Source organism: Pseudomonas sp. 8(2025) (assembly GCF_052665325.1).
Genome location: NZ_JBQOIE010000007.1, coordinates 110,342 through 166,444, shown reverse-complemented (window position 1 = coordinate 166,444; position 56,103 = coordinate 110,342). Strand labels below are relative to the sequence as shown.

General features: G+C 65.0%; 48 protein-coding genes and 1 pseudogene (2 of these 49 only partly in view). 23 read left to right on the top strand and 26 right to left on the bottom strand.

Annotated elements, in window-relative coordinates:
- The 4 genes from ACUXVH_RS15600 to ACUXVH_RS15585 all read right to left on the bottom strand — a co-directional run.
- On the bottom strand, window positions 1–986 hold the 5' portion of the coding sequence (locus ACUXVH_RS15600; RefSeq protein ID WP_065364169.1) for a lactonase family protein. Its footprint begins 193 nt before the window's first position; the window shows 986 of its 1,179 coding nt (coding positions 1–986); its start codon is at window positions 984–986; its stop codon lies beyond the left edge, outside the window.
- Window positions 973–1,266 (bottom strand): DUF5629 family protein, encoded by a 294-nt coding sequence (locus ACUXVH_RS15595; RefSeq protein ID WP_011061560.1) that lies wholly within the window; start codon window positions 1,264–1,266, stop codon window positions 973–975. The genes ACUXVH_RS15600 and ACUXVH_RS15595 overlap by 14 nt, the downstream gene beginning before the upstream one ends.
- 214 nt (window positions 1,267–1,480) lie before the next feature.
- The gene (locus ACUXVH_RS15590) at window positions 1,481–3,856 is read right to left on the bottom strand and encodes an efflux RND transporter permease subunit (RefSeq protein WP_011061561.1); all 2,376 of its coding nucleotides are present in this window, start codon (window positions 3,854–3,856) and stop codon (window positions 1,481–1,483) included.
- A 32-nt stretch (window positions 3,857–3,888) separates the two neighbouring features.
- Complete coding sequence (locus ACUXVH_RS15585) at window positions 3,889–4,938, bottom strand: WD40/YVTN/BNR-like repeat-containing protein (RefSeq protein WP_065364170.1); 1,050 nt, start codon at window positions 4,936–4,938, stop codon at window positions 3,889–3,891.
- 346 nt (window positions 4,939–5,284) lie between these two features.
- Between ACUXVH_RS15585 and ACUXVH_RS15580 the strand changes: the two genes are divergently transcribed.
- Window positions 5,285–6,949: a SulP family inorganic anion transporter gene (locus tag ACUXVH_RS15580; protein ID WP_065364171.1), complete on the top strand. Its 1,665-nt coding sequence runs from the start codon at window positions 5,285–5,287 to the stop codon at window positions 6,947–6,949.
- Window positions 6,950–7,210: 261 nt separating this feature from the next.
- On the opposite strand, the gene pepN is transcribed toward ACUXVH_RS15580, so the two are convergent.
- The 6 genes from pepN to ACUXVH_RS15550 are packed head-to-tail and all read right to left on the bottom strand — an operon-like array spanning window position 7,211 to window position 13,708.
- Window positions 7,211–9,868, bottom strand: a complete 2,658-nt coding sequence (gene pepN, locus ACUXVH_RS15575) for an aminopeptidase N (protein WP_065364172.1) — start codon at window positions 9,866–9,868, stop codon at window positions 7,211–7,213.
- 12 nt (window positions 9,869–9,880) lie between these two features.
- A complete protein-coding gene (locus ACUXVH_RS15570) occupies window positions 9,881–10,711 on the bottom strand; it encodes a DUF2797 domain-containing protein (protein ID WP_019092921.1) in 831 nt (276 codons plus the stop codon).
- Window positions 10,708–10,968, bottom strand: a complete 261-nt coding sequence (locus tag ACUXVH_RS15565) for a YeaC family protein (RefSeq protein WP_011061566.1) — start codon at window positions 10,966–10,968, stop codon at window positions 10,708–10,710. The genes ACUXVH_RS15570 and ACUXVH_RS15565 overlap by 4 nt, the downstream gene beginning before the upstream one ends.
- A 15-nt stretch (window positions 10,969–10,983) precedes the next feature.
- Window positions 10,984–11,850 carry a rhomboid family intramembrane serine protease gene (locus tag ACUXVH_RS15560; RefSeq protein WP_041118467.1) on the bottom strand — a complete coding sequence of 289 codons (867 nt, stop codon included), beginning with the start codon at window positions 11,848–11,850 and terminating at the stop codon, window positions 10,984–10,986.
- Window positions 11,847–12,821, bottom strand: coding sequence for a metallophosphoesterase (locus ACUXVH_RS15555; protein ID WP_169891843.1), 975 nt, complete (start codon window positions 12,819–12,821; stop codon window positions 11,847–11,849). Before ACUXVH_RS15555 ends, ACUXVH_RS15560 begins: the two co-directional genes overlap by 4 nt.
- Complete coding sequence (locus ACUXVH_RS15550) at window positions 12,818–13,708, bottom strand: NAD(+) kinase (protein ID WP_007920913.1); 891 nt, start codon at window positions 13,706–13,708, stop codon at window positions 12,818–12,820. The genes ACUXVH_RS15555 and ACUXVH_RS15550 overlap by 4 nt, the downstream gene beginning before the upstream one ends.
- A gap of 162 nt (window positions 13,709–13,870) precedes the next feature.
- Between ACUXVH_RS15550 and ACUXVH_RS15545 the strand changes: the two genes are divergently transcribed.
- Window positions 13,871–14,824 carry a DUF1853 family protein gene (locus ACUXVH_RS15545; RefSeq protein ID WP_015635810.1) on the top strand — a complete coding sequence of 318 codons (954 nt, stop codon included), beginning with the start codon at window positions 13,871–13,873 and terminating at the stop codon, window positions 14,822–14,824.
- A gap of 58 nt (window positions 14,825–14,882) precedes the next feature.
- Here ACUXVH_RS15545 and ACUXVH_RS15540 read toward each other — a convergent pair whose 3' ends face one another.
- Complete coding sequence (locus tag ACUXVH_RS15540) at window positions 14,883–16,169, bottom strand: arsenic transporter (protein WP_065364173.1); 1,287 nt, start codon at window positions 16,167–16,169, stop codon at window positions 14,883–14,885.
- Window positions 16,170–16,285: 116 nt separating this feature from the next.
- Window positions 16,286–16,843, bottom strand: coding sequence for an NADPH-dependent FMN reductase (locus ACUXVH_RS15535; RefSeq protein ID WP_011061571.1), 558 nt, complete (start codon window positions 16,841–16,843; stop codon window positions 16,286–16,288).
- Between the two features lie 228 nt (window positions 16,844–17,071).
- Here ACUXVH_RS15535 and ACUXVH_RS15530 point away from each other — a divergent pair, with 228 nt between their 5' ends.
- A complete protein-coding gene (locus ACUXVH_RS15530; RefSeq protein WP_011061572.1) occupies window positions 17,072–17,308 on the top strand; it encodes a hypothetical protein in 237 nt (78 codons plus the stop codon).
- Window positions 17,309–17,401: 93 nt separating this feature from the next.
- On the top strand, window positions 17,402–18,295 hold the full coding sequence (locus ACUXVH_RS15525; RefSeq protein WP_011061573.1) for a LysR family transcriptional regulator: 894 nt from the start codon (window positions 17,402–17,404) through the stop codon (window positions 18,293–18,295).
- On the opposite strand, the gene ACUXVH_RS15520 is transcribed toward ACUXVH_RS15525, so the two are convergent.
- From ACUXVH_RS15520 to dnaQ, 3 genes are all read right to left on the bottom strand, one after another.
- Window positions 18,292–18,879: a GNAT family N-acetyltransferase gene (locus ACUXVH_RS15520; RefSeq protein WP_015635812.1), complete on the bottom strand. Its 588-nt coding sequence runs from the start codon at window positions 18,877–18,879 to the stop codon at window positions 18,292–18,294. The genes ACUXVH_RS15525 and ACUXVH_RS15520 overlap by 4 nt on opposite strands.
- Window positions 18,880–18,893: 14 nt before the next feature.
- Window positions 18,894–21,149, bottom strand: a complete 2,256-nt coding sequence (locus ACUXVH_RS15515; protein WP_015635813.1) for an Orn/Lys/Arg family decarboxylase — start codon at window positions 21,147–21,149, stop codon at window positions 18,894–18,896.
- Between the two features lie 303 nt (window positions 21,150–21,452).
- Window positions 21,453–22,202, bottom strand: coding sequence for a DNA polymerase III subunit epsilon (gene dnaQ / locus ACUXVH_RS15510; RefSeq protein ID WP_011061576.1), 750 nt, complete (start codon window positions 22,200–22,202; stop codon window positions 21,453–21,455).
- A 196-nt stretch (window positions 22,203–22,398) separates the two neighbouring features.
- Here dnaQ and ACUXVH_RS15505 point away from each other — a divergent pair, with 196 nt between their 5' ends.
- Together ACUXVH_RS15505 and ACUXVH_RS15500 are read left to right on the top strand one after the other, a co-directional pair.
- Window positions 22,399–22,722 (top strand): DUF2388 domain-containing protein, encoded by a 324-nt coding sequence (locus ACUXVH_RS15505; RefSeq protein ID WP_065364174.1) that lies wholly within the window; start codon window positions 22,399–22,401, stop codon window positions 22,720–22,722.
- Window positions 22,723–22,868: 146 nt separating this feature from the next.
- A complete protein-coding gene (locus tag ACUXVH_RS15500; protein WP_065364175.1) occupies window positions 22,869–23,819 on the top strand; it encodes a glycerophosphodiester phosphodiesterase family protein in 951 nt (316 codons plus the stop codon).
- Between the two features lie 16 nt (window positions 23,820–23,835).
- Here the strand turns inward: ACUXVH_RS15500 and rnhA are convergent, their stop codons facing one another.
- Entirely contained in the window at window positions 23,836–24,288 is a 453-nt protein-coding gene (gene rnhA, locus ACUXVH_RS15495; protein ID WP_019092917.1) for a ribonuclease HI, read from the bottom strand.
- Between the two features lie 109 nt (window positions 24,289–24,397).
- Complete coding sequence (locus tag ACUXVH_RS15490; protein WP_015635818.1) at window positions 24,398–25,156, bottom strand: methyltransferase domain-containing protein; 759 nt, start codon at window positions 25,154–25,156, stop codon at window positions 24,398–24,400.
- Between the two features lie 65 nt (window positions 25,157–25,221).
- Between ACUXVH_RS15490 and gloB the strand changes: the two genes are divergently transcribed.
- The 9 genes from gloB (at window position 25,222) to ACUXVH_RS15445 (ending at window position 36,838) form a co-directional block, all read left to right on the top strand.
- Window positions 25,222–25,989 carry a hydroxyacylglutathione hydrolase gene (gene gloB / locus ACUXVH_RS15485; RefSeq protein ID WP_011061581.1) on the top strand — a complete coding sequence of 256 codons (768 nt, stop codon included), beginning with the start codon at window positions 25,222–25,224 and terminating at the stop codon, window positions 25,987–25,989.
- 99 nt (window positions 25,990–26,088) lie between these two features.
- Window positions 26,089–27,516 carry a transglycosylase SLT domain-containing protein gene (locus ACUXVH_RS15480; protein WP_011061582.1) on the top strand — a complete coding sequence of 476 codons (1,428 nt, stop codon included), beginning with the start codon at window positions 26,089–26,091 and terminating at the stop codon, window positions 27,514–27,516.
- Between the two features lie 171 nt (window positions 27,517–27,687).
- Window positions 27,688–29,517 (top strand): extracellular solute-binding protein, encoded by a 1,830-nt coding sequence (locus ACUXVH_RS15475; RefSeq protein ID WP_065364176.1) that lies wholly within the window; start codon window positions 27,688–27,690, stop codon window positions 29,515–29,517.
- On the top strand, window positions 29,514–31,367 hold the full coding sequence (locus tag ACUXVH_RS15470) for an extracellular solute-binding protein (protein ID WP_065364177.1): 1,854 nt from the start codon (window positions 29,514–29,516) through the stop codon (window positions 31,365–31,367). Before ACUXVH_RS15475 ends, ACUXVH_RS15470 begins: the two co-directional genes overlap by 4 nt.
- Window positions 31,368–31,369: 2 nt before the next feature.
- Entirely contained in the window at window positions 31,370–32,443 is a 1,074-nt protein-coding gene (locus tag ACUXVH_RS15465) for a microcin C ABC transporter permease YejB (protein ID WP_011061585.1), read from the top strand.
- 1 nt (window position 32,444) lies between these two features.
- Entirely contained in the window at window positions 32,445–33,464 is a 1,020-nt protein-coding gene (locus ACUXVH_RS15460) for an ABC transporter permease (RefSeq protein WP_011061586.1), read from the top strand.
- Window position 33,465: 1 nt separating this feature from the next.
- Entirely contained in the window at window positions 33,466–35,076 is a 1,611-nt protein-coding gene (locus tag ACUXVH_RS15455; protein WP_011061587.1) for an ABC transporter ATP-binding protein, read from the top strand.
- 22 nt (window positions 35,077–35,098) lie between these two features.
- Window positions 35,099–35,893 carry an enoyl-ACP reductase FabI gene (fabI, locus tag ACUXVH_RS15450; protein ID WP_015635823.1) on the top strand — a complete coding sequence of 265 codons (795 nt, stop codon included), beginning with the start codon at window positions 35,099–35,101 and terminating at the stop codon, window positions 35,891–35,893.
- 69 nt (window positions 35,894–35,962) lie between these two features.
- Window positions 35,963–36,838: a hypothetical protein gene (locus ACUXVH_RS15445; protein WP_065364178.1), complete on the top strand. Its 876-nt coding sequence runs from the start codon at window positions 35,963–35,965 to the stop codon at window positions 36,836–36,838.
- Between the two features lie 63 nt (window positions 36,839–36,901).
- On the opposite strand, the gene ACUXVH_RS15440 is transcribed toward ACUXVH_RS15445, so the two are convergent.
- The 3 genes from ACUXVH_RS15440 to ACUXVH_RS15430 all read right to left on the bottom strand — a co-directional run bounded on the left by ACUXVH_RS15440 (window position 36,902) and on the right by ACUXVH_RS15430 (window position 39,385).
- On the bottom strand, window positions 36,902–37,870 hold the full coding sequence (locus ACUXVH_RS15440) for a GGDEF domain-containing protein (protein WP_065364179.1): 969 nt from the start codon (window positions 37,868–37,870) through the stop codon (window positions 36,902–36,904).
- A gap of 98 nt (window positions 37,871–37,968) precedes the next feature.
- Window positions 37,969–39,141 (bottom strand): NnrS family protein, encoded by a 1,173-nt coding sequence (locus ACUXVH_RS15435; protein ID WP_011061591.1) that lies wholly within the window; start codon window positions 39,139–39,141, stop codon window positions 37,969–37,971.
- A complete protein-coding gene (locus ACUXVH_RS15430) occupies window positions 39,128–39,385 on the bottom strand; it encodes a transmembrane sensor/regulator PpyR (protein ID WP_065364180.1) in 258 nt (85 codons plus the stop codon). Before ACUXVH_RS15430 ends, ACUXVH_RS15435 begins: the two co-directional genes overlap by 14 nt.
- A 335-nt stretch (window positions 39,386–39,720) precedes the next feature.
- On the opposite strand from ACUXVH_RS15430, the gene ACUXVH_RS15425 reads away from it, so the two are divergent.
- Window positions 39,721–41,757 (top strand): hypothetical protein, encoded by a 2,037-nt coding sequence (locus ACUXVH_RS15425; RefSeq protein ID WP_255313417.1) that lies wholly within the window; start codon window positions 39,721–39,723, stop codon window positions 41,755–41,757.
- A 425-nt stretch (window positions 41,758–42,182) separates the two neighbouring features.
- On the opposite strand, the gene ACUXVH_RS15420 is transcribed toward ACUXVH_RS15425, so the two are convergent.
- Window positions 42,183–44,270, bottom strand: a complete 2,088-nt coding sequence (locus ACUXVH_RS15420) for an EAL domain-containing protein (RefSeq protein ID WP_011061594.1) — start codon at window positions 44,268–44,270, stop codon at window positions 42,183–42,185.
- A gap of 324 nt (window positions 44,271–44,594) precedes the next feature.
- Here ACUXVH_RS15420 and ACUXVH_RS15415 point away from each other — a divergent pair, with 324 nt between their 5' ends.
- From ACUXVH_RS15415 to ACUXVH_RS15395, 5 genes are all read left to right on the top strand, one after another.
- Entirely contained in the window at window positions 44,595–45,128 is a 534-nt protein-coding gene (locus tag ACUXVH_RS15415) for a sigma-70 family RNA polymerase sigma factor (RefSeq protein ID WP_065364181.1), read from the top strand.
- Window positions 45,129–45,131: 3 nt separating this feature from the next.
- Complete coding sequence (locus tag ACUXVH_RS15410; protein WP_065364182.1) at window positions 45,132–46,103, top strand: FecR domain-containing protein; 972 nt, start codon at window positions 45,132–45,134, stop codon at window positions 46,101–46,103.
- Window positions 46,104–46,201: 98 nt separating this feature from the next.
- Window positions 46,202–48,676, top strand: a complete 2,475-nt coding sequence (locus ACUXVH_RS15405; RefSeq protein ID WP_065364183.1) for a TonB-dependent siderophore receptor — start codon at window positions 46,202–46,204, stop codon at window positions 48,674–48,676.
- Window positions 48,677–48,761: 85 nt separating this feature from the next.
- Window positions 48,762–49,265, top strand: a complete 504-nt coding sequence (locus ACUXVH_RS15400; RefSeq protein WP_015635832.1) for a VOC family protein — start codon at window positions 48,762–48,764, stop codon at window positions 49,263–49,265.
- Between the two features lie 25 nt (window positions 49,266–49,290).
- Complete coding sequence (locus ACUXVH_RS15395; protein ID WP_065364184.1) at window positions 49,291–50,169, top strand: AraC family transcriptional regulator; 879 nt, start codon at window positions 49,291–49,293, stop codon at window positions 50,167–50,169.
- A 13-nt stretch (window positions 50,170–50,182) separates the two neighbouring features.
- Here the strand turns inward: ACUXVH_RS15395 and ACUXVH_RS15390 are convergent, their stop codons facing one another.
- The 3 genes and pseudogenes from ACUXVH_RS15390 to ACUXVH_RS15380 form a co-directional block, all read right to left on the bottom strand.
- Complete coding sequence (locus ACUXVH_RS15390) at window positions 50,183–50,767, bottom strand: LysE family translocator (RefSeq protein ID WP_011061600.1); 585 nt, start codon at window positions 50,765–50,767, stop codon at window positions 50,183–50,185.
- Window positions 50,768–50,910: 143 nt separating this feature from the next.
- Window positions 50,911–51,984, bottom strand: a complete 1,074-nt coding sequence (locus tag ACUXVH_RS15385; protein WP_438357136.1) for a methyl-accepting chemotaxis protein — start codon at window positions 51,982–51,984, stop codon at window positions 50,911–50,913.
- Between the two features lie 168 nt (window positions 51,985–52,152).
- Window positions 52,153–52,476 (bottom strand): annotated as a pseudogene (locus ACUXVH_RS15380) (PAS domain-containing protein); the annotation flags it as partial.
- A gap of 348 nt (window positions 52,477–52,824) precedes the next feature.
- Between ACUXVH_RS15380 and ACUXVH_RS15375 the strand changes: the two are divergent.
- Window positions 52,825–53,364 carry a GNAT family N-acetyltransferase gene (locus ACUXVH_RS15375; RefSeq protein WP_123397356.1) on the top strand — a complete coding sequence of 180 codons (540 nt, stop codon included), beginning with the start codon at window positions 52,825–52,827 and terminating at the stop codon, window positions 53,362–53,364.
- A gap of 343 nt (window positions 53,365–53,707) precedes the next feature.
- Window positions 53,708–54,556 carry a 4-hydroxy-tetrahydrodipicolinate synthase gene (gene dapA, locus ACUXVH_RS15370; protein WP_011061603.1) on the top strand — a complete coding sequence of 283 codons (849 nt, stop codon included), beginning with the start codon at window positions 53,708–53,710 and terminating at the stop codon, window positions 54,554–54,556.
- A gap of 114 nt (window positions 54,557–54,670) precedes the next feature.
- On the opposite strand, the gene ACUXVH_RS15365 is transcribed toward dapA, so the two are convergent.
- Window positions 54,671–55,327, bottom strand: coding sequence for a ribonuclease T2 family protein (locus tag ACUXVH_RS15365; protein WP_011061604.1), 657 nt, complete (start codon window positions 55,325–55,327; stop codon window positions 54,671–54,673).
- Window positions 55,328–55,498: 171 nt separating this feature from the next.
- Window positions 55,499–56,103, bottom strand: partial view of a LysE family translocator gene (locus tag ACUXVH_RS15360; RefSeq protein ID WP_011061605.1) — the 3' portion only. Its footprint extends 31 nt past the window's final position; only the last 605 of its 636 coding nucleotides appear in the window; its start codon lies off the right edge, out of view; it ends in the stop codon at window positions 55,499–55,501.

Genomic DNA, 56,103 nt, shown 5'->3' with positions numbered 1-56,103 from the left:
CGCTGGATTTCCTTGAGCTGGCCATTGGCCGGGTCGATGGCAAACACCAGCAACTGGTTGGCGGTGCCCCGGTTGCTGACATACAGGTACTGGCCGTCCTTGGAAGCGTGCAAAGCCGCGGCGGCCTTTTTCTCCTTGGAGCCGTTGGCCGCCAGGTCGAGCATCTGACGCTGAGTCAGCTTGCCGTCCTGGTAGTCGAACACCGCCAGTTGAGCGCTCATTTCCATGGTCAGGTAGGCATGCTTGCCATCGGCGCTGAACAGCAGGTGCCGCGGGCCGCTGCCCGGCGGCAGCTGGACGAAGGCCTGGTCGGCCGGGCTCAGCGGGTGTTCCGCATTGGCCTTGGGGTCATAGCGATAGACGAAGATCTTGTCCGCACCCAGGTCGTTGGCGAACAGGAACTTGCCGTCCGGGGACGGCACCGACGAATGCACGTGGGCCGATTGCTGGCGCTCGGGGTCGACCCGGCTGGCCGGATGACTGGTGAGCTGCACCACCGGCGACAGATGACCGTCATCGCTGACCGGCACCACCGCCAGGCTGCCGCCCGGATCCACATCCACCGAATAGTTGCTGACGAACAGGTAGTTGCCGTCGGCACTCAGGCTGGAATGGGTGGGCTCGTTACCCTGGCTCTGCACCTGGTTGATCAGGCTCAGTTGATGGGTTTTCGGCGCCAGGCTGTAGCTGCTGACACGACCGATGGGGTCGGCCTGCCCCGGGCTGTTCTCATTCACCGCGAAGACGAACTTGAGGTCCTTGGACAAGGTCAGCCAGGACGGGTTGGAGCTCTTCACCACCTGCAGCGGCTTGGGGTCGATCTGCCCGGTGCGCTCATTGAATTGCAGGCGGTACAGACCTTGGCTCTGGCCCTGGGTATAGGACCCCACCAGCAGCTCATGGGTTTCGGTGGCCGGCGCGGCCTGGACCGCCATGGCACCGACACTGCCGGCCATCAGCAGGGGCCAGAAATTACGCATCTTCATGTTCACCTTCCTCTTCGTCGCGGGCACTGAACGCGCTCATGCACACCAGGCGGTGCTCACCGGAGTCGCCTGCCAGGGTCCAGCTCTGCAAGTCCTGGTCGAAGGTCGCGGCCTGGACCTGGGCCAGGGTAAAGCTCCAGCGCTTGGCCGCGCGGCCGTCCATGCACTCGATCAGCAGGCGCTGCTCGTCGAGGGTGAAATCGAAAGCGTGCAGGCCGTCGATTTCCAGCATGTCGCAGGCTTCAAGGGCGCAGATCAAGGTGTCGGTAGCAGCGGTCATAGCGATCAGTCATCAGATGGAAAGGCGCAATGATAGCTGATTGGCGCTGCCGGGTTGGGCCAGCATTGCGCCGCGCAAGCGACTGCCCCGGACACATCCTCCGACAGGCACTGCCGGGGCCGCCCGGTTCTTCAGCACCACCTGCTTTCCCCTCGGAACACCAGGCATGAAAAAGCCGCACCCGAGGGTGCGGCTGAGTACTCATGCAACGGGATCAGTGGGCGAACAGCGAGTTGCCCTTCTGCCCCGCCAGCTTCTCCGGCTTGATCAGGAACCGCGCCAGGGCCGGCAGCAGCCACAGGGCACCGAACATGTTCCACAGCAGCATGAAGGTCAGCATCAGGCCCATGTCGGCCTGGAACTTGATGGCCGAGAAGATCCAGGTGCACACGCCGATGGCCAGGCACAGGCCGGTGAACAGCACGGCCTTGCCGGTGGAGCGCAGGGTCTGGTAGTAGGCCTCCTGCAGCGGCAGGCCGGCCCGCAGGAAGCTCTCCAGGCGGCTGTAGATATAGATGCCGTAGTCCACGCCGATGCCCACCCCCAGCGCCACCACCGGCAGGGTCGCCACCTTGACCCCGATGCCCATGAAGGCCATCAGCGCGTTGCCCAGCACCGACGTCAGCACCAGTGGCAGGACAATGCACAGGGTCGCCGCCCAGGAGCGGAAGGTGATCATGCACATGCCGGCCACGCAGATGTAGACCAGGATCAGGATGGTCAGCTCGGACTCCTTGATCACCTCGTTGGTCGCGGCCTCGATCCCGGCGTTGCCGGCAGCGAGAATGAACTCCAGGCCGTCCTTGTTGTGCTGCGTGGCGAACTCCTGCACCGCATGCACCGCGCGATCCAGGGTCGCGGCCTTGTGGTCGTTGAGGAACACCAGCACCGGCGCCAGGGAGCAGTTGTTGTTGTACAGGCCGTCGGCCCGGGCAATGGAGTTGTTCAGTACGTCAGGGTTGCGCGACAGGGTTTCCCACTTCAGGTTGCCCTCGTTCATGCCCTTGATCATCTGCTTGGAGACGGTCACCAGGGAAATCGCCGACTGCACGCCCTCGGTGTTCTGCATCTTCCACATCAACTCGTCGATCGGCGCCATGGCCTCATAGCGCGAGCAGCCTTCGGCCGCGGTCTTGACCATCACCACCAGCACGTCGGAACTGGTGGAGTAGTTGCTGATGATGAAGTTGTTGTCCTTGTTGTAGCGCGAGTCGGGACGCAGCTCCGGCGCGCCCTGGTCGAGGTCGCCGATCTTCAGGTTCTGGCTGTACCAGAGGCCGCCGGCAAAGGCCACCAGGGCCAGGGCGATGGAAATCGGCGCGACTTTGGGGCTGGCAAAGTTAGACAGCAGGCGCCAGAACGGATGCTCGCGGGAAGCGTCCTTCTTGCTGCGCTCGATGGCGCGCTTGCTGATGCCGACGTAGGAAATCGCCACCGGCAGCAGAATCAGGTTGGTGAACACGATCACCGCCACACCGATGGAGGCACCGATGGCCAGCTCGCGGATCACCCCGATATCGATGATCAGCAAGGTGATGAAGCCCACGGCGTCGGCGAGGATCGCGATCATCCCCGGCAGGAACAGCTGGCGGAAGGTGCGCCGCGCCGCGGTCAGGGCATTGTCGGCATCACTGGACTGCAAGGCGATGCCGTTGATCTTCTGCACCCCGTGGGAAATGCCGATGGCGAAGATCAGGAACGGCACCAGCATCGAATACGGGTCCAGGCCGAAGCCGAAGGCGTGCATCAGGCCCAGTTGCCAGACCACCGCCACCAGGGTGGTGATCAATACCGCGATGGTGCTGCGGATGCACCAGGTGAACCAGTACAGCAGCACCAGGGTGATGATGAAGGCCACGCCGAAGAACATCACCACCATGATCAGGCCGTCGATCAGGTCGCCGACCTTCTTGGCGAAGCCGACGATGTGGATCTTCACATTGGGGTTCTGCGCCTCGAACTTGTCGCGGATCTTCTCTTCCAGCTGGTGGGAGAATTTCTGGTAGTCCAGGGCCAGCAGCTTGCCCTGGTCCTGCGGGTCCGGGTAGGACTCCAGCAGCGGGATATCGACGATGCTGGACTTGAAGTCGTTGGCCACCAGGCGCCCGACCTGGCCGGACTTGAGCACGTTGTTGCGCAACTGTTCGAGGCTGTCGGCCGAACCGTTGTAGCTCTGGGGAATCACCTCGCCGCCGGCGAAGCCCTCTTCGGTCACTTCGGTCCAGCGCACGCTGGGGCTCCACAGCGACTTGAGCCCGGAGCGATCGACGCCGGAGATGTAGAACACCTCGTCGTTGATCTGCCGCAGGGTTTCCATGTAGTCCTTGGTGAAGATGTCGCCGTCGCGGGCCTCCACCGAGATGCGCACGGTGTTGCCCAGGTTCGCCAGGTCGTTGCGGTGCTCCATCATCCGCTCGATGAACGGGTGCTTGAGCGGGATCATCTTCTCGAAGCTGGTGGACGGCCGGATCAGGGTCGCCTGCCAGAACAGGAAAGCGCTGACCAGCAAGCAGATGAAGATCACTGCCGGGCGGTTATTGAAAATCAGGCGCTCAAGAAAGTTCGCCTTGTCCTGGTGATGACTGCTCATGGAATTCCCCACCTTCTTATTATGTGCCCGGCTTATTGGCCGAGTTCAGCGCCCGTTGCTGCAGAAACCCGTACACCGCCCTGCCCGGCCAGGATCAGGTCGCCGTTGCCGGCAGCGGTGACCGCCGACAGCGAGATGCGGTCCGCACGGTTGAATACGCTGAAGGTCTGGCCGTGGTCGGTGCTGCGGATCACGCTGCCGCCGTTGCCGACGATCACCAGCGTGCCATCGTCCAGCAGGGTCGCCCCCGACAGGCCGAACTCCAGGGCGCCACGGGCGGCGTTCAACTCCACCTGTTCCCAGGTGCTGCCGAAATCCGTGGAGCGGTAGAGATTGCCGCGCAGGCCATAGACCAGCAGAGTGGCCGGCTGGCCGGTGCCGATCACGCCGAACAACGAGCCTTCATAAGGGCCTTCGAGGCGCTCCCAGGTCTGCCCGTCATCGGCGGAGCGGAACATGCTGCCCTGCTCGCCGACAATGAACAGCCCGGAATCCTTGACCTGGGCAATGGCGTTGAGGTGGAACTGGTCCTCGTTGTCGAGGCGGTCGCTGACGTCCTCCCAATGCTGGCCGCCATCGCTGGTTTCCAGCAGGGCCCCGTAGGCGCCCACGGCGTAGCCGGTCTGGGTGTCCTTGAACCATACATCGAGCAAGGGTGCCTCGCGCTTGAGGTCCTGGAACTGCCGGGTCCAGGTGGCACCGCCGTCGCTGCTGGCCAGGACCTGGGCATCGTGGCCCACCGCCCAGCCGCGCTTATCATCGACGAAGTACACCGCCGTCAGCAGTTGCCGGGTCGGCACCTTGGCCTGGACCCAGGTCTGGCCCTGGTCGTCGGAATAGAGAATGTGCCCGCGATCGCCCACCGCCACCAGGCGCTTGCCGGCGTGGACCACATCGAGCATCAGGCTTTTCGCCGCCTTGGGCGATTCGATGGAATAGACAGAATCCGCTGCAGTGGCAGCGGCCAGGACTGGCGTCGACAGCGTCACGACGCCCAACAGCGAGAGCGCTGTAGCCAACAGTGCGAACGTGCGCAGCGCCGGCGGGCGGCCAACAACCACACCCATGACAGGCTCACTCATAGACCATTCCCCCATTATTATTGTCAGGTCATTCAACCTCTCAGGGCGCCTTGAGGGGGCTGCGCAGGCCTGGGCGATCATGACGATCGTCCTGGAAACTGCAATCTAGAGCCCCTTCGGCTGCGGGCTATCCTATCGGGCTTTGGAAAGGTCTGACAATCGACGCCACGTTATCTTTTGTTAACCATCAGCCCCTGCCGAAACCCTGCATGATCGGCCATTCGCAAGACTGATGGATGTGTCTAGGCCGCGTCTGCGCGACAGTGGGACAAAGCCTGATCCAGGACAGGGGCCGACACTCCCCGGCCGGGGCTATGATGAGCCGGACAGACTTCAGGACAGAGCCATGATTGCCATACGCGAGGCGTGGAAAGCCGGATTGCTGGGACGTGCGCACTGGGGCCGCAACCTGGTGTCCGGGGTGATTGTCGCAGTGGTGGCGCTGCCCCTGGCCATGGCCTTCGCCATCGCCTCCGGGGTCAAGCCCGAACAGGGCATCTACACCGCCATCGTCGGCGGCCTGCTGGTGTCGCTGTTCGGCGGCAGCCGGGTGCAGATCGCCGGGCCCACCGGGGCCTTTATCGTGATCCTTGCCGGGGTCACCGCCCAATACGGGGTCGGCGGCCTGCAACTGGCGACCCTGATGGCCGGGTTGATCCTGTTCCTGCTGGGCATCAGCCGCCTGGGCGCCCTGATCAAGTTCATCCCGGACCCGGTGATCCTGGGCTTCACCGCCGGTATCGGGGTAATCATCTGGGTCAGCCAGTGGAAGGATTTCTTCGGCCTGCCCGCGGTCGGCGGCGAGCACTTTCATCAGAAACTCTGGCACCTGCTGCAAGCCCTGCCCCAACTGCACCTGACCACCACCCTGCTGGCCCTGCTGAGCCTGGCGCTGCTGCTATGGGTGCCGCGCATCCCCCAGCTCAAGCGTTTGCCGGCCCCCCTGCTGGCCATGACCCTGGCCACGGCCTTGCAGTCGCTGTTCCAGTTCCAGGGCGTGGCCACCATTGGCAGTGCCTTCGGTGGCATTCCCCAGGGCTTGCCGGCGTTGCAGTTTCCAGAGGTCAGCCTGCCGCAGGTCCTGGACCTGATCGGCCCGGCCTTCGCCATCGCCATGCTCGGGGCCATCGAATCGCTGCTGTCGGCGGTGGTGGCCGATGGCATGGCTGGCACCCGCCATGACTCCAACCAGGAACTGATGGGCCAGGGCATCGCCAACCTGGTCACCCCGCTGTTCGGCGGTTTCGCCGCCACCGGCGCCATTGCCCGTACCGCCACCAATATCCGCAACGGCGGCAGCAGCCCGCTGGCGGGTATCGTCCATGCCCTGGTGCTGCTGCTGATCATCCTGTTCCTGGCGCCGCTGGCAGCGAACATTCCGCTGTGCGCCCTGGCGGCGATCCTGTTCGTGGTGGCCTACAACATGAGCGAGCTGCACCACTTCAAGCGCATGCTGCAACGGGCCCCCCGGGCCGATGTGGCGATCCTGCTGTGCACCTTTGTGCTGACCGTGTTCAGCGACCTGGTGATCGCGGTGAACATCGGCGTGGTCCTGGCCATGCTGCATTTTCTGCGGCGCATGGCCTCCTCGGTGGAAGTGCAACAAGTGGTGGAACAGGATCTGCAGCAGGAACTGCACCGCAGTGGCCAGCAGCACCTGCCACCGGGCGTACTGATCTACACCATCGAAGGGCCGTTGTTCTTTGGCGCCGCGGAGACCTTCGAACGGGCCCTGGCCCAGACCCACAGCGACCCGCAGGTGCTGATCATCCGCCTCAAGCATGTGCCGTTCATGGACATTACCGGGCTGCAGACCCTGGAAGAAGTGATAGGCCAGCTGCACAAGCGCGCGATTGTGGTGAAGCTGTGCGAAGCCAACCTCAAGGTGCACGGCAAGCTGGAGCGGGTCGGCATCCTGCACGCCATCGGCGCGCAGAACTATCACCGCGACTTGAGCGAAGCGCTACAGAGCCAAATCCCCCCTGCCTCCCCACCACCACCGCTCGCGTAGGAGCTGGCTTGCCAGCGAAGGCGATGCCGAGGGCGGTACAAGGCTTGAGGGCCTCTTCGTCGGCAAGCCGGCTCCTACGGAGGGGGTATGCGGTGGCTTGGGTCCGTAGGAGCTGGCTTGCCAGCGAAGGCGATGCCGAGGGCGGTACAAGGCTTGAGGGCCTCTTCGCCGGCAAGCCGGCTCCTACGGGGGGATATGCGGTGGCTTGGGTCCGTAGGAGCTGGCTTGCCAGCGAAGGCGATGCCGGGGGCGATACAAGCCTCAGGCGAGGCTTTTGCTCACCACCTCGAACACATCGCTGGACAGCTCGCCGGAGGCACGGATGCGCTCCAGTTCGCCTTTCATCAGTGCCTGGCGGGCACTGTCGTATTTGCGCCAGCGGGTCAGCGGCGCCAGTTGCCGCGAGGCAATCTGCGGGTTGAAGCCGTTGAGCTGGATCACCAGGTCCGCCAGGAAGCGATAGCCCGAACCATCGGCGGCGTGGAAGTTGATCAGGTTCTGCCCGGCAAACGCCCCCACCAGCGCCCGCACCTTGTTCGGGTTCTTGATGTTGAACGCCGGGTGCTGCATCAGTGCCTTGACCCGCTCCAGGCCACCGGGCAACGGGCTGCCGGCCTGCACGCTGAACCACTGGTCCATGACCAGGGCGTTGTCCTTGAAGTTCTCGGCGAATACTTCTAGGGCCTTGGCCTTCTCGGCCTCGAACGGCGAGTTGACCAGCACTGCCAGGGCGGTCAGGCGCTCGGTCATGTTGTCGGCGCTGTCGAACTGTTCGATGGCCGCAGCCAGCACCTCGGGCTTGTGGGTCAGCATCAGGTACGACAGGGCGATGTTCTGCAGCGCGCGACGGGCAAAATGCTCGGACTCGGCCACATAGGCGGTGGCCTTGGACACCTGCCGATTGGCCTGATAGCGCTTCCACAGGGCATCGAACAGACTGTCAGCCAGTTGCTGACGGGCAAACTCGCGAGCCGCGTGGATCGCCTCGACATCCGCCACTTCGCTGATCTCGGTGAGGTAAGCCTCGCCCGGCAGGGACAGCATTTCGGCGACCATGGCCTGATCCAGGCTGTCATCGGCGAGCACAGTGCCCAGGGCAGCCACCAGACGTTCGTCCATCACCAGCGCCCGGCCCTGTTGGTGCTGGGCGATCAGTTCCTGCAACACCTGCACCGACAATTGCTGGCCGGCGTCCCAGCGGTTGAAACCGTCGCTGTCGTGCTGCATGAGGAACATCAGCTGGTCACGGTTGTAGGGGAAGCTCAGCTTCACCGGAGCCGAGAAACCCCGCAGCAGCGAGGGCAGCGGCTGTTCGGCGATTTCGACGAAGGTAAAGGTCTGCTCGGCCTCGGTCACCGACAACACGCGGGACGAGCCCTGGGCGGCGGCTTCACCCGCCAGGCGCAAGGCCATGTCGGCACCGGTGCTATCGAGCAGGCCCAGGGCCACCGGAATCACGAACGGCAGTTTCTCGACCTTGTCCGGGGTTTGCGGGCAGCTCTGGCGGAAGGTCAGGCTGTAGGTTTTCGCCGCTGCGTCGTAGGACTCGCTGACCGCCAGCCGTGGCGTACCGGCCTGGCTGTACCAGCGCTTGAACTGGGTCAGATCGACGCCGTTGGCGTCTTCCATGGCCTTGACGAAGTCGTCGCAGGTCACGGCCTGGCCGTCATGGCGTTCGAAGTACAGGTCGCTGCCCTTGCGGAAGCCTTCGGCGCCGAGCAAGGTGTGGATCATGCCGACAACTTCCGAACCCTTTTCGTACACGGTCAGGGTGTAGAAGTTGGAGATCTCGATAAAGCTTTCCGGACGCACGGCGTGGGCCATGGGGCCGGCGTCTTCGGCGAACTGGTGGGTCCGCAGGTACGCCACGTCCTGGATGCGCTTGACCGTGGCCGAGTTCATGTCCGCGGAGAAACCGGCGTCGCGGAACACTGTGAAACCTTCCTTGAGCGACAGCTGGAACCAGTCGCGGCAGGTCACCCGGTTGCCCGACCAGTTATGGAAGTATTCGTGGGCAACGATGGCCTCGACCCGCTGGTGCGCGGCGTCGGTGGCGGTTTCGGCACGGGCCAGCACGGCGCTGGAGTTGAAGATGTTCAGGCCCTTGTTTTCCATGGCGCCCATGTTGAAGTCGTTGACCGCGACGATCATGAAGATGTCCAGGTCGTACTCGCGGCCATAGGTCTCTTCGTCCCAGCGCATGGACTTCTTGAGGCTGTTCATCGCGTGCTGGCACTTGTCGATGTTTTCCGGCTCGACATAGATGCGCAGCGCTACGTCGCGACCGCTCTGGGTGCGGAAGCTGTCTTCCACGCACCACAGGTCTCCGGCCACCAGGGCGAACAGGTAGGCCGGTTTCATGAACGGGTCTTCCCAGGTCGCCCAGTGCCGGCCGTCTTCTCCCGGGCCGCTGGCGATCGGGTTGCCGTTGGACAGCAGCACCGGGTAGCTGTGCTGCTCGGCGACCACGGTGGTGGTGAACTTGCTCATCACGTCCGGGCGGTCGAGGTAATAGGTGATCTTGCGAAAGCCCTCGGCCTCGCACTGGGTGCAGAACATGCCACTGGACTTGTACAGGCCTTCCAGGGCGGTGTTGCTTTCCGGGTGGATCTTCACGCTGGTGTCCAGGGTGAAGCTGGCGCTGGTCGGGTGCAGGGTCAGGTGGCTGTCGTCCAGCTGGTAGTCGTCAACACTCAGCGGCTGATCGGCGAGGCTCACCGACAGCAGTTCCAGTTGCTGGCCGTCCAGCACCAGGGGCGGCAGGCCGGCGCCCCGGGCCGGGTTGCGACGCATCACCAGCTGCGCATGGACCAGGCTGTGGTCCTCGAACAACTCGAAGGTCAGGTGGGTCTCGTCGATCAGGTACTCGGGGGCCTGATAGTCCTTCAGGTAGATCATCTTCGGTTGGTCGGTGCGCATGGCGAATTCCTTCTACTGATGCACGGCGAGCTGGTACGCCGTGTATTTGCGAATGTTGATCACGCCGGTGTCGAAGATCAGGTACTGGCCCTTGATCCCCAGCAACGTACCTTCGGCGATCGGATTCTTGTCCAGGTTGAAGCTGACGATCTTGGTCGGGTACTCCACGACCGGATAGCGGATTTCCAGAGGCTCGATGTCGGTCACCGGCTGGATCGCCTGCAAGCCGAAACGCTCCTGCAGGGCCAACAGGCCCTCGGCGCAGGCGGCGAACAGCTGCTCGCGCACTGCCACCAGGTCCACCGCCTGGGCATCACCCTTGAGCAAGGCGCGCCAGTTGGTCTTGTCGGCCACCTGGGAACGGAACAGGTCTTCGACGAAGCCCGATTGCTGGCGGGTCGCCACGCGCATGATCGGCAGCGCCTGGCTGGCGCCCTGGTCGAGCCAGCGGGTCGGCAGTTGGGTGGCGCGGGTGATGCCGACCTTGATCCCCGACGAGTTGGCCAGGTAGACCACGTGGTCGGTCATGCAGAACTGCTCGCCCCATGACGGATCGCGGCAAGTACCGGCGTCGTAGTGGCAGCGTTCCGGGCTCATGATGCAGATATCGCACTGGGCCAGCTTGGTCATGCACGGGTAGCAGTAGCCCTGGCTGAAGCTGGTCTTGGTCTTGCGCCCGCAATGGCTGCAATGGATCGCACCCAGGTATTCCAGGCGCACTGTGGTGCCGATCAAGGGGTTGACCGGTACCTCGCTGTCGCCCAGGCGAAAAGCGTATTCAACGTTCGACCCGTCAAGGCGCGCCGACATTTTACTGATGGAACCGCGGCCAATCTCGATCAATGGATGGCATCCGACTTGAACAGGATGTTCGGCACCGGCGCCGACTTCGAGGCGCATTCCTGCGGGCCCATGTAGCCGGTACGTTGATCCTCGGGCAGATTCTGCATTTCCCAGGCGATCATCGCCTGCAGGGACAGTTCACGCTGTTCGGCGGTGAGCTTGCGGCCATCGGACCATTTGCCGATCTCTACCGCCAGTTTCAGGCTCTGGTAGATCTCGGGGGTGATGTTTTCGATCATTTCAACAAAGGACGACATACAAGACTCCAGCGTTTAAAGGGCCCGTCGGCGGCTGTACAAGCCGCCCAACAGGCCGGTGAGGCATCCGATAAGCAACCCGCCAACGTGGGCGGCGTTGGCGATTTCACCGAAACCGATCATCGAGACCAGCCCGGACAGGCACAGCAGCAGCCACACCAGCATCATCACCAGCACGCCCCGGGGCAGGCGGTAGATGGGGTTGGGGGCCAGCAATTGGTAGATCCAGCAATGCCCGAGCAGGCCGTAGAGCACCCCGGACAGGCCGCCGAACAGGGTCGGCCCGCTGAAGTAGTACTGCGCGTAATTCGACACCAGGCTGAACAGCAGGGTCAGGCCCAGCAGGTTGATGCCGCCCTGGCGCATTTCGATGCGCCGCCCCAGCTCCCAGTACCACATGCCGTTCATGGCGATATGCAGGAAGCCGAAGTGGATCAGCATCGGCGTCACCAGGCGCCACCACTGCCCCGCTGCCAGGCTGTCGGCCAGGGAGCTGAACTGGATGTAGTCGCCAACCACGCGGAACTCGAGGAAGGTGAACCAGCTCAGGGTCTGCAGGTTGTCGCCGAGCAAGGTGATACCGCATACCGCCAGGCTCAAGAGCAGGATCAGCGCGGTGACCGGGCTGCTGCGCAGTTGCTGGACGAAGCCGGGGCGCGCCGGGGCACTGGCCTGGGGAATGTCCAGTTGCTGATCGGGGTCGCCCTGGGGAAAGCGCTGGTACAGGCCACGCACGTCCTCGCTGATGGATTCCGGCACCCAGAGCACCTGCTCCCCCGCCTCCTCGCTGACCCGGTGAGGCACCTGCATGCGTTGCAGCAGCTTGACGAAGCCGCTCAGGTCCGTCGCCAGGGGCAGGCGCAATACCGCTACCGCACTCATCGCACTACCTCGGGCCGTTCAACGTCGACCCAGACAAATTTATTCGGATCCAGGCGGGTTTCCTGGTCCAGCCGATACGCGGCGAGCTTGCCGTAGAGCACCGCGCTGTAGTCCAGGCACGCCAGGTTGGGACGGATCGGCGCCGGCTTGCCGCTGCGCCAGTAGTGCCCGACGAACAGCATCGGTTCCTCGGCGCCATAACGCAGCAGGCTGTTCTTCTCGGCCGGGGACAACGGCGTGCGGGCCACAGGCTCGGGCAAGGCGTCGGGCTGGAACACGATGTCGCCGTAGGTCTGCGGGTCGTCTTCCCAGAACTTGGTACGGAAGAAGGCGCGGGTCAGGCCGTCGCCGCTGGTCATGGTCAGGCCATGGGGCAGGCGCATGTCGGTGCCCCGCAGCAGACGGTCGAAGGCGGTACAGGCAAAGCTGTCGGGAACGGCCGCGGACTGCAGGAACTCGCGGTCGATGCAGCCGTTGGGGTACTGCTGGCGCAGCGGAGCGATCAGGCCCGCATCCCAGCAGGCGTGCACCACGCGAAAGCGCCCGGCGTCGACGAACAGCGGCAACTCATAGAACCACTGCAGGAAATCGTGCCAGTCACCCGGGTGCTGTTCGAACTGGGTCAGGGTCTCGTGGATCAGCCGGGCATGGCGTGGGGTGTGCTCGCGCACGAACTGCTTGCCGCTGCCTTCGGCCGCCGGAGTGCTCCAGCCCAGCGCATTGAACTCGTGGTTGCCCATGATGCACAGGGCCTGACCGGCCTCGACCATGTCGTGGACAATGTGCAGGGACTCACGGATACGCGGGCCGCGGTCGATGATATCGCCGAGGAACACCGCCATGCGCGACGGGTGCCGCCAGACGCCCGCCTGCTTGTGATAACCGAGCCGATCCAGCAAGTGCTCCAGGGTCAGGGCGCAACCGTGCACGTCACCGATCAGGTCGTAGCTACGCGCGGGATCGAGCATCAGTCGCCTCCACCGCCCAGCCGGCTGCCCCAGCCGAGTTTGGTCCGGCAGACCTCGTAGTAGTTGTGGTCCAGCGGGTGGATCAGGCGCAGTTTTTGCGCCTTCTTGCTGACCGTGATGGTGTCGCCCGGGGCACAGGTGAAATGGTTCTGCCCGTCACAGGAAACTTGCGGATAGATCTGCATATCTTTGGACACGACGATTTTCAGCTCGCTGTTGCCATCGACCACGATCGGTCTTCCCGACAAGGTATGGGGGTACATCGGCACAATCACAATGGCATCCAGCTTGGGATGCATGATCGGCCCGCCGGCGGACAGGGCGTAGGCCGTGGAACCGGTGGGCGTGGCGACGATCAGGCCGTCGGCCTTCTGGCTGCAGACGAACTGGCCGTCGATGTAGATCTCGAACTCGATCATCCGCGTCGACTTGCCCGGGTGCAGCACCACATCGTTCAGCGCATCGCCCTGGCCGATGGCCTCGGCATGGCGGCGCACCTCGGCCTGCAGCAGGAAGCGGTTCTCTACCAGGTAGTGGCCGTCCAGCACCTCGGCGACCTTGACCTCCAGCTCGTCGGGGCGGATGTCGGTGAGAAAGCCCAGGCTGCCGCGGTTGATCCCCAGCACCGGGATGTTGTGCCGCGCCAGGGCCCGGGCGGCGCCCAGCAGGCTGCCGTCGCCACCGACCACGATGACCATGTCGCAGACCTCGCCCAGCAACTTGCGCGAGGACGTCTGCAGGCCGTGGCCGGGCAGCACTTCGGCGATAGTGTCCTCAAGGATCACGTGCAGGTGCCGCGCCAGCAGAAACTTTTTCAGTCGGCGAACTGTGTCCAGCACCTGGGAACTGCCCAGGCGACCGATAATGCCGATATTGCGAAATTGCTCCATGGGGCTCCTGCGGGGTTCGGGTACGGGCGAAACGGAGGATTATGGGCGAAACCCGGCGTTAGACAAAATCCTTTCAGCCACACGGGCTTAGCCAGCCCTGCCGCAACTGCGAGTGGCACGCATTTATCGCGATCGGCCCGGGTTTGCGTCTATGCTCGCAAGATGCTCCTGTTCCCTGATCTGCTCGGCCTTCCCCGCCAGTTGCGTCAACCTGAAGTCCGCGACCTCGCCTGGGTCATCCTCGCGCCGCCGATGCTCAGCCACACGCCCTGGCCACAGCGCCACCCACTCGCCGGCAGCGACTGGGTCCAGGCGCCGCAACTGCTGGCCCACTGGCTGCGCTGCCAGGATCTGGACAGCCGCGCCCTGCGCCAGTGGCTGGCCGAGGGCCCGACCCGGCGCCTGGGCCTGTATTACGAACGCCTCTGGCAATTTGCCGTCCGCCACGCCCCCGGGGTCGAGCTGCTGGCGGCCAACCTGCCAATCCGCCGCGGCGGCCACACCCTGGGCGAACTGGACATGCTGCTGCGCGACCGTGACGGCGTGCACCACCTGGAACTGGCGATCAAGCTGTACCTGGGCCCCCAGGCCGGCAATGGCCAGGACAGCGCCCAATGGCTGGGCCCCGGCTGCCATGACCGCCTGGACCGCAAGCTGGCGCACCTGGATGGGCACCAACTGCCGATTTCCGCCCGGGACGAAAGCCGCGAAGCCCTGGCGGCACTGGATATCCACCAGTTCAGCGCGCACCTGTGGCTGGGGGGCTACCTGCTGTACCCCTGGCCGGGTCGCGCCGAACCGCCCCAGGGCGCCCACCCGCAACATCTGTGCGGGCGCTGGCTGCATCAGCGCGACTGGCCGGCATTTTTCGCCCAGAGCGCCCCGGGGCGCTGGCAGCCCCTGCCCCGCCACGCCTGGCTGGCGCCGGCCCACTACCCGGCCGAGCAGGCCTGGACCGCCACGCAACTGCAGCAATGGCTGGCGGAACTTGCCCCCCAGGCCCCGGCGCAGTTGCTGGTACGCCTGGAGCAAACCCCTGAAGGCGGCTGGGAAGAAGCCGAACGCCTGTTCCTGGTGGCCGATCTCTGGCCCCACGTCCCCCCGCAGCCCTCCTGACAATCTGCCGCAGGAGCGGACTTGCCGGCGAAGACGCCCCTATGCGGCAAGCCGGCGCCTACATCAGAGACAGGCGCAGCGACAGGGCCGCCAGGGTCGCCAGCAACACCGGCAGCGTCAGCACGATGCCAACCCGGAAGTAGTACCCCCAGCCAATGTGAATACCCTTGCGCTCCAGTACATGCAGCCAGAGCAGGGTCGCCAGGCTGCCGATGGGAGTGATCTTCGGCCCCAGGTCGCTGCCGATGACGTTGGCGTAGATCATCGCGTCCTTGACCACCCCCGTGGCCTGGCTGGCATCGATGGACAAGGCGCCGATCAGCACTGTCGGCAGATTGTTCATCAGCGATGACAAGCCCGCCGTGAGCAACCCGGTGCCCAGGGCCGCGCCCCAGATCCCGCCGCCGGCAAAGGCATCCAGCCAGCCGGCCAGGTACGCCGTGAGCCCGGCATTGCGCAGGCCGTACACCACCAGGTACATGCCCAGGGAAAAAATCACGATCTGCCAGGGCGCTTCCCTGAGCACCTTGCGCGTGGAGATCCGGTGCCCGCGGGCGGCAATCGCCAGCAGCAGCGCCGCGCACACCGCGGAAATAGCGCTGATGGGAATGCCCAGCGGCTCCAGGGCAAAACAGCCCAGCAGCAGGATCAGCAACACCCACCAGCCGGCCATGAAGGTCGCCCGGTCATGGATGGCGCTGGCGGGCTCGGCCAGTTGCCGGGGGTCGTAATCCAGCGGGATATCGCGGCGGAAGAACCACAGCAGCACCACCAGGGTGGCGGCCACGCTCACCAGGTTGACCGGCAGCATCACCAGCGCATAACGGTTGAAGCCAATCTTGAAGAAGTCCGCGGAGACGATGTTCACCAGGTTCGAAACCACCAGCGGCAGGCTCGCGGTGTCGGCAATGAACCCCGCGCCCATGACGAAGGCCAGGGTCGTGGCCGGTGAAAAGCGCAAGGCCAGGAGCATGGAAATGACGATGGGGGTCAGGATCAGCGCGGCGCCGTCATTGGCGAACAGCGCCGAGACCAGCGCCCCCAGCAATACCATGAAGGCAAACAGCCGTCTGCCCCGCCCTCGCCCCCAGCGCGCCACATGCAGCGCGGCCCAGGTAAAGAACCCGGCCTCGTCCAGCAGCAGGCTGATGATGATCAGCGCGACAAAGGTACCGGTGGCATTCCAGATGATCTGCCAGACCACCGGGATATCCGCCCATTGCACCACCCCGAACAACAGCGCCAGGGCCGCCCCGAACACGGCGCTCCAGCCAACGCCCAGGCGCTTGGGCTGCCAGATCACCAAGGTAATGGTCAGCAGGAAAATCGATACGGCAATCAACATGAGAGTGGGTCTTGAGTATGCAGGAGCCGGCTTGCCGGCGAAGGTGCCCCACGGGACTCAAGGGCCTCTTCGCCGGCAAGCCGGCTCCTGCGACAGCAGGGAATGATGGTGGGGAATCAGGCCTTGCGTTGCTGCTCGACCCACTGCCCGTAGGCGTTGATGAAGCCCTGCAGGAACGGCCGGGTTGCTTCGGACAGTTTGCCGGCCTCGTCGAATGCCGAGCCGGCGCCACCCAGGTAGGCCTCGGGCTGCTGCATGCAGGGCACATTGAGGAACACCAGGGACTGGCGCAGGTGGTGGTTGGCGCCAAAACCGCCAATGGCCCCCGGAGAAACGCTGATCACCGCCCCCGGCTTGCCGCTCCAGGCACTTTTACCGTAGGGCCGCGAGCCGACGTCGATGGCATTTTTCAGCGCCGCCGGTACCGAACGGTTGTATTCCGGGGTAACGAACAGCACCGCGTCGGCGCCGCTGATCTGTTCGCGAAAACGGGTGTAGGCCGCCGGTGGCGTGGCATCGATGTCTTCGTTGTAGAGCGGCAGGTCACCGATCTCGACGATGTCCAGCTGGAGGCTGGCAGGCGCCAGCTCGGCCAGGGCCAGGGCGACCTTGCGGTTCAGGGACTGTTTTCTCAGGCTGCCGACCAGTACTGCGACCTTGTAGACATTGCTCATGGGAGTTTCCAACCGTTGGCGTAAAGAAGGTGTTAGTTATAGATGACCCGAGGTGATGTCTGCTACCCCACCCCGATAATTCCCAAGCCATGGCCTGTTGCCAGCGAGCCCGCGATAACGAGGCTGGCACCGGTAGCGGATTATTTTTTTCCCGGGGTAAAACTTCCCCTGGGGACACCGGGTCTACACCACCGAATTTGCGTGTTTTATCTCCAGAGGCTCTAAAGAATGGCAGCAGTACTTGTCGGACAATTCCATGCAAGAGATGCCGAGGGACGGGTGTACTCAGTGCACGAATTCCAGGAATCCATGCCCCCGGAGGACGGCGCGGCCGGATCGGAGCCCGTGACCACCTACCGCCTGGCCATCGGCGACCGGGTCAAGAAACTCGATGACAACCAGTTCCTGCTGGTGCAGTCGGATGTAACCATCGTGCGCGAACCCGAGACCTATGTAGCTCAGTGATTCTGCGCGAGCATCATCGCCAGCTGTTGTGTCGCCACACTTGGGTTAGGATTCGTTGCTTGACCCCTCGACGGCTGGAGATGGACTTCAAGCATGCGTTTACGTCATATCGAAGTGATTCAGGCGCTCCTGCAAACCGCTCACCTGGGCACTGCTGCCGAACTGCTGCAACTTTCGGTGGCCGAGGTCGAGGCCCTGCTGCGCGACGCCGAGAGCCAATTGGGCTTCATGCTGTTCGCCAGTGTTCGCGGCCGTTTGCAGGCCACCCGTGAAGCCCGGGAGCTGCAGGGAGCCATCACCCGGGTGTATGACGCTTTCGAGCCCGTGCAGCGCCTGGCCGACAGCCTGAGGTTCCACCAGGCGCCACCGCTGCGCCTCGTCGGCACCCCGCCGCTGGTTCAGCAACTGCTACCCCAGTGCATCGCCGCCCTGCGCCGGCGCTTCGCCGACACCCCTTGCAGCCTGCTCGGCCAAAGCACCCGGGACATGGTCCACAGCTTGCTGCTGCGTGACTGCGATCTGGGCCTGAGCCTGCACGATCCGCAGCACCCGGACATCCACAGCCAGGCCCTGGCCCAGGGCAAGCTGTTTCTCCTGGCGCCCCACGGCTGGCTGCAACCCAAGCAGAAATACGTCGCCCTGCAGGATCTGGCCGGCCAGGCCATGGTCGGCCTGGAGGGCCAGGACCCGCTGAGCGTGATGCTTGCCAGCAAATTGCAGAACCTGCGCCCCAGCCCGGTGATCCAGACCCGGGTGCAGACCTATCAGATGATGCGCAGCCTGGTGGAAGCTGGCGAAGGTCTGGCCATCGTCGACCCCTTCACCGCCGTCGGCGCCCGCAGCGCCGGGCTCGATGTGTGCCCGCTGTCGCCCCCCATCAGCGTCACGCTGTACGCCTTGCGGCGCCACGGCAGCGACAGCTCGCCGCTGACCACTGCCCTGCTGGAGCTGCTCACGGAACAGGCCGAGGCCCTGCTGGCAGGTTAAAGCGCCGGCCCCTCCAGCTCATTGGCGAACAGCCGGTACCAGAAGATCGCCACCTCGGCGGTCTGCGGGTCGATACCGCGGTAACGCAGGTGGTCCACGCCCCCTACCACATAGCCGCATTGCTCGTAGAGACGGCAGGCCCCCAGGTTGTTGTTCTGGGTTTCCAGCATCATCCCCGGCAGTTTTTTCCTGCGGCTCCAGAACTGCGCCACATCCAGCAGCGCCCTGGCTACCCCGTGGCGCCGGGCCGGCGCATGCACCGCCAGCTCATCGATATGGGCGTAACCGTTCCAGTTGGTGCTGACCACCACATGGCCCACCGGCTGGTCGTCCAGATAGGCCATGAAGATCTCGCTGTCCGCGGCATTGCGGTAGCTGCTGAACTCCTCCGGGTCGATGCCATAGCATTTGCGATAGGGCACGATCCGTCGCAGGGCCCAGTCCGCCACCGGCACTTCGCGTTCGGCCACGGCATAGGCGCTGACCTCGAAGCTGAAGTCGCTGCCCCAGATATAAGCGGCAAAGCCCTCATCGGCGACTCGCACCGCCAGGCCCGGATAACGGGGATTCACAACAGGTTGCATGGCCGGGAAACTCCTCATGCCTTGATGCAATCGACGGTGTACTGGCGCCCGTCGCCCAGATCGTCATGCTGCAGCCCGTGCACATCGGCGACAAACCCCGGGAAGCTGCTGTCAAAGGCCCGGGCAAAGGCCAGGTAATCGATGATCGAACGGGTGGAATCGGTGAAACGCTCGCCCGGCATGATCAGCGGAATGCCCGGCGGATAGGGCACCAGCATCACCGCAGCGATACGCCCCTGCAACTGATCGATGGAAACCGCCTCGACCTCGCCCCGCACCAGATGGTCATAGGCATCGGCAGGCTTCATGGCCACCTCCGGCAGCACCGTGTACATGCGCTTGAGGTGCTTGGCCGTGGCGTTGCTGCGGTAGCAGGCGTGCAACTGGTCGCACAGGTCCTGCAGGCCCATGCCCTGGTAGCGCTGCGGGTCCTGCCCGGCCACGCTGGGCAGGCAGCTGGCCAGGCTGACATTGGCGTCGTAGTTGCGCTTGAACTCCAGCAGTTCGGTGAGCAGCGTGCTCCACTTGCCCTTGGTGATGCCCATGGAGAACAGCACCAGGAACGAATAGAGCCCGGTCTTTTCCACCACCAGCCCGCGTTCCCAGAGAAACTTGCTGACCACCGCCGCCGGGATCCCGTGCTCGCTCAGGGCGCCGCCCGCGGTCAGGCCGGGCATGACCAGGGTCACCTTGATCGGGTCCAGCAGCACATAGTCATCGGTGACCCCGGCAAAACCGTGCCACTCGCCCTCAGGTTCCAGCAGCCAGTCCTCGGTGCGCACCTGGTCGATGCCCTCGACCCGCTCCGGTTGCCACACCGAGAACCACCAGTCATCGGCGGCGATGTTCTGCCGCAGGTTGGCCAGGGCCCGGCGAAAGCTCAGGGCCTCGTCGAACATTTCCTGCAGCAGCGAGCGCCCTGCCGGCCCTTCCATCATCGCCGAAGCCACGTCCAGCGAGGCGATGATGCTGTACTGCGGCGAGGTGGAGATATGCATCATGAAGGCTTCGTTGAAGCGGTCGCGGTCCAGTTGCCGGGCGCCGCCATCCTGCACGTGAATCATCGAGGCCTGGCTGAAGGCCGCCAGCAGCTTGTGGGTGGAATGGGTGGTGAACACCAGCGGGCTGTCGGCGCTGCGGGACGTGCCCATGCCGTAGCGCCCGGCGAAGAACTCATGAAAGGCCGCATAGGCGTACCAGGCTTCGTCGAAGTGCAGCACCTCGACACTGTTGCCCAGGCTCTGCTTGATCAGCTCGGCGTTGTAGCACAGGCCGTCATAAGTGGAGTTGGTGACCACCGCCAGCTTGACCCTGGGCGGCCGGCCGCGGGTCAGCGGGCTGGCATCGATCTTGGCCTGGATCGACTCGGCGCTGAACTCGCTCAGGGGAATCGGCCCGATGATCCCCAGTTCGTTGCGCTCCGGGCACAGGTACAGGGGAATGGCCCCGGTCATGATGATCGAGTGCAGCACCGACTTGTGGCAGTTGCGGTCCACCAGCACCAGGTCATCGCGACCGACCATGGAATGCCAGACGATCTTGTTGGCGGTGGAGGTGCCATTGATCACGAAAAAGGTGTGATCGGCGCCAAAGTTGCGCGCGGCACGGGCCTCGGCTTCCGCCAGCGGGCCGGTGTGATCCAGCAGCGACCCCAGCTCCGGGACCGACACCGACAGGTCCGAACGCAAGGTATTCTCGCCAAAGAACTGGTGAAACGCCTGCCCCACCGGGCTCTTGCGATAGGCCACGCCACCGCCGTGCCCCGGGGTGTGCCAGGAATAGTTGGAGTCGGCGGTGTGCTGTACCAGGGCCTTGAAGAACGGTGGCAGCAAGCCATCCAGGTAGCCCCGCGCGGCCCGGGCCACTTGCCGGGCCAGGAACGGCACCGTGTCCTCGAACAGGTAGAGAATGCCCCGCAGCTGGTTGAGTTCGCTCATGGCGTCGGCGGGGGCGTTTTCCAGGGTCACCTGCTCGCCCAGGGCAAAGATCGGCAGCAGCGGCGCACGTACCCGCGCCAGGCGGATCAGTTCCACCATGTTCTGCAACAGGTGCTTGTTTTCCCCGGCCCCTTCGGCGGCGATCAACATGCAGGCCAGGCCGTGATGGGTCGAAGCCACCAGCCGCCCTTCGGCATAGTCCACCGCAGAAAAGATGCTGAACCCGTCCTTTTCCAGTTCCCGGGCGATCCCCCTGACCCGGTCCCCCGCGACCGTATCGGCCTTGATGTCGCGATGCACGATCAGGATCGGAAACTGCAGGTCTTTATACATGGGGCTCAGTGTCCTGAAACGGCGGGCAGGCCCCGCCAATCAACTCAGGGTAGAAGCTGCGCACGCTTCGTGTCACCCCAGGCATGGGCTGGGTGTAACAAAACGTCGCTCTGGAACAATTGCCGGTCCATTCTCAGCCACGCCCCAACCACGCCTGTAGCCGCTGTTGAGCCTGCGAAGCTGCGAAAAGGACCGAAGGGCCTTGCCTGGCGATCTCCCGCCAGGCAAGGCCCTTCGGTCCTCAATATCGCGGCGCCTCCTACGGCGCCGTTCGCCGCCTGCGGCAGCGGCCACAGCAAAGGCTTACTGCTGGGTTTCGAGCAACTGGGTCCAGAGCGCCGGGGCACCGGCGGACTTGGCGATGATTTCCAGGCGCACCTGGTGCTCGGCCAGTTCGGCGTCGCTGGCCTGGATGATCCGCCCGCGCGGGCGATCGGCCGGCAAGCGGCGGATTTCCGAAGCCTGGCCGGCTCCCTCGCCAGAGCCGTTGCCGTCCGAGGCATTGCCGGCCAGCGACAGGCTGGTCTGGCCACCGGTCATGGTCAGGTAGACGTCGGCTAGGATCTCCGAGTCGAGCAAGGCGCCGTGCAGTTCACGGCCGGAGTTGTCGACGCCGTAGCGTTTGCACAGGGCGTCGAGGCTGTTGCGCTGCCCCGGGTGCCGCTCGCGGGCCATCATCAGGGTGTCGAGGATGGTGCAGTGCTGGGTGATGTCGGCCCGTTCGTGCTGGCCCATCAAGGCGAATTCGTTGTTGATGAAGCCAACGTCGAACGCCGCGTTGTGGATGATCAGCTGCGCGCCCTGGATGAAGTCGAAGAACTCGTCGGCGACTTCGGCGAAACGCGGCTTGCCCACCAGGAATTCGTTGGTGATGCCGTGGACGCCGATGGCGCCCTCATCGCTCTCGCGATCCGGTTGCAGGTAAACGTGGAAGTGCCGGCCGGTCAGGCGCCGACCGATCAACTCGACGCAACCGATTTCAATGATCCGGTGGCCGTCGGTCACCGGCATGCCGGTGGTTTCGGTATCGAGTACAACAGATCTGTTGGCCATCAGGGGTCAGTTCTCAACGGTGGAAGTGTTTCAAAGCGCGGGATTTTAGCACGCTCTGACGGCAGGACACCCATGGCGGATTCATCAGCCCCCAGCCTGCGCAGTTTTTAACAATCCTTAGCAAAGCTGCTGCAGTTCGCTGCAACGCAAAGCGCTAGGGTGCCCGACGATATTTTCCGCCGGACCCAGCCCTGCCATGACCCCCAGCAAAACCCGACTGGCCTGCGCGCTCTGCGCCTGCCTGTGCGCCGACCTCGTCCAGGCCAGCGCCCTGGTGATCAGCACCGACATCAGCATGAGCCTGACCCTGAGCTCAACCGAGGGCAGCTCCAAAGCCAGCAGCTCATTCAAGGACGACAAACTTGTGCTCGCCGCCCAGAGCGATGCCGCGGCCTTCGTGGCCAGCGCCGGCGAGATCCGTGGCGCCCGGTTGGAAGCCGCCCTGATGCACATTCGCCAGGTGCTCGGCGCCCCGCCCTGTAGCGACCTGCAACTGGCCAGCGCCATGCTTGCGCTCTGAGCCCCCAGGCGCATCCGCAGCTAATTCATCGCGCGCCCCAGCCGTTTCTTTATGCGAACAAGGCTATTGCGTTACCGTGCGGCCTCACCCAGGCGCGCGGGTGCTGATACCCGGCGTTGCACTCACTCCACAGGAACCGCCCTCCCATGCTCAAGACTCGACAGATGCTCCCACTGCTGCTGGCCTTGGCCTGCATCAGTGGCTGCTCTTCCCTTGCGCACACCGACAGCGACAGCCAACAACGGCCGCTGATCGTTGCCCATCGCGGCGGCGCCGCGGACTTTCCCGAGAACACCCTGCTGGCCATCGACAACGCCCTGCGCAATAACGTCGACATGCTCTGGCTGACGGTGCAGCTCAGCCGCGATGGCGTACCGGTGCTGTACCGACCGGCCGACCTGAGCGCCAATACCCAGGCCACAGGCGCAGTCAACCAGCACACCCTGGCGCAGTTGCAGGCACTCAATGCCGGGTGGAATTTCAAGCAGACAGCAGCCGATGGCCAGGTGAGCTTTCCCTATCGCGCCCAGCCGGTGAGCCTGCCGTCGTTGCGTCAGGCGCTGATGGCGATCCCCGAGTCGGTGCCGGTGATTCTCGACATGAAGGCCCTGCCGGCTGCCCCCCAGGCCCAGGCCGTCGCCCGCTTGCTGGAACAGCTGCACGCCTGGAACCGAGTGCTGATCTATTCCACCGATGCCGGCTACCAGCAGGCTTTCGCGCCCTATCCCCAGGCCCGGCTGTTCGAATCCAGGGACAGTACCCGGGACCGGCTGGCCAGCGTCGCCCTCGCCCACCACTGCAACGCACCACCTGCACCCGGCAGTTGGGTGGCTTTCGAGTACCGGCGCCCGGTGCGACTGGTCGAGACCTTTACCCTGGGCGAGGCGCGCTCCCAGGTCGATGCCCGGCTGTGGACGCCCGCTGCGGTGGATTGCTTTCAGTCACGGGGCAAGGTGCGGATGCTGGCGATCGGCATCAATACGGCCGAGGACTACCAGGCGGCCACTTGCCTGAAGATGGATGCGGTGCTGGTGGATTCGCCCCGTGCGATGGGGGAAATGAAGCAGCGGCTCGAACGGCCGCTGCCTTGTCGCTGATTGGCCGCTCAGGGCATCAGGACTGCTTGTAGCCGCGGACCTCGTCGACACCGCGGTTGGCCAACTGGTCGGCCCGCTCGTTGCCGTGATGGCCGGTGTGGCCGCGCACCCATTTCCAGGTGACGTTGTGGCGGTTGACCTGTTCGTCGAGCTGCTGCCACAGGTCGGCATTCTTCACCGGCTCCTTGGCGGCGGTCTTCCAGCCGCGCTTCTTCCAGTTGGCCATCCACTCGTTGATGCCCTTCATCACATACTGCGAGTCGGTGACCAGCTGCACATCGCACTGGCGCTTGAGCTCTTCCAGGCCGCGGATCGCCGCCATCAGCTCCATGCGGTTGTTGGTGGTGTTGGCTTCGCCGCCCCAGAGCTCCTTTTCGACGCCCTTGCACACCAGCAGCGCGCCCCAGCCACCGGGGCCGGGATTGCCCTTGCAGGCACCGTCGGTAAAGATTTCTACGCTATCGCTCATCCACGCCTTCCATCAGAAAATTGCCATTGGCCCGCCGACCGCGATCGACCGGGCCCAGGGCCGGGCTACGCCGGCCGGGAGTGTATAAAAAGAGGGTTTCAACAGTTCATCAAGGCTCGCTGTTGCGGCGGTTGACCTTGGCCATGGGCAGCGGTACCAGCTTGCCCATCGGCTCGCGCCGCACCTGGCGCACCGGGCGCAGGCCCACGGCGATCTTGCGCGCCACCAACAGGTAGAAGCCGCCGCCGGACAGTTGCCAGTGCCCGGCCCTGCGCTCCCAGCCGGCCAGCCGCGCCTGCCATGCCGTTGAAGCAAGCGGCGGACGATAGCACCCGAAGCGGCGTTTCTCCAGCGCGAAGCCCAGCAGGTTGAGCCAGTCGCCGACCCGCGACGGGGAGATGCAGCGGGCCAGGCGCAACGCATCATGGGCGAACACATGGCGCAGGCCCCAGGTGCTCCAGGGGTTGATGCCGACAATCAGCAGATGCCCCCCAGGGCGCACGCTGCTGGCCGCCTCGCGCAGCAGGCCATGGGGCGACAGGCAGAAATCCAGGCCGTGCTGCAGCACCACCACATCGGCGGCGTGCTCGCTCAGGGGCCAGGCCTGCTCCTCGCAGACTATCTCCACCCCGGGCAAGGGCGCGCCGAGACGCACGTTGCGTTGCACCTGGGGCGCCGCCGGCGGGGTTTGCGCCGAGGGCCCGTAGTGCACCAGGTAGCCACCGAAGAAACGTCCCAGTTCCTCTTCGAGCATGCGCCGCTCTTCATCCAGCAGAAATTGCCCCAGGGGGCCGGACAGCCACTCCCGGGCCGCACTGATCAGGGCCAGCCAGTCGGGATCTGCCTGAGCGAAGGCTTTATCGGTCATTGCATTCTCCAACACGCCAAGAAGCTCTAAGATGCGCCATTGTTTTCCGCTTGGCGAATCCGAAGATGATACAGATCAGTGCCCTGCCCGCCTTCACCGATAACTACATCTGGTTGTTACAAGATCATCGCAGCCAGCGCTGCGCAGTCGTCGATCCGGGGGATGCGGCGCCGGTACTGGCCTGGCTGGAACAGCACCCGGGCTGGGTGCTCAGCGACATCCTGATCACCCACCATCACCACGATCACGTCGGCGGCGTCGAACGCCTCAAGCAGCACAGCGCGGCCACGGTCCATGGCCCGGCCCGGGAAAAGATCCCGGCCCGCGACATCGGCCTCGAAGACAACCAGCGGGTTAGCATCCTCGGCTGGGAGTTCGAGGTGTTCGCCGTGCCCGGCCACACCCTGGGGCATATCGCCTACTACCACCATGGCCTGCTGTTCTGTGGCGATACCCTGTTCGCGGCCGGTTGTGGCCGGCTGTTCGAGGGCACCCCGGAGCAGATGCACCACTCCCTCGGCCGCCTCGCCGCGCTGCCGGACGACACCCTGATCTACTGCACCCACGAATACACCCTGAGCAACCTGCGCTTCGCCCAGGCGGTGGAACCGGCCAACCCGGATATCGCCGAACGCCTGGCGAAGGTTACGCAGATGCGTGAGCAAGGGCGCATGACCCTGCCCTCGACCCTGGCCCTGGAGAAATTGACCAACCCGTTCCTGCGTACCGGTGAAACATCCGTTAAACAAAAAGCGGACGAACGGAATGGCCAGGATAACCAGTCGCAGAGTGCGGTCTTTGCGGCTCTGAGGGCTTGGAAAGATAAGTTCTAAGCAGGCTATCGATTGGTACAAAAATTCTGAATGGTTGACCGCACCCCGGGTGCTTTCTAGAATCGCCCGACATTTTTGCCCGGAACTTACTTCCAGCCAATGTCGTCATCTATTCGTTATTCCATCAGTTCAGACGCATTGACGCGCTTGGCCCAGGCCATCGCGGTAGCTGTGTCAGCGACTCTTGCGGGCTGCCAAAGCACCGGCCATGCCCCGCAGAGCGACGCGACACACACACAGAATTTCAACGCCCGCATCAAGCAGAAACCCATCTGGCTGAGCAACCAGCCCAGCCCGCAAGTACCCCAGGACGTCTGGGAACGCATGCGCCAGGGGTTCCAATTGCAAGAAGGCCTGGGCGTCAACCCGCGTATTGAACAGCAGCGCCTGTGGTTCGCCAGCAACCCTTCCTTCCTGGAAAATGCCGGCGAGCGCGGCAGCCTTTATATCCACTACATCGTCGAGCGTCTCGAAGAGCGCAACATGCCGCTGGAACTGGCCCTGCTGCCGGTCATCGAAAGCGCCTACAACCCCCTTGCCTATTCCCGGGCCGATGCGGTGGGGCTGTGGCAGTTCGTCCCGGCCACCGGGCGCTACTTCAACCTGCGCCAGACCCGCTTCTACGATGGCCGCCGCGACATCACCGCGTCCACCACCGCGGCCATGGACTACCTGAGCCGCCTGCACGACATGTTCAACGGCGACTGGCTGCTGGCACTGGCCGCCTACAACGCCGGTGAAGGCACGGTGAGCCGGGCCATCGAGCGCAATGAAAAGCTCGGTCTGCCCACCGACTACTGGAACCTGCCGCTGCCGGCCGAGACCCAGGCCTATGTGCCCAAGCTGCTGGCCCTGTCCCAGGTGGTGCTGGCCCCGCAGGCCTACGGCGTGAACCTCAACCCGATCGCCAACGAACCCTACTTCCAGGTGGTGGAGATCAACCAGCGCATGGACCTGTCCAAGGTCGCGGCGGTGGCCAACATCGACGAGGACGAGCTGTTCCAGCTCAACCCGGCGTTCAAGCAGCGCACCACCATCGACGGCCCCCAGCACCTGCTGGTGCCGACTTCCAAGGCACAGTTGCTGACCACCAGCCTGTCCACCATGAAACCCGAAGAACTGATCAGCAAGCGCTCCCTCAAACCGGTCTTCGACCGCGACGAGGGGCGTGATTCGCTGCGGGCCAAGCGCATCTACCGGGTCAAGAATGGCGACAACCTGACCCTCATTGCCAAGGCCAACAAGGTCGACGTCCAGGACCTGCAGCGCTGGAACAAGCTCAGCGGCAAGAACCTCAAGGTCGGCCAGACGCTGGTGATGCAGGACACCCGCAAGGTGGCCAGCAAGAAAACCAGCCTGGCCAGCAACAAGAAGAAGTCGACTCAGTACAAGGTCAAGCAGGGCGACTCGCTGTACATGGTGGCCAAGCGCTTCAATGTCGAGATGCAGCACCTCAAGCGCTGGAACCCCCGCGCGGCCCAGGCCCTCAAGCCCGGCCAGATGCTGACGGTGTACCTGCCGCACTGAAATCTCCCCTGTAGGAGCCGGCTTGCCGGCGAACAGCCTTCGCCGGCAAGCCGGCTCCTACAGGAAATTTCAATTGCACGAAGCGCGCGCCAGCGAGCTTTTTCCTGCTGATACAAGCTGTTACTGTACGGAGCACAAAGCCCAAGCCGCCTGGATCGGATCTCTGTCTCGATGCGTCCCCTGCTCCTGCTCTTCATCAGCCTGGCCTTGAGCTTTCCCGCAAGCGCGACGATCACCGAAAGTCACGGTTACGCGCAGTTTGGCACGCTCAAATACCCGGCAAAGTTCACCCATTTCGATTGGGTCAACCCCGCTGCGCCCAAAGGCGGCACCTTGCGGGTCATGGCCTTTGGCACCTTCGACACCCTCAACCCCTACACCTTCAAGGGCACCAGCCCGGTCGCCACGCCGAATTTCCTGCAATACGGGGTCAACGAACTCAACGAACCCTTGATGGTGGGCACCGGCCTGTATGCGCCTTCCGGTGATGAGCCGACTTCCAGCTACGGCCTGATCGCCCGCTCGGTGGAATACGCCGAGGACCGCAGTTGGGTGGTGTTCAACCTGCGCCCCGAAGCACGCTTTCACGATGGCAAGCCGATCACCGCCTACGATGTGGCGTTCTCCTATCGCCTGCTGCTCAAGGAAGGCCACCCGCAATACCGCACCAACCTGCAGGAAGTGCAGCGGGTGGATATCCTCGGCCCGCAGCGCATCCGCTTCGTGTTCAAGCGTGCCGGCAACCCCTTGCTGATCCTGCGCCTGGGCGAACTGCCGGTGCTGCCCCAGCATTACTGGAAGGATCGCGACTTCAAGGCCACTACCTTCACCCCGCCCCTGGGCAGCGGCCCGTACCGCATCACCCAGGTACAGCCCGGGCGCCAACTGGTGTTCGAACGGGTCAAGGACTACTGGGGCAAGGACCTGCCAGTCAACCGCGGCTTCAACAACTTCGACCGGGTCGAAGTGGAGTTCTACCGGGACAGCGACGTGGCCTTCGAAGCCTTCAAGGCCGGCGAGTTCGACATCTATATCGAGCACCAGGCCAAGAACTGGGCCAACGGCTACAACTTCCCGGCGGTCAACCGCGGTGAGGTGATCAAGGCCCAGGTGGCGCACCAGATCCCGACCCAGACCCAGGGCCTGTTCATGAACACCCGCCGCGCCACTTTCGCCGACGTGCGGGTGCGCGAGGCGCTGGGCATGATGTTCGACTTCGAGTGGACCAACCGCACCCTGTTCAGCGGCGCCTACCAGCGCGCCCTGAGCTACTACCCCAACAGCGAGTTCTCCGCCACCGGGGTACCGCAGGGCCATGAATGGCTGCTGCTCTCGCCCTACCGCGAGCAATTGCCCGCCAGCCTGTTCAGCCAGGCCTTCAGCCTGCCGCGCACCGACGGCCGCGGCATCCCGCGGGACACCCTGCGCAAGGCCCTGGGACTGCTCGGCGAGGCGGGCTGGAAGCTCAATGGCCAGCGACTGCAGAACAGTGCCGGGCAGCCGCTGCGCTTCGAGCTGATGCTGGTCAATCCCAACCTGGAACGGATTATCCAGCCCTACGTGGAGAACCTCGCGAGCATCGGCATCGACGCCCGCCTGCGCACCGTGGACCGGGCGCAATACAAGCAGCGCCTGGACCAGTTCGACTACGACATGATCCTCATGACCCTCAACCAGACCCTGAGCCCGGGCCTGGAGCAATGGCAGTACTTCCACTCCAGCCAGGTCTCGGTCAAGGGCAGCAAGAACTACGCAGGCATCAACAACCCGGTGGTCGATCACCTGCTGGAACAGCTGCTGGCCGCCCAGACCCGCGACGACCAACTGGCCGCGGGCCGGGCCCTGGACCGGGTGCTGCTGTGGCAGCACTACATGATTCCCAACTGGTACCTCAACTATCACCGCCTGGCCTACCGTAACCGGTTCGCCTTCGTCACCACGCCACCCTATACCCTGGGCCTCGGCGCCTGGTGGCTGAAGTCCATGGAGAACGCCCAATGATGCCCCTGCGTGCCCTGCTCCTGCGCACCAGCGGCCTGTTGTTCAGCGCCATCGCCTGCTATGCCCAGGCTGCGCCGCAACACGCCGTGACCCTGTACAACGAAGCGCCGAAATACCCGGCGAACTTCCAGCACTTCGACTTCGTCAATCCCGACGCGCCCAAGGGCGGCACCTTCCGCATGGCCGGCTTCGGCAGCTTCGACAGCCTCAACCCGTTCATCAGCAAGGGCGTGCCGGAGCTGAACATCGGCCTGGTCTACGACACCCTGATGGCCCAGAGCCTGGATGAGCCGTTCACCGAGTACGGCCTGGTGGCCAGCAAGATCGAGAAGGCCCCGGACAACAGCTGGGTGCGCTTCTATCTGCGCCCCGAGGCGCGCTTCAACGACGGCCAGCCGATCCACGCCGAAGACGTGGTGTTCAGCTTCCAGACCCTGATGAGCGCCGGCTCGCCGCTGTACCGCGGCTACTACGCTGACGTCGACCAGGTGATCGCCGAAGACCCGCAGCGGGTGCTGTTCAAGTTCAAGCACACCAACAACCGCGAGCTGCCGCTGATCCTCGGCCAGCTGACGATCCTGCCCAAGCACTGGTGGCAAAGCCGCGACTTTGCCAAGAGCAACCTGGAGATTCCCCTGGGCAGCGGCCCTTACAAGGTCACCGAGGTCAAGGCCGGGCGCTCGATCCGCTACGAGCGGGTCAAGGACTATTGGGCCAAGGACCTGCCGGTCAACCGCGGCTTCTACAATTTCGACGTGATCACCAGCGACTACTACCGCGACAACACCGTGGCCCTGGAAGCGCTCAAGGCCGGCCAGTTCGACTACTGGCTGGAAATGAGCGCGAAGAACTGGGCCAACGCGTACAACATTCCGGCCGTGGCCCAGGGCCGCCTGATCAAGGAGCAGATCGCCAACGGCAACCCCACCGGCATGCAGGGTTTTGTCTTCAACACCCGCCGGCCGATGTTCCAGGACGTGCGGGTGCGTCACGCGCTGAGCCTGCTGCTGGACTTCGAGTGGAGCAACAAGCAGCTGTTCAACGGTGCCTACACCCGCACCCGCAGCTACTTCGAGAACTCGGAAATGGCCGCCAGCGGCCTGCCGGGGCCCGAGGAACTGGCCATCCTCGAACCGCTGCGGGGCAAGATCCCCCCGCAGGTATTCGACCAGGCCTTCTCCCCTTCGGTGTGCGACGGCAGCGGGATGATCCGCGCCCAGCAGCGCCAGGCCTACCAGCTGTTGCAGGAAGCCGGCTGGCGCATCGTCGACGACAAGATGGTCGACGCCCAGGGCAAGCCGGTGGTGATCGAGTTCCTGCTGGCCCAGACCGAGTTCGAGCGCGTACTGCTGCCGTTCAAGCGCAACCTGGCCGACCTGGGCATCGACCTGGTGATCCGCCGGGTCGACGTGTCCCAGTACATCACCCGGGTGCGCTCGCGGGACTTCGACATGATCGTCGGCAGCTTCCCCCAGTCCAACTCCCCGGGTAACGAGCAACGCGAGTTCTGGATGTCCTCCAGCGCCGACAAGCCCGGCAGCCGCAACTACATCGGCCTCAAGGACCCGGCCATCGACAGCCTGGTGGAAAACCTGATCAACGCCGATTCCCGCGCCAGCCTGGTGGCCCACGCCAAGGCCCTGGACCGGGTCCTGCAATGGGGCTACTACGTGATTCCCAACTGGCACATCAAGACCTGGCGCGTGGCCTACTGGGACCATATCGGCCACCCCAAGGTCGCGCCCAAGTACGACATCGGCGTCAACACCTGGTGGATCAAGCCCGGCGCCAAGCCGGCCGTTGAACCGACCCCGGACAACCAGGCGGCCCCGGCCGAAGCGGTGTACTGACCATGCTGGCCTATATCTTTCGCCGCCTGCTGCTGATCATCCCCACGCTGCTGGGCATCCTGCTGATCAACTTCGTGATCATCCAGGCCGCACCCGGCGGCCCGGTGGAGCAGATGATCGCCAAGCTCGAAGGCTTCGACGGCGCCACCAGCCGCATCGCCGGCGGCGGCGCCGAAGTCTCGGTGGCCGGTTCCAGCTACCGCGGCGCCCAGGGCCTGGACCCGGCGCTGATCAAGGAAATCGAGCACATGTACGGCTTCGACAAGTCGGCGCCGGAACGCTTGTGGATCATGATCAAGAACTACGCCACCCTGGATTTCGGCAACAGCTTCTTCCGTGACGCCAAGGTGGTGGACCTGATCAAGGAGAAGATGCCGGTGTCCATCTCCCTCGGGTTGTGGAGCACCCTGATCATGTACCTGGTGTCGATCCCCCTGGGGATCGCCAAGGCCACCCGCCACGGCAGCCACTTCGATGTCTGGACCAGCTCGGCGATCATCGTCGGCTACGCGATCCCGGCCTTCCTGTTCGCCATCCTGCTGATCGTGGTGTTCGCCGGCGGCAGCTATTTCAACTGGTTCCCCCTGCGCGGCCTGACCTCCAACGACTTCGACCAGCTGAGCTGGGGCGGCAAGATCCTCGACTACTTCTGGCACCTGGCGCTGCCGGTCACCGCCCTGGTGATCGGCCACTTCGCCACCATGACCCTGCTGACCAAGAACAGCTTCCTCGACGAGATCAACAAGCAGTACGTGGTCACCGCCAAGGCCAAGGGCCTGACCCAGCGCCGGGTGCTCTACGGCCATGTGTTCCGCAACGCCATGCTGCTGGTGATCGCCGGCTTCCCCTCGGCCTTCATCGGCATCTTCTTCACCGGCTCCCTGCTGGTGGAAGTGATCTTCTCCCTCGACGGCCTGGGCCTGATGAGCTTCGAGGCAGCGATCAACCGCGACTACCCGGTGGTGTTCGGCACCCTGTTCATCTTCACCCTGCTGGGGCTGGTGGTGAAACTGATCGGCGACCTGACCTACACCCTGGTCGACCCTCGCATCGACTTCGACAGCCGGGAGCATTGAGATGAACCTGTCCCCCCTCAATCGCCGGCGCTTCGAGCGCTTCAAGGCCAACAAGCGCGGCTGGTGGTCGCTGTGGCTGTTCCTGGTGCTGTTCGTCCTCAGCCTGGGCGCCGAGCTGATCGCCAACGACAAGCCGCTGGTGGTGCACTACGAAGGCGGCTGGTACTTCCCGGCCCTCAAGCGCTACCCGGAAACCACCTTCGGCGGCGAATTCCCCCTGGAAGCCAACTACAAGAGCCCCTACATCCGCGAACTGCTGGCGCAGAAGGATGCCTGGGTACTCTGGGCACCGATCCCCTTCAGCTACCAGAGCATCAACTACGACCTGCGGGTGCCGGCCCCGGCGCCGCCCTCGGCGGACAACCTGCTGGGCACCGACGACCAGGGCCGCGACGTACTGGCCCGGGTCATCTACGGGTTCCGGGTGTCGGTGCTGTTCGCCCTGACCCTGACCATTCTCAGCTCCATCATCGGCGTCATCGCCGGCGCCCTGCAGGGCTTCTACGGCGGCTGGGTGGACCTGGTGGGCCAGCGCTTCCTGGAGATCTGGTCCGGCCTGCCGGTGCTCTACCTGCTGATCATCCTCGCCAGCTTCGTGCAGCCCAATTTCTGGTGGCTGCTGGGGATCATGCTGCTGTTCTCCTGGATGAGCCTGGTGGACGTGGTGCGGGCCGAGTTCCTGCGCGGGCGCAACCTGGAGTACGTGCGCGCGGCCCGGGCCCTGGGCATGCAGAACGGCGCCATCATGTTCCGCCACATCCTGCCCAACGCCATGGTCTCCACCATGACCTTCATGCCCTTTATCCTCACCGGCGCCATCGGCACCCTCACCGCCCTGGACTTCCTCGGTTTCGGCCTGCCGCCGGGGGCGCCATCCCTCGGCGAGCTGGTGGCCCAGGGCAAGTCCAACCTGCAGGCGCCCTGGCTGGGCATGAGCGCCTTCGCCGTGCTGGCGATCATGCTCAGCCTGCTGGTGTTCATCGGCGAATCCGCCCGCGATGCCTTCGACCCGAGGAAATGACATGACCCAGGACAACCTGATCGAAGTCCGCGACCTGGCGGTGGAGTTCGTTACCGGCGAGCACCGCCAGCGGGTGGTGCAAGGCGTCAGCTTCGACATCAAGCGCGGCGAGACCCTGGCCCTGGTGGGCGAAAGCGGCTCGGGCAAATCGGTCACCGCCCACTCCATCCTGCGGCTGCTGCCCTACCCTCTGGCGCACCACCCCAGCGGCACCATCCAGTATGCCGGGCACGACCTGCTGACCCTGAAAGAGAAGACCATCCGCCATATCCGCGGCAACCGCATCGCGATGATCTTCCAGGAGCCCATGACCTCGCTGAACCCGCTGCACAGCATCGAGAAGCAGATCAACGAAGTGCTGGGCATCCACAAGGGCCTGACCGGCAAGGTCGCCACCCGGCGCACCCTGGAACTGCTGGAGCTGGTGGGCATCCCCGAACCGCACAAGCGTCTCAAGGCCCTGCCCCACGAGCTTTCCGGCGGCCAGCGGCAACGGGTGATGATCGCCATGGCCCTGGCCAACGAGCCGGAACTGCTGATCGCCGACGAGCCGACCACGGCGCTGGATGTCACGGTGCAGTTGAAGATCCTCGAACTGCTCAAGGAACTGCAGGCGCGCCTGGGCATGGCGCTGCTGCTGATCAGCCACGACCTGAACCTGGTGCGGCGCATTGCCCACCGGGTCTGTGTCATGCAGAAGGGCTGCATCGTCGAACAGGCATCCTGCGAAGATCTGTTCCGCGCGCCGCAGCATCCCTACACCCGGGAACTGCTGGCCGCAGAACCCAGCGGCCTGCCGGCGGCCAACGAGATTGGCCCGCCGCTGCTGGAGGTTAACAACCTCAAGGTCTGGTTCCCGATCAAGAAAGGCCTGCTGCGCAGCACCGTGGATCACGTCAAGGCAGTGGACGGCATCCACTTCAGCCTGCCCCAGGGCCAGACCCTGGGCATCGTTGGGGAAAGCGGCTCGGGCAAGTCGACCCTGGGCCTGGCGATCCTGCGCCTGATTGCCAGCCAGGGCGGCATTCGCTTCGAGGGCCAGCAACTGGACAGCCTGACCCAGCAACAGGTTCGGCCGCTGCGGCGGGAAATGCAGGTGGTGTTCCAGGACCCTTTCGGCAGCCTCAGCCCGCGCATGAGCGTGAGCCAGATCGTCGGCGAGGGCCTGCGCATCCACAAGATAGGCAGTGAACAGGAGCAGGAACAGGCCATCATCGAAGCCCTCAAGGAGGTCGGCCTGGACCCGGACACGCGGCACCGCTACCCCCATGAGTTCTCCGGCGGGCAGCGCCAGCGCATCGCCATTGCCCGGGCCCTGGTGCTCAAGCCGCGGCTGATCCTGCTAGACGAACCGACTTCGGCCCTGGACCGCACGGTGCAGCGCCAGGTGGTGGAACTGCTGCGCACACTGCAAAGCAAGTACAACCTGACCTACTTGTTCATCAGCCACGACCTGGCGGTGGTCAAGGCCCTGAGCCACCAGTTGATGGTGATCAAGCACGGCCAGGTGGTGGAACAGGGGGACGCCGGGGGCATCTTCGACGCCCCGCAACACCCTTACACACGGCAATTGCTGGAAGCCGCCTTCCTGGCTCCGGCAAGCGCCGAATAACCTGAAACAGGAGTAGCAACATATGGGTTTTCTCGCTGGGAAGCGTGTCCTGATCGTTGGTGTCGCCAGCAAGCTGTCGATCGCCTCCGGCATCGCTGCCGCCATGCATCGTGAAGGCGCCGAGCTGGCCTTCACTTATCAGAACGAAAAACTCAAGGGCCGGGTCGAGGAGTTCGCCGCAGGCTGGGGCTCCAGCGCCGAGCTGTGTTTCCCTTGCGATGTGGCCAGTGACGAGCAGATCGCCCAGGTCTTCACCGCGCTGGGTAAAAAATGGGACGGCCTGGACTGCATCGTCCACTCCGTGGGCTTCGCCCCTGGCGACCAGCTCGAAGGCGACTTCACCGATGCCACCACCCGCGAGGGCTTTCGCATTGCCCACGACATCAGCGCCTACAGCTTCGTGGCCCTGGCCAAGGCCGGTCGGGAAATGATGAAGGGCCGCAACGGCAGCCTGCTGACCCTGTCCTACCTGGGCGCCGAACGCACCATGCCCAACTACAACGTGATGGGCATGGCCAAGGCCTCCCTGGAAGCCGGCGTGCGCTACCTGGCCGGCTCCCTGGGCCCGGAGGGCACCCGGGTCAACGCCGTTTCCGCCGGCCCGATCCGCACCCTGGCCGCCTCGGGGATCAAGAACTTCCGCAAGATGCTGGCGGCCAACGAGGCGCAAACCCCGCTGCGGCGCAACGTCACCATCGAAGAAGTCGGCAACGCCGGCGCCTTCCTCTGCTCGGACCTGGCCTCGGGCATCAGCGGCGAGATCATGTACGTGGACGGCGGTTTCAACACCACCGCCATGGGCAACCTCGACGAGTGATCTGCGGCGGTGGCGAGGGGCTTGCGCCCTCGCCACCCTGCCCCTTCCTGCTCATTGGAAAGGCCAAACATGAAGCTGTGCTATCTGTTGCTCGTGCTGTTTCTAGCCGGCTGCGACAACACCCAAGATACCGCCTCGAATAAAGCCCGGAGCAGCGTCGCACGCCTGCACATCCCCTTGGGCACAGCGGTTGCCGAGTTCCTGGAAAAGAGCCCGGTGAGCTTTACCGCCGACTGCCTGGATGCGGTCAACCTATGTTGGTATGAGGCGGATCGTCAGGGAGCACTCCTTGACCTGAGCCTGGCCCAGCCCGAGGGCACGCTTGAACTGGATCAGGTGGCCGGGCTGCTGATTGCCGTTGATGGCAAGACCTCAAACACCATCCAGGAATTGAACATCGACCTTCGCGGGCTGCCGGACAACAGCACTCACAAGGCCAACAAGGCACTTGTCTATAACCTTCTCAGGACGTTGAAGAACGCTGGATGGCAAAAATACTACTTCCCTTCCGACCCCCGAATAGCCGCTGGCGAGTTGCACAAGCTGGACTGGAAGGAAAGCCTCCTGGGTACCCAGCCACTCAGCCACCCGCTGTTCGATGCCAACCATGAGATGAGCCTTGAGCAGTGGCTGGGCAACAACATGTTCTATGACTGGTATCTCTATCACGGCAACTACATTGCGCATGTCCGAGCCCTGCGCTACGACTCGAAAAGCGCCCCCCTGCAAAGCGCTGTCTACCTGATAAGCCTGAACCTGATGTCCCTGGACACGTTCTGGACCCGCGACTTTGCAGAGGCACAAAGAGCCCAATGGAGAACCCTGTTCCCTGCCCATTTGAAAGAACGGCTGCAACGTCGCTCAGAAGTTGAAAGCCGGGCCAGGGCGGCCGGGGTCGACATCGAGGAAAGCTATAGCCCACCGCTGATGGAGCGCGGCCAATAGCGCCCTGCCACTGACGCCCTTCCCTGCCCCGCGTCACCGGGCAGGGCTTGGCGGCAGCAACCCTCAGCGAGCCCGCTTGCTCGCCTGCTTGTGCAGGTACATGGCCTTGTCGGCGTCCGCCAGCAACGCCTCGATGTCGGGATGGCGTTCGGCGTCGTATTCGATCTGGCCGACGCTGAAGCGGATCTCATAACCCCGCTTCAAGGTGGCATTGCGCTCGTCGAGAATCTCCCGCAGGCGCGCCATGATCGCCGAAGTCTCGACATGGTCGGCAGCGGTCAGCAGGGCCACGAATTCATCGCCCCCCAGGCGGCCGATCACGTCGCTCTCGCGAAAGGCGATGCGCAGCACGTCGGCGAAGGTCTTCAGGGCGCCGTCGCCTTCGGCATGGCCGTAGGTGTCATTGATCTGCTTGAAGTCGTTGAGGTCGAAGAACAGCAGGGTCGCCGGTTTTTCCAGGCGCTTGCACACCCCCAGGGCATGCCGGGCCAGGGCCTCGAAGCCGCGGCGATTGGACAGCAGGGTCAGCTCGTCCATGCTGGCCATCTGCACCGCCGCCAGTTCCTGCTCGGCCATGCGCGCCAGGTCCCGTAGCAGTGCCCGATCCTCGTCGTCCAGGTCGCGGGGCTTGATGTCGATCAGGCACAGAGTGCCGAGCTTGCTGCCATTGGTCACCGTCAGCGGGCAACCGGCATAGAAGCGGATGCCCGGCGCGCCCACCACCAGCGGGTTGTCGTGGAAGCGTTCGTCCAGGCCGGCGTCGGGCACGGTGAGGATCTGGTCACCGAGGATCGCGTGGCCACAGAAGGAAATGTCCCGCGAGGTTTCGCTGACGTCGAGCCCCACGCAGGACTTGAACCATTGCCGGTCGGCATCCACCAGGCTGACCAGGGCAATGGGCACGTTGAACAGACGCTTGGCCAGCCGGGTCAGGCGGTCGAAACGCTCCTCCGGTGAGGTGTCGAGCACATTCAGCTCCCGCAGGGTCTGGATTCTCAAGGCCTCATTGTTGGGTTTGCTGGGATACAACATCGCTGACTCCATTCGCGGCTAAGATTCCAAGCGTAGTCCAGAATAACGACGGCTTATCATCTAAAGCGGCGCGGCAGGAGCCAGTGAACAGGTGGCCCTCACAACCGGGGGGTCAACAGAATCCTCCCGTAGCCAGCCACGAACACGGCAAACGCCAGGCCTGCCAGCAGCGCTGAAAGACCCAGCCCCAGGCTGCTGAACGGCACCAGCAGGACCCGGCACAAGGCCGCCAGGAACAGCAGCGCAAAGCCACCGGCCATGGCCCGCGAAGCCTGCAGGGGCCGGCCACTGTGGCCGAGGCTGACCCGCGCCACCATGCCCAGCACCAGCCCGCCCAGGCCGCCCACCGCCAGGGCATGGGTCACCAGGCTCTGGGGTATCGACCAGCCCAGGTGCCAGAGCGCCATGCCCAGGGTTGCCAGGGCCAGCCACCCGTAGGCCAGGTACAGCGACCAAAGCAACGGCACCCTCCACAGCCCCGGCCGGTGCCAGCGCCACAAGCGCCAGCCTTGCAGCCCCGCCAGCAGGGCGAACAGCGGCGCCAGCCACCCGCGGGGAGCGTCACCGCCGCCCAGGGCCATGGACAACGCGGCCAGCAGGCTGCCCACCAGCAACACTCGGGTCGGCCAGGGCGATGTCGGCGCCTGGGGGGGCAGTTGCAGCCCGCGCTGGATGAAGAAGGGAATCACCCGGCCGCCGATCACCGTCATCAGGGTCGCCACCAGCCACAAGGCACCCAGTTCGCCGCGCCGCTGCCAGCTGTCCTGGTGTTCCAACAGGCCCCACAGGGTCAGCCCCTGAAACAGCGCCAGCAGCCCCAGTACCAGGACCATGGGGTAGTTCTCGCGCTTGCCGGCGCACCACAGCTCGCGCCCGATCACCGCCGCCAGCAACGGCATGAACGCCAGTTGCACCACAACGAACAGCGGGCCCGGCAGCGGCAGCCACCAGGCCAGGCGCCCCGCCAGCCACAGCAGCCACAGCAACAGCAACGGCGTACGGCTCAGGCCCGGGCGGCCGGTCCAGTTGGCCACCGCCGTCAGCAGGAAGCCGGCAACGATCGCCACGGCAAAGCCGAAGAGCATTTCGTGACGGTGCCAGGCCAGCATCCCGGCCACCGGTTGCAGGCCCGCCAGCGCACCATGCAGCCACAGGCCCCACCCCACCAGGGCAAGGCAGGCGAAGCCGGCGCCGGCGAGGAAGAACGGGCGGAACCCCAGGCTCCAGAGGGGCTGGCCGGTCCAGCGGTGCCAGGCTTCAGGCAAAGACACAGGCAGCCCTCCCCTGGCACTGGGCCATGCGCCGCTGGGCCAGCAGGCGCATGACATAACCGATCTTCAACAGGGTCGGCCCGATAATCACCAGGCTGTGCATCAGCACCAGGGTGGCGATAGGCAAATGCCCGGAATGGACATAGGCGGCGTACACCCCCAGGCCCAGCAACAGGCTGCCCGACCCCAGCAGCGCATTGGACAGGTGCAGTACATGCAGCGGCGAATCGAAGTAACGGCTCATTTCTACAACTCCTCGAACACACAATGGCATGACTGGCCCTTCACGTTTCATGCCAGCGCGCAGAGCCCGTAAAACCGGGCCCCTGCCACCTCAAGAGTCTTTATGACCAGATAAAGAAGAAGTCATAAAGACCACCAACGCAGTCAATATGACTGCATTTTTCCCCGCTGCCCTTTTTCGCCGGCAAGGGCAGATTGCCCCTCTTGAGCCAATCCCCCCTCTGCAGGAGCGAGCTTGCTCGCGATGCATCGGAAAACGCCGCGCACTTCCTGTAGACCCGCGTTATCGTTGACGCCCATCGCGAGCTCGCTCGCTCCCATACAAGGATGTCGCCGATGCCCGAAGCTTCCTCCCCCGCATCCGAAAAGAGCCTGTCACGCCTGTTGCTGGAGTTGCTCTGGCAGTTGGCCGCCCTGCTCATCCCGATCTTCTTCGTCACCCTGCTGCCGCCCCCGGCGGCCCTGGGGGTGTTGCTCGGCTGCGCAGCGGCGATGACCCTGGCGGCGCGCCTGGGCTGGCCTAAAACCGCCCGCGGCCTGGCGCGGCTGATGATCAGCGCCGCGTTCGGCCTGGGCTTCAGCCTGGGCCGGGCCCTGCCGGCCTACTGGGATATCGCCGCCGCCGTCACCAGCATCTTTGCCGGGCTGGCAGCGGTCAGCCACCTGGAGCGCCGCCTGGGGCTGGTGCAGCCGAACCCCACACCGATCAGCGCCTGGGGCGGCAACGAGCCGCAACAGACCCCGGAAGGCCAGCCGATCCGGGTGTTCAATCACGGCGAGATCGCCATGGGCGGGCCCACCTATTGCGACTACCTGTTCCCCGATGGGGTGCTGCTGCAAGGGCTGGGGTCCTCGGCGCGGTTTTCCAGTGACGGGCGCTACTTCGCCGCGCCGCTGCCTTCCAGGCAACACTGGGGGCTGGCCATCCTCGACCGTGAACAGCGCCGCCTGTACCGCTGCAACCGGGAACACTTCTGGGAGCTGGATGCCTTCAGCGCCGACACCCTCAGCGGCCGCCACAGCCCGCTGGTAGACAACGGCCAGCACCAGGCCAGCCTGAACAGCCTGCTGCAGGAGGCCGAATGCGTCGAACTGGTAGCGGTAGCCGATCTCTGGCTGGAGCCGGGCCAGTGGCTGGAGGCCCTGGCTCGCCAGGATTTCGAAGAAAGCGCACCCCACGGCAGCCACCGGCTGCACGCCAGCCTGGCGCTGCCGGCCAGCCTCAGGGCCCTGGAGCAACCCCTGGAACCCCTGCGCACGCCGCCCTATCGCATAAGTATCGACGGCCAGCCCAGCGGCTTGCTGCTGCGGGCGGACGCACCCCGCATCTGGCGCGACGACGGCCGGGCCCTGGCCTGCATCGCCCACGAGCAGGCGCAGCCTGAGGCCGCGTGCTGCTGGCTGTGGCAGGCCGACAAGGGCTGGCGGGCATTGCCCGCGCCCTGGGTCGCCAGCCATGCAGAACCATCCTTCTACCCTGGCCCGCTGCTCAGCCTGGACCGCCACTGGCTGGGCTACAGCGCATACCTGGACCTGGCCGAGGCGGACCAGGGGCGCTACGGCTATCGCTTGCACAGTACCCACAGCGACAGCGAAACCGGCGTCGGCCATGACCGGCAAGGCTGCCTGCAAGTGGCGCCACTGCCGCTGACCCGCACCCAGTTGCTGCAGCCCCTGGACGGCAGCGGGGCCCGGGGCGAAAGCCGGATCCAGTCCCAGCCCCTGCTGGGCGAGCAGCGCGCGCTGTTCAGCTGGCTGACGGACAACCCCCGGGGCCTGGGTGCCTACCGATGCCAGATCGGCACCTGGCAACTGCCCGGGTGCTGGTTGCTGGACCATCGGGTTTCCGATTGCCAGCGCTACCTGGCCCTGCTGCCCTGGAGCGAGACCCTGGATCTGGCCCCCCAGGTGGTGGTGGCGGACCTGCAACAGCAGCGCCTGATCTACAGCCCGGCACTGCTGGCGGCGCGCCTGCTGGACTTTCGCCAGGGCCGCCTGAGCCTGGCCGTGCTGGTCGGGCGCCTCGACCCGGACCACGCCAGCAGCCCGTTGCAACGCTTCAACCGGCCGGCGCCCGCACCTGAACACGCCGCGGCATTCTGCACCGAAGGCCCGGCCTCGCAACCCTGCTATGAGCGCCAGGACTGGCTGGTGATCGATGACCAATTGCAGCCCGTGGCGCCCTGGCGCCCTGGCGCCTGGTGGATCGGCCTCAGGCCGCGGTCGCCGAGGGTGACTTTATCCAGCCTGCCCCCGATGGCCGCGACGCCGCGTGGCTGTTTGGCAGCGAAACCGAGTACGCCGACAGCTGGCTGCGGGAAACCAGCCCGCGGCTCGGCGGCCACCTGCTCACCGCCTCCGGCTGTGCAGTAGGCGATCTGGCCCCGTCGCTGATCTGGTCCACCGACGCCCGCTACCTGGCCTTGACCCGGCTCCGGCTCGGCGCCGGCGACCCGCAGCAGGGCTACCGCGTCTGGCAATTGCTGCTGCTCGATGTGCAGGAACGCAGCCTGCGCATCGCCCCCGACTGGCTGCGCCACCGCCCGCTGTTCCAGCACTTCGATGCCCGGGGCCTGGGGCTGCTGCTGTTCGAGCGGGATTGGCAGGCGGCGGAGGATCCCGATCCGGGCCACAGCCTGGAGTGGGCACTGGAGGACCTGTTGCGCCTGCCCGCCGAACCCTTGCGTGAACACCAGGGGCTGTGGCTGAGCGCCACCGACTGGCCCCAGGCCAGGGCGTGGCAGGCGCTGCGCCGCCCGGCGCACCCGGCCTTCCGCGCCGGGGCTTGAGCCCCGGGGTCAATCGGCCTTCAGTGCCTGGGCGTCCCGCGCGCGCTGGCTGACAAAACCGGGGATCTGCTCCCCGGGCAGGGATTTGCTGTAGTACCAGCCCTGGATGGTCAGCTCGGCACTCGATTGCAGGAAATCCAGCTGCTCGCGGGTTTCCACCCCTTCCACCACCACTTTGAGCTTGAGGGTTTCGCAAAAACGCAGCAGGCCGTTCAACACCTGGGCGCCCTTGGGTTCACGCTGGGCGAGGACAAAGCTGCGGTCGATCTTGATCCCGTCCACCGGGAACTGGTGCAGGTAGCTCAGGGCGGAAAAGCCGGTGCCGAAGTCATCGATATAGACCCGGGCGCCCAGCGCATGGAGCTTGCCGATCCATTGCTGGGTCAGCAGCGCATCGCCCACCAGGGCATCCTCGGTAATCTCCACCGACACCTGGCCCTGGGCCCGGGCCAGAATCTCCAGCAGGCGCTGGCCATGTTCCCGGGAAGCCAGGGTGGCGCTGGAGATATTGATGGTGATGGGCAGCTCGAAGCCGACCTTGCGCCACGCCAGGTGCTGGCGCACCGCCTGGGACGCCACCCAGAAATCCACCTCGGGCATCAGCTTGGCCTGGCCCAGCCACTGCAGCAGTTCCCAGGGCGACTGCACCTTGCCCTCGCGGTCACGGGCGCGGATCAGCGCTTCGCAACCGCTGCACAAGCCGCTGTCCTTGATCACCTGGGGCTGATACTCCAGGTGGAAGTCGTAGTCGCTCAACTGCTGGATACGGGCCAGTTGCAAGGACTGCTGGGCGGCCTGCTGATAGGACGCCACCATCGGGTCCAGCTCGAACAGCCGGCCCCGCTCCTCCAGGCCATGGAAGGTGGTGTCGAAGGTTTTCAGGTAGACCTGGGCACTTTGCTCGCCCTGGCGCTGGATACTGCGCACATAGGGCATGTAGATCAGGATGCCGACCCCCAGCAGCAGCCCTTGCAGCAGCACCGCGCCCCAGTCGCCCTGGGTGCTGAGGTAGGCATTGAGCAGCACCGGCGAGGTAAAGGGCAGGCTCACCAGCGCCGGGCTCACCCACCCCAGTTGCACCACCAGCAGCGCCAGGCAGGCATTGACCATCGGCACCAGCATGAACGGTACCAGCAGGCGCGGGTTGAGGATGATCGGCACACCGAACAACAGCAGTTCGTTGACGTTGAACAGCGACAGCGCCAGGCTCGCCAAGGCCAGTAGACGCATGGAGCGGTTGCGCGAGAAGCCGAGGATCGCCAGCACCAGTGCCAGGGAACCGCCAGAGCCGCCAATGAAGGCAAAACAGCCCAGCAAGCCGCTGTTCAAGGCATAGCGCAATGGCCGGCCAGCGGCCTGATCCGCGGCGTTGAGCGTCACGGCCTGGTCCATCACATCCATCAGCGGCTGCATGGCATGGGCGCCATGAATGCCGAAGAACCACAGCAGCGAATTGGTCGAGGTCAGGAAGATCGCGTTGAGGTAGGGGTTGTCCAGGTCGTCGATATCGATCGGCCGCTCGACGTAGGCAAAATCATGGAACTGCAGCAGCAGTTGCAACACGCAGACCAGCACCAAAGAGGTCACCATCCCCGGCAGCACCATGTTGATGGTGCCCTTGAGGTTGTGCCCCACCAGCCCCTCGTCCACCAGCCGGGTCCAGCGCTGGCGGTGCAGCCGGGCCATCAGCGGCACATTGACCAGGGGCGAGGCGATGGCGATGAACAGCACGAAGGTCGCCGCCGCCCGCGGGTAGTCGCGCAGCAGGTAGATGGCGATCACCACATGGGACAGGCAGAGGAAGGCCACCGGCAGTTGGGGCAGGCGGTATTTGATTGCCAGCATGTAGCCGATGGACGCCGCCACCAGCAGGGGAATGATCGAACTGATGCGGTTGTGCAGGCCGGTCAGCAGCTCCACCAATGCTGGCGGCGCACCCAACGCCTGGGCGCACTGGCCGAGGATCAGCAGCAGCGCCGAGACCAGCAGGCATGGCAGCAGCCACAACAGGCCTTCGCGGATCGAGCGTAATGACTCGGCACCCGCCAGGAGTGCCAGACGATGGGTGAAAAACAGCTTGAACCCCACGTTTCGCATAAGCCCCGCCCCTTTGCCGCTGCGCGTCCGATACCCCCCGGACGTTGCCGCCCGCCCCATGGATACGCAATGCAGCGCCAGGCCATGACAAGCGAATACCGGCGAAGATACCACTGAAGAAACCCCATTCAGCAAGCACTGAATGGCCCCGATCCCAGTCTTTTATCGTCCTGTTCACGCCAGGCTTGACTGCCTGCGCGGCCACCCGCTCAAGCACGGTCGATTGCGCCAGGGCGCGGCGATATCGTTTGCAGGGGCCGATGGCTTTTGCTTTAATCGCGATCAATTCCCATTTACAACCAGAACGCCAGCGGACACGCCTCCTTGCCCTCCACGCCTCTCGCCAGCCCGGACTCGGTCCACAGCCTCTACGACGCCCATCACCGCTGGCTCTACGAGTTGTTGCGCCGGCGCCTGAATCACGCCTGGGACGCCGCCGACCTGGCCCACGACATCTTTGTCCGGGTGCTCAAGCGCCCGCCGGTGCTGCTTGACGAGGTCCACCAGCGTTCCTACCTGGCCACCGTGGCCCGGGGCTTGTGCATCGACCACTGGCGGCGCCGGCAACTGGAGCAGGCCTGGCTGCAGGCGCTGGCTGCACGCCCGCAGGCGGTGCAACCCTCGGCGGAGCAGCAGGCAATCATTGTCGAGACCCTGTACGAAGTGGACGCCATGCTCAGCCGCCTGCCGGCCAAGGTGCGCACGGCCTTCATCCTCGCTCAACTGCACGGCCGGCCCTACCAGGCCATCGCCGATGAGCTGGGGGTATCGGAGCGCATGGTGAAGAAGTACCTGGCCCAGGCCCTGCTGCATTGCGCACTGCTGGAGGCCGAACTCGACGGCCTGCTGGTGGACTGAACCATGGACCCTCGACCCGGCGGCCGGCTCAGCCATGCCTGCCTGCAACAGGCCGCGCACTGGTACGTGCAACTGCAGGACCAGGGCAGCAGCGACGAACAGCGTCGCCAGTGGCAGGACTGGTTCGAGCAGAGCGCGGAACACCGCCAGGCCTGGAGCTATGTCGAGCGGGTCAGCCAGCGCCTGCTGCCATTGCAGGAGGCCAACACCCGCCCATCCGCCAGCCGCGCCCTGAGCGCCGCCCGACGTCCGGCCCTGGCACGGCGCCAGGTACTCGGTGCACTGCTGCTGGCTGGCCTGGGCTGGGGCACCTGGCGCAACAGCCCGTTGCCCCAGGCCCTGAGCCGCTGGCGTGCCGACTACGCCACCGGCACCGGGGAAGTCCGCGACACGCTGCTCAGCGACGGTACGCGCCTGTGGCTCAATGCCCTGAGCGCGGTGGATGTGCGCTACAGCACCGAGCAGCGGCTGCTGGCGTTGCACCTGGGGGAAATCCTCATCGACACCGCCAAGGACCCGCGCCGGCCATTCCTGGTGCAGACCGAACACGGCCGCCTGCGTGCCCTGGGCACGCGCTTCAGCGTGCGCTGCGGCGCCAGCGACAGCCTGCTCAACGTCTACGCCGGCGCGGTGGAGGTACGCAGCGCCAGTGGCTTGCAGGTGGTGAATGCCGGCCAGCAGCTGCGCTTCGATGGCCGCACCCTGGGGCCGCTGCAGGTCGCCAGTGCCGCCCGCGAAGCCTGGAGCCACGGCCTGCTGCTGGCCGACAACCTGCCCCTGGAGCAACTGCTGGAGGAACTGGGGCGCTATCGCAACGGCCACCTGGGTTGCGACCCGGCCATCGCCCAACTGCCGGTGATGGGCTCTTTCCCCTTGCACGACTCCGACCAGGCCCTGGCCCTGCTGGAAGCGGCGTTGCCGGTGCGGGTCAAGCGCCTGGCGTCCTGGTGGGTGACCCTGGAGCCACGTACCTGAAGCCGGAAAACTTTTTTCACCTGGCAGGTTCCCTTTTTCCGACGCCCTTCGGTTAACCCGGTAACAGTCCTCACATTGCCGACCCACAAGGGAACCCCATGCCATCACCCCGTCGTTCGCGCCTGCCCTTTCATACCCTGCCCCTGTGCACCGCACTGCTGTGCGGCGCCGCGCCCTGGGCCCACGCCGCTGCCGATGCGGGCCAGAACCAGCCCCAGGCTGAACGGCGCAGCTACAGCATCGGCCCCGGGCCGCTGGTCACGGTGCTCAACCGCTTCGCCGAGCAGAGCGCGGTGTTCATTGCCGGGCACAACGACCTGGCTGCCGGCAAGCAGAGCCCCGGCCTGAACGGCCGCTACAGCGTCGCAGAGGCCCTGCAACTGCTGCTGGCGAACTCCGGGCTGCAAGCCCAGGCGGTCAGCGGCGGCTATGTGCTCAAGGCACTTCCCGCCACCAGCGGCCCGCTGCAACTGGGCACCACGCAGATTTCTGCCCAGGGCCTGGGCAGCGTCACCGAAGGCAGCCAGAGCTACACCACCGGGGCCAGCGCCTCGGCCACCGGCCTCAACCTGTCGCTGCGCGAAACCCCGCAAACGGTGACGGTGATCACCCGCCAACAGATGGACGACCAGGGCGCCACCAGCATCGCCGACACCCTGCGCCGGGCCCCCGGGGTCAGCGTGCAGAACTACGACAGCGAGCGCTGGGAGTTCTCCAGCCGCGGCTTGCCCATCACCAATTTCCAGTACGACGGGGTCAACGCCACCTACGACGGGGTCTACGACTACGGCACCACCAGCACCGACATGGCGACCTTCGACCGGGTGGAAATCATCAAGGGCGCCACCGGCCTGATGACCGGCTCCGGTGACCCGTCGGCTACCGTCAACCTGATCCGCAAGCGGCCGACCAAAGAGTTCAAGGCCTCGGTCACCGGCACCGTCGGTTCCTGGGACAACTACCGCAGCGAAGGGGACATTTCCGGCCCGCTGACCGAAACCGGCAACCTGCGCGGGCGCTTTGTCGGGGTCTACCAGGACCGCAGCTCCTACCTCGACCACTACCAGAACACCAAGGACATCGCCTACGGCGTGCTGGAGGCCGACCTGACCCCCGACACTCTGCTGACCCTCGGCCTGGACCAGCAGAACACCCGCTCCCGGGGCGCCACCTGGACCGGCTTCCCGATGTACTTCAGCAACGGCTCGCGGACCCACTTCTCCCGCTCGTTCAACCCGGCCACCGACTGGAGCCGCCGCGACTTCAAGAACCAGACCCTGTTCACCTCCCTGGAACAGCAACTGGCCAATGACTGGACCCTGAAGGTCAGCTACGACCACCTGCGCCGCCAGCACGACACCCTGCTGGGCTCGGCCAGCGGCGGCAACCCGGACCAGGCCAGCGGCGACGGCATGTTCATGTACATGGGCAAGTTCAAGGGCGACCAGCGCCAGGACAACCTCGACATCAACCTGCACGGCCCCTTCAGCCTGTTCGGCCGCGAGCACGAGCTGATCGCCGGCTTCATGCTGATGAACGCCAGACAGGACATCCCGGTCCACGGTTCGGTGTACCCGCCAGTGGGCGGCAGCATCTACGACTGGCGCGGCGAGTTCGCCAAGCCGGACATCCCGAAGATCGGCGACAACGACATCCTCCAGCGCCAGACCGGCGCCTACCTGGCCACCCGCCTCAAGCCCACCGACGACCTGGCGGTGATCCTCGGCACCCGGGTCAGCGACTTCAAGGGCATCGACAACACCCGCTACCTCGACCCCAGCAGCCCCGACGCACGCCAGCGCTACCAGCAGACCGGCGTGGTCACCCCCTATGCCGGGCTGGTCTACGACCTCAACGACAGCTACTCGCTGTACACCAGCTACACCAGCATCTACCAGCCGCAGATGAGCAAGGACGTCGACGGCAAGATCCTCGACCCGGTGCAGGGCGACAGCTACGAAGCCGGGATCAAGGCCGAGTACCTGGATGGCCGGGTCAACGCCAGCTTCGCGGTGTTCCACACCGAGCAGGACAACGTCGCGCAACTGGTGGACGGCTGGGGCATCGACGCCATCTACCGTCCGACCAAAGGCGCGACCACCAAGGGTTTCGAGGTGGAGGTGGCTGGCGAGCTTAGCGAAGGCTGGAACCTGTCGGCCGGCTACAGCTACAACCACACCCGCGACGCCAATCACGACTACGTCTACGGCTCGGTGCTGCAGAGCACCGAACCGCAGCAGGTGGCGCGGCTGTTCAGCACCTATCGCCTGCCCGGCGCCTGGGACCGCCTGACGGTGGGCGGCGGGGTCAACTGGCAGAGCCAGTTCTTCGGCAAGGTGTACCAGCCCGACCCGAGCGATACGGTCAATGGCGGGCATGACTCGCGCATCACCCAGGACGGCTACTTCCTGGTGGATGCCATGGCCCGCTACCAGTTCAGCCAGCACCTGAGCTCGACCCTGAACGTGAAGAACCTCTTCGACAAGAAGTACTACACCGGTATCGGCAACTTCAGCACCGGCTTCTACGGCGAGCCGCGCAGCCTGCAACTGGCCACCCGCTGGGACTTCTAGCCCCGCGCCGATCCACGGTAGCCCGCTCCGGCTGCGGGTTGACTACGCTTGTGCGAGCGTGCTCAACCCGCAGAGGAGCGCCCCCATGCAACGCATCCAGACCATCACCCCGTGCCTGTGGTTCGACCATCAGGCCCACGAGGCCGCACAGTTCTACTGCTCGATCTTCGAGCACTCGCGCATCACCCACGTCAGTCACTACGGCAAGGCCGGCTTCGAGTTCCATGGCCGCGCCGAAGGCTCGGTGATGAACGTGGCGTTCGAGCTTGACGGCCAGGGCTTCAGTGCCCTCAACGGCGGCCCGGCGTTTACCTTCAACGAAGCGGTGTCGCTGCAAGTGCACTGCCGCACCCAGGCCGAACTCGACCACTACTGGAATGCCCTGGGGTTTGGCGGCCCGAAACAGGCCCAGCAATGCGGCTGGCTCAAGGACCGCTTCGGGCTGTCCTGGCAGATCGTGCCGCAGACGCTCGCGCAGATGATGTGCGACCCCGACCCGGCCCGTTCCGAGCGAGTGATGCAGGCCCTGCTGGGGATGAAAAAACTCGATATCGCGACGCTGCAACGCGCCTTCGACGCGCGAAGCTAATACACTCGTGGCCGGTCCTTGAGCGATGGATATGGCCTTGACGAAAACCGCCCCGCCCTCTGCAGACGCCCCCCTCTTCTGGCGCGATGCGGCCCTGCCCTTCATCGAGGCCCGCTCCATCGCCGACGGGCGCAAGGTCTGCTATTGCGCTCATGCCCATGAGCAGTTCTCCATCGGCTGCATCACCGCAGGGGTCAGTACCTACGTCAGCGAGCAGACGCAAAGGCAGGTGGGCGCCGGCACCGTGGTGCTGATGAACCCCGGGGTGGTCCACGCCTGCAACCCCATCGACGACCAGCCCTGGTCGTACCGCATGCTGTACGTCGACACGCCCTGGCTGACCCGCCTGCAACATGAACTGGGCGTGAGCCCCGAGTTGCAGTTCCAGCCCTTCGAGGAAACCAGCAGCGACGACCCGCAACTCTTCGCCGACCTCGAGCAGCTGTACCACGCCCTCGTGGACCCACAGGCGGAGACGCTGCACAAGCACAGCTGCGTGGTGGCGTTCTTCAGCGAGCTGCAACAGCGCCTGAACCCGGCCAAGGCCCTACCCCGGGAGAACAACCACAAGCTTGAGCGGGCCGCGCAGTTCATCCGCCAGCACTGTACCGAGCCCCTGGACCTGGAACAGATCTGCCAGGCTGCGCAGCTTTCGGCCTCCTACCTGATCCGCGCCTTCAAGCAGCAGTACGGCATGGCGCCCCATGCCTACCTGGTCAACCGGCGGGTGCAGTTCGCCCAGGCCCGCCTACGCCAGGGCGCGCCGATCGCCGAGGTGGCGCAGGCCGCGGGCTTCGCCGATCAGGCGCACTTGCAGCGCGCGTTCAAGCAGCATCTGGGGGCCACCCCGGGCCAGTACCAGGGGCCGCGACGGGCCAGGCGCGGCGAACCCCAGGCCCACTGACGCCCAGCTGCATTCAAAGCAGCAGGCAGGCCGCGCTGACTGCCAGCAAGGCGGCCATGGCCCGGTTGAACAGGCGCATGCCCGCCGGGTTGCCCAGGTAATGGCGCAAAAAACTGCCGGCATAGGCCCAACAGGCCACCGACAGGTAGCAGATGACCAGGTACACCGCCGCGAACAGCCACACCAGCCGCGCCTCGCCATCGGCGGCGAAGGCCCCCATGCCGGCCACGCAAGCCAGCCAGGCCTTGGGGTTGAGCCACTGCATCAGGGCGCCATACCAGGCCGACGGCGCCCGAGGCTGGCCCTCGGTATCCAGCCGGCCATCGTCCCGGGCCAGCTTCCAGGCCATGTACAGCAGGAAGGCCACGCCGGACAGGCGAATGCCCTGGGTCAGGGCCGGCCACTGGCGCAGCAGTTCGTGCAGCCCCAGGCCGACCAGCACCAGCAACAGGACAAACCCCAGGGTGGCCCCGGCCACATGGCGCAGGCTGGCCCGGAAGCCGAACCGCGCACCGCTGCCCAGTGCGACGATGTTCACCGGCCCCGGGGTAATGGAGGCCGCCAGGGCAAAGGCCGCCATGGAAAACACTACGCTCATCACTTGCCTCTTTGTCTCTATGGGTTGGAGCCGCACAGACTACGAGGCCGGGGTGAGGCGGTATTGAACAAAACTACCCTGCCGGTGGCGGGCTGTCGTGACACCGCGCAGGCCGCGACGAACTTGTGGATCGCGCCCGGCAATCAACTATTGAATCGGGTCACCAGTGCATTGAGTTCATGGGCGGTGGACTCAAGGTCGCCACCAATGCTGCAGGAGTGCACGGCAATATCGGCATTCTGGTCCGAGACCCGGGCGATATTGCTGATCTGCTCGGAGATTTCCTCGGCCACATGGGCCTGCTGCTCCGACGCCGCGGCCATCTGCTGGCTCATCTGGTGAATGCGCTCCACCGCCGAGTTGATGCCGTCCAGCGCCTGCTGGGTGCTGACTACCTGGGCCACCCCGGAGCGCGCCTCCACGCTGCCCTGGCGCGCCACTTCCACGGCCTGGCCCGCCACCTGCTGCAGGCTCTGGATGATGCGCTGGATGCTCTGGGTCGATTCCCGGGTCTTCGACGCCAGGGCCCGCACCTCATCGGCGACCACGGCGAACCCCCGGCCCTGCTCGCCGGCCCTCGCCGCCTCGATGGCTGCGTTCAAGGCCAGCAGGTTGGTCTGCTCAGCGATCGAATGGATCATGTTCGCCGCCACCTGGATCGACTGGGTTTCCTGCGCCAGGCCTTCCACCGACTGGCTGACCGCATCCACCGTATCCGCCAGTTTCTCGATCACCACCCGGGAACGGCGCGCCTCCTTGGAGCCCACCTGGGTCAGCTCGTTGACCTGGTCGGCCGCGGCGGCGGTGTCATGGATGTGCACCGAAACCTCGGCGATCGACGAAGCCATCTGGTTCATCGCCGTGGCCGCCATGTCGGCTTCGTCGCGCTGCTTGCCCAGGGCCGACTCGGCCTGGCGCGACAGGTTCTGGCTGGTGGAAGCCAGTGACGCCGCCTGGTTGGCGTAGTCCCCCAGGCGGCTGAGGGCGGTACGGATCTTCGCCGCCTCGCTGATCAGGATCATCTGCAGGCGTGCCACCGGGCCTCGCTCATCGGTATAGGTGCGGGCAATCAGCTCGCTGTCGAAACTGCCCAGGGACACCGCGCTGATGCGCCCCAGCAACTGCCCGGTGCGGTAGGCGCCGTGGGCCTGCACGGCAAAGAGCCCGAGCAGCGCCACTCCCAGCCCGGCCCAGGGCCCGGCCAGCCAGCCGGCCATGGCGCTGGCCAGTACCGCCAGCAGCGGCGGCAGCACAAACACCCCGGCGCCCAGCAGCCGATGGCGCCAGGGCGTGGCCAGGCGGGTGCTGCGCAGGTGCGAGTACAGGGCGGCGGCGCGCTCCACCTGCTGGCGCTCGGGCTTGACCCGCACCGATTCGTAGCCGGCAATCACGCCCTGGCTGAATATCGGTGTGACATAGGCGTTGACCCAGTAATGATCACCGTTCTGGCAACGGTTCTTGACGATACCCATCCAGCTCTTGCCGTCCTTGAGGTAGGACCACATATGGCCGAACACCGCTTCGGGCATGTCCGGATGGCGCACGATGTTGTGCGGGCTGCCAATCAGCTGTTCGCGGCTGAAACCGCTGACCGCAACGAACTCGTCATTGCAGTAAGTGATCTTGCCATGGGTATCGGTGGCGGAAATAAGCCGTTGTTCGGCAGGAAACACCCGTTCACGCTGAGTCACCGGGAGATTGTTTTTCATTTGAAAAACCTCGCAGGAAGTCTGGTAATTGCTCGTCATGATCAAACAGCAACTGGCGCATCCTGCGATTACCCGAAGACTTCTTCTGCGTACCTGCAGAACTTTCCCGAGCCTGATGAGCAATCCACTACAACAACTGCCCAGCGCCCGACCGAATCGAGTTTAGATAGCACTTTTAATCGCGCTATTGCCTCCAGGGAAATAACTTCCCTGGCAACGGAACTAGATTCAACACTCTTGACCTGGATCAATACTTAGCCTGGCAAGCAATGCCCCGGCCGCCCCTGGTTGAGAACCGATGGCCCATCACCTACCTTCTCCAGGTCCCTAAGCCATAGAGCCGCGCCAATGCCTGCCTCCTGCCAAGAAACTGCCCGCCTGCTACTGCGCGCCCCGACCCTGGACGACCTGCCCCAGGCCTGTGCCATCCATGGCGACCCGCAGACCAACCGCTTCAACCCCAACGGCCCGATCAACGCTGCCGCCTGCGCCGACAAGCTGCACGGCTGGATCGAACACTGGCAGCAGCACGGTTTCGGCTACTGGGCCATCGCCCTGCGCAGCGACCCGCAACGGCTGATCGGCTTCGGCGGGATCATGCAGGGCTTCTTCGGCCACGAGCCGGGGCTGAACCTGTACTTTCGCTTGCGCCCCGAGGCCTGGGGCCAGGGCTATGCCGCGGAAATGGCCCGGGCCGCCCTGCACCTGGCCTTCAGCGAACTGCATGCACCGCGGGTCACCGGCCTGGTGCGCCCCGACAACCTGCCCTCGCGGCGCGCCCTGGAGCGCCTGGGGCTGAGCCTGGAAGGCGAACTGGATGATTTTCCCGGCCAGGCGCCGAGCCTGCTGTACCGCATCAGCGCGCCGGACAACCCATGCCCGGGCTGACCCTCAGGGCAGGCACCCTGGCAGCCTGCGCGGCGGACTCAACGGATTCGAGGATTGACAAAGCGATCGCCGGCTTTTAAAACTGGGCGCCTGATTCTTGAGCCTGCAGCGACCATGTCCCCAGCCACGCCCTTCATCCTTCGCACCATTGGCCTGTCGGCCAAGGTCGAGGCGCGCGTGGCCTGCAGCTCTAAATCGAAGAAACAGTCGCTCATGTGACCGGGGCGCTGTGTCCCGTCAGATGAGCTGACAGGACCTCAAGCGCTACGGACACCCTCCCCCTGCTTACCGCCCTTCTACTCTTCTGACGACGACCCGACGGTCAACCATCAGGAGAACACGCATGTCATCGTTTCAAGGTATCTGGGTCCCTATCGTCACCCCTTTCATCGACGGTGCCGTCGATTTCGCCGCCCTGGGGCGCTTGACCACTCACCTGCTGGAAAGCGGCGTAGCCGGGCTGGTGGTTTGCGGCACTACCGGCGAGGCCGCGGCCCTGGACAAGGACGAGCAGTTGGCGGTGCTCGATGCGGTGCTGGAGCGAGCCCCCGCCGGGAAGGTGATCATGGGGCTGGCGGGCAATAACCTGAAGTCGCTGCTGAGCCTGCAGGAACAGATCCTCGAGCGTGCGGTGGCCGCCTTGCTGGTGCCCGCGCCCTACTACATCCGGCCGTCGCAAGCAGCCCTGGAGAGCTTCTTCGCCACCGTGGCCGACGCCTCCAGCGTGCCGCTGATTGTCTACGACATTCCCTACCGCACCGGGGTGAGCCTGGACACCGCTACTTTGCTGAACATCGTGGCCCATCCACGGATCGCGGCGGTCAAGGACTGTGGCGGCAACCTGGAAAAGACCCTGGCGCTACTGGCCTGCGGGCAGATCGAAGTGCTGTGCGGCGAGGACCTGCAACTGTTCAACGCCTTGTGCCTGGGCGCCCATGGGGCCATTGCGGCCTCGGCGCATATCCACCCGCAACGGTTCGTCGCCTTGCTGCAACAGGTCCGGGCACAGCAACTGGACGCGGCCCGGAGCACCTTCATGCAACTGGTGCCGCTGATCAAGGCACTGTTCGCCGAACCCAACCCGGCGCCGGTCAAGGCACTGCTGGCCCACCAGGGGTTGATCGGAACGCAGTTGCGAGCACCGATGCACGATTGCAGCGCCGCCCTGCAAACCCTGCTCCGCACCCTGTAGGAGCGGGCTTGCCGGCGAAGAAGCCGCCACGGCTTGCACCCGCCCCAGGTAGGCTTTCGCCGGCAAGCCAGCTCCTACAGCGATGCGACATCGGTGGGGTTCTTGCAGGTGCCTTCAGCGGATGGGCGGAATGCGGATCTGCCCGGCACGGCACTGGTTCTTCACGCCTTTGCCGCAGGCGCCGAACTCCAGGTCCTTGGTCAGGCAAACACGAACTTCGGACAGCTCGGGGCCGCTGCACAGAATGGCGATGCCGTTCTCGGCGATCCCCGGGTTGCTCTGGCGAAACTGCTGGGCAATCTGGCTGGCCTCGAAATAGCGCACCGTGGTCGAAGGCTGCAGCGCCTCGGGAATCTGTACCCTGGCCAGGGCCTTGTCCGCGGCATCCAGGTACCCCATGGCCCCCAGGCCGCTGCAGGTGCCGTGCTTGCTCCATTCATGATTCATCAGCTTGGCGGTGGGAAACAGGGTCAGGCCCTTGGCCCGTTCCTGGGCATTGAGCTGGGTCAGGGGTGGGCAGGACTCGGGCCAGCCACCCTTGGCGTATTGCGGCCACAGGCCGTGCAGGACAAAACCGTAGCCCTTGCCGGTGCACTGCTCGTTTTCCGGGTGCATCAGGCAGAAGGTCGGCGACCAGGACAGGGTCAGCAGGTAGTAGTCGAAGGTACCCGCCACCGAATCGCGCTGCTGCTTGGGCTGACGTGCGTCGCTGATGCCCACCATCCCCAGGGTCAGCACCAGGGCTGCCATCAGGGTAAAAAACTTTCTCATCGTGACCTTCTCCTTGGGAAAGCGCATCGTCCTGGCCCCGCCATCGGGGTGGAACGGATTGAAAACAACCTGATCTTTCTGGCAGGCCGGCGTTGCCGGAACATGACAGCAATTGCCCGGTGTCCCGCAGAAGCCGGTCAGGCAGCGGCCCGGAGAATACCCGCCAATGCCCTAGGCGGCAGCGCCCTCACTGCGCCGATACAGGCCGACACCCAGCGCCAGCACCGCCAGCAGGCCGGCACAACTGCGGTTGATCCAGCCCATGACCCGGGCGGAAAAGCGCGCCATGGCCCGCCGGCCACCCACGGCATAGAGGCTCATCATCAGGCAGTCCACCAGGGCGCTGACCACGGCCAGGATCAGGTACTGCTCGGCCACCGGCTGCTCCGGGCGCACGAACTGCGGCACGAAGGCGGAGAAAAACAGCAGGCCCTTGGGGTTTGACAGCCCCACCAGCAACGCCCGGCGAAACGCCGACCAGCCGCTGGCCGAGGCCCCGCCCACCGTACAGGCCAGGGCACGGGTAGGCGCTCGCCACAAGCCCCAGGCCAGATACAGCAGATAGGCCGCGCCGCAGCTCTTGACCACCACGAACAGCTCTTGCGAGGCCTGCAGCAACGCCCCCAGGCCGCAGCCCACCGCGCCGATCAGCAGCAGGTCGGACAACGCCGCGCCGGCGATGCCCCAGCCAGCCACCCGCATGCCATGCACCGCGCCATTGTTCAAGGCCAGCAACATCGAGGGGCCGGGGGTAATCATCACCGCGCTGACGGTGA

Excerpts from the sequence above, each read along its gene's own strand:
- ACUXVH_RS15595 (WP_011061560.1), bottom strand. The coding sequence starts at position 1,266 with ATGACCGCTGCTACCGACACCTTGATCTGCGCCCTTGAAGCCTGCGAC.
- ACUXVH_RS15590 (WP_011061561.1), bottom strand. The coding sequence starts at position 3,856 with ATGAGCAGTCATCACCAGGACAAGGCGAACTTTCTTGAGCGCCTGATT.
- ACUXVH_RS15585 (WP_065364170.1), bottom strand. The coding sequence starts at position 4,938 with ATGAGTGAGCCTGTCATGGGTGTGGTTGTTGGCCGCCCGCCGGCGCTG.
- ACUXVH_RS15580 (WP_065364171.1), top strand. The coding sequence starts at position 5,285 with ATGATTGCCATACGCGAGGCGTGGAAAGCCGGATTGCTGGGACGTGCG.
- pepN (WP_065364172.1), bottom strand. The coding sequence starts at position 9,868 with ATGCGCACCGACCAACCGAAGATGATCTACCTGAAGGACTATCAGGCC.
- ACUXVH_RS15565 (WP_011061566.1), bottom strand. The coding sequence starts at position 10,968 with ATGTCGTCCTTTGTTGAAATGATCGAAAACATCACCCCCGAGATCTAC.
- ACUXVH_RS15560 (WP_041118467.1), bottom strand. The coding sequence starts at position 11,850 with ATGAGTGCGGTAGCGGTATTGCGCCTGCCCCTGGCGACGGACCTGAGC.
- ACUXVH_RS15550 (WP_007920913.1), bottom strand. The coding sequence starts at position 13,708 with ATGGAGCAATTTCGCAATATCGGCATTATCGGTCGCCTGGGCAGTTCC.
- ACUXVH_RS15545 (WP_015635810.1), top strand. The coding sequence starts at position 13,871 with ATGCTCCTGTTCCCTGATCTGCTCGGCCTTCCCCGCCAGTTGCGTCAA.
- ACUXVH_RS15540 (WP_065364173.1), bottom strand. The coding sequence starts at position 16,169 with ATGTTGATTGCCGTATCGATTTTCCTGCTGACCATTACCTTGGTGATC.
- ACUXVH_RS15535 (WP_011061571.1), bottom strand. The coding sequence starts at position 16,843 with ATGAGCAATGTCTACAAGGTCGCAGTACTGGTCGGCAGCCTGAGAAAA.
- ACUXVH_RS15530 (WP_011061572.1), top strand. The coding sequence starts at position 17,072 with ATGGCAGCAGTACTTGTCGGACAATTCCATGCAAGAGATGCCGAGGGA.
- ACUXVH_RS15525 (WP_011061573.1), top strand. The coding sequence starts at position 17,402 with ATGCGTTTACGTCATATCGAAGTGATTCAGGCGCTCCTGCAAACCGCT.
- ACUXVH_RS15520 (WP_015635812.1), bottom strand. The coding sequence starts at position 18,879 with ATGCAACCTGTTGTGAATCCCCGTTATCCGGGCCTGGCGGTGCGAGTC.
- ACUXVH_RS15515 (WP_015635813.1), bottom strand. The coding sequence starts at position 21,149 with ATGTATAAAGACCTGCAGTTTCCGATCCTGATCGTGCATCGCGACATC.
- dnaQ (WP_011061576.1), bottom strand. The coding sequence starts at position 22,202 with ATGGCCAACAGATCTGTTGTACTCGATACCGAAACCACCGGCATGCCG.
- ACUXVH_RS15505 (WP_065364174.1), top strand. The coding sequence starts at position 22,399 with ATGACCCCCAGCAAAACCCGACTGGCCTGCGCGCTCTGCGCCTGCCTG.
- ACUXVH_RS15500 (WP_065364175.1), top strand. The coding sequence starts at position 22,869 with ATGCTCAAGACTCGACAGATGCTCCCACTGCTGCTGGCCTTGGCCTGC.
- rnhA (WP_019092917.1), bottom strand. The coding sequence starts at position 24,288 with ATGAGCGATAGCGTAGAAATCTTTACCGACGGTGCCTGCAAGGGCAAT.
- ACUXVH_RS15490 (WP_015635818.1), bottom strand. The coding sequence starts at position 25,156 with ATGACCGATAAAGCCTTCGCTCAGGCAGATCCCGACTGGCTGGCCCTG.
- gloB (WP_011061581.1), top strand. The coding sequence starts at position 25,222 with ATGATACAGATCAGTGCCCTGCCCGCCTTCACCGATAACTACATCTGG.
- ACUXVH_RS15480 (WP_011061582.1), top strand. The coding sequence starts at position 26,089 with ATGTCGTCATCTATTCGTTATTCCATCAGTTCAGACGCATTGACGCGC.
- ACUXVH_RS15475 (WP_065364176.1), top strand. The coding sequence starts at position 27,688 with ATGCGTCCCCTGCTCCTGCTCTTCATCAGCCTGGCCTTGAGCTTTCCC.
- ACUXVH_RS15470 (WP_065364177.1), top strand. The coding sequence starts at position 29,514 with ATGATGCCCCTGCGTGCCCTGCTCCTGCGCACCAGCGGCCTGTTGTTC.
- ACUXVH_RS15465 (WP_011061585.1), top strand. The coding sequence starts at position 31,370 with ATGCTGGCCTATATCTTTCGCCGCCTGCTGCTGATCATCCCCACGCTG.
- ACUXVH_RS15460 (WP_011061586.1), top strand. The coding sequence starts at position 32,445 with ATGAACCTGTCCCCCCTCAATCGCCGGCGCTTCGAGCGCTTCAAGGCC.
- ACUXVH_RS15455 (WP_011061587.1), top strand. The coding sequence starts at position 33,466 with ATGACCCAGGACAACCTGATCGAAGTCCGCGACCTGGCGGTGGAGTTC.
- fabI (WP_015635823.1), top strand. The coding sequence starts at position 35,099 with ATGGGTTTTCTCGCTGGGAAGCGTGTCCTGATCGTTGGTGTCGCCAGC.
- ACUXVH_RS15445 (WP_065364178.1), top strand. The coding sequence starts at position 35,963 with ATGAAGCTGTGCTATCTGTTGCTCGTGCTGTTTCTAGCCGGCTGCGAC.
- ACUXVH_RS15440 (WP_065364179.1), bottom strand. The coding sequence starts at position 37,870 with ATGTTGTATCCCAGCAAACCCAACAATGAGGCCTTGAGAATCCAGACC.
- ACUXVH_RS15430 (WP_065364180.1), bottom strand. The coding sequence starts at position 39,385 with ATGAGCCGTTACTTCGATTCGCCGCTGCATGTACTGCACCTGTCCAAT.
- ACUXVH_RS15425 (WP_255313417.1), top strand. The coding sequence starts at position 39,721 with ATGCCCGAAGCTTCCTCCCCCGCATCCGAAAAGAGCCTGTCACGCCTG.
- ACUXVH_RS15420 (WP_011061594.1), bottom strand. The coding sequence starts at position 44,270 with ATGCGAAACGTGGGGTTCAAGCTGTTTTTCACCCATCGTCTGGCACTC.
- ACUXVH_RS15410 (WP_065364182.1), top strand. The coding sequence starts at position 45,132 with ATGGACCCTCGACCCGGCGGCCGGCTCAGCCATGCCTGCCTGCAACAG.
- ACUXVH_RS15405 (WP_065364183.1), top strand. The coding sequence starts at position 46,202 with ATGCCATCACCCCGTCGTTCGCGCCTGCCCTTTCATACCCTGCCCCTG.
- ACUXVH_RS15400 (WP_015635832.1), top strand. The coding sequence starts at position 48,762 with ATGCAACGCATCCAGACCATCACCCCGTGCCTGTGGTTCGACCATCAG.
- ACUXVH_RS15395 (WP_065364184.1), top strand. The coding sequence starts at position 49,291 with ATGGATATGGCCTTGACGAAAACCGCCCCGCCCTCTGCAGACGCCCCC.
- ACUXVH_RS15390 (WP_011061600.1), bottom strand. The coding sequence starts at position 50,767 with ATGAGCGTAGTGTTTTCCATGGCGGCCTTTGCCCTGGCGGCCTCCATT.
- ACUXVH_RS15385 (WP_438357136.1), bottom strand. The coding sequence starts at position 51,984 with ATGGCCGGCTGGCTGGCCGGGCCCTGGGCCGGGCTGGGAGTGGCGCTG.
- ACUXVH_RS15375 (WP_123397356.1), top strand. The coding sequence starts at position 52,825 with ATGCCTGCCTCCTGCCAAGAAACTGCCCGCCTGCTACTGCGCGCCCCG.
- dapA (WP_011061603.1), top strand. The coding sequence starts at position 53,708 with ATGTCATCGTTTCAAGGTATCTGGGTCCCTATCGTCACCCCTTTCATC.
- ACUXVH_RS15365 (WP_011061604.1), bottom strand. The coding sequence starts at position 55,327 with ATGAGAAAGTTTTTTACCCTGATGGCAGCCCTGGTGCTGACCCTGGGG.